This window comes from Bradyrhizobium cosmicum (assembly GCF_032290525.1).
Classification (GTDB): domain Bacteria; phylum Pseudomonadota; class Alphaproteobacteria; order Rhizobiales; family Xanthobacteraceae; genus Bradyrhizobium; species Bradyrhizobium cosmicum_A.
Map to the genome: position 1 here is coordinate 113,853 of NZ_JASXTA010000019.1, position 48,523 is coordinate 162,375.

Consider the following 48,523-nt stretch of genomic DNA (forward strand, 5'->3'; position numbering starts at 1 on the left):
CTAGCTGCGGGTGGGCCCGAGGTGATCATTACCGCCGACATGTTGCCGCAGGACGTCGGCTCGATGGTGCCGGCGATGCCGACCAGCAACAATGGCGAGCACATCATGGGCCTGCCGCTGCGCGAGGCACGCGAAGTGTTCGAGCGCGACTATTTGATTGCTCAGATCAGCCGTTTCTCAGGAAATATTTCTCGCACGGCGGAGTTCGTTGGCATGGAACGCTCGGCGTTGCACCGCAAGTTGAAGGCGCTCGGCGTCGGTTGACGGCCGACGTCGCGGCCGGACCTCAGGAATAGGCGAGGAAAATCATCGATTTCCGTAGTTTTTCGGGGCAATACGGCATGGCTTGCCGCGCGAAGCGGCTTGCCTAATAGGTCCACCTGTCCTCTAATCGCACAGCTGTTCCTTCCGAGGGGGATCTCATGAGGAGCGGCAACCGGGAGAGGCTCCGATTTTCACAAAGAGGGCCGCAACCGGCGCAATAAAAAGAAACTCAAAGCGAGAAAAAAACAATGGCGGCAGACCGCGCACAAAACCTGCAGGACACCTTCCTCAACCACGTTCGCAAAACTAAGACGCCACTGACGATCTTTCTGGTCAACGGAGTGAAGCTCCAGGGCATCGTGACCTGGTTCGACAATTTCTGCTTGCTGCTTCGGCGCGACGGTCACTCGCAGCTTGTCTACAAGCATGCGATCTCGACCATCATGCCGGGCGCTCCGATCCAGCTGTTCGAAGGCGGCGAGGATCAGCCGGCTTGAGAGTGATCTGATTGGAACCCCGGAATTTCGACGGGGAGGCCGACCGTCCGCGGTCGGCAGGGGCGAAGCAGACGGGGCGGGTGCTTGTCATCGGTCCCTATTTGCGAGTGCGCGCGGGCAGTGCCGATGCGCAATCGGAAAACCATGTCTCGTCGAACCAGATCTTGCGAGACGCCGAGGCCCGACTCGATGAAGCCGCCGGCCTCGCGCGCGCGATCGATCTCGTCATTGCCGACGCCATCATCGCGCCGATCAGCCAGATCCGGCCCGCGACCTATATCGGCAAGGGCAAGGTCGAGGAGATCGCCGCGCTGGTCAAGAGCCTCGATGTCGAGCTCGTGGTGATGGATTGCGCGCTGGCGCCGATCCAGCAGCGCAACCTCGAGAAAGAGCTGCACGCCAAGGTGCTCGACCGCACTGGCCTGATCCTGGAAATCTTCGGCCGCCGCGCCAAGACCAAGGAAGGCTCGCTTCAGGTCGAGCTCGCGCATCTCAATTACCAGCGCTCGCGCCTGGTGCGCTCGTGGACCCATCTCGAACGCCAGCGCGGCGGTTTCGGATTCATGGGCGGCCCCGGCGAGACGCAGATCGAAGCCGACCGCCGCCTGATCCAGGAGCGCATCTCCAAGCTCGAGAGCGAGCTGAAGAAGGTGCAGGCGACACGGCGCCTGCATCGCGCCGGCCGCCAGCGCGTGCCGTATCGCGTCGTTGCGCTGGTCGGCTACACCAATGCCGGCAAGTCGACCCTGTTCAACCGCCTGACCCGCGCCGACGTGCAGGCCGTCGACATGCTGTTCGCCACGCTCGACCCGACCCTGCGCGCGCTCACGCTGCCGCATGGCGGCAAGGCGATGCTGTCCGATACCGTCGGCTTCATCTCGAATTTGCCGACGCAGCTCGTCGCGGCCTTCCGCGCCACGCTGGAGGAGGTGCTGGAGGCCGACGTCATCCTGCATGTCCGCGACATCTCGCATGAGGACGCCGAAGCGCAGCAGAGCGACGTCGACACGGTGCTGCGGCAGCTCGGCATCAACCCGGATGATTCCGGCCGCATCATCGAGGTCTGGAACAAGATCGATCGTTACGACACCGATCAGCGCGAGGAACTTCTGAACATCGCCGCCCGCAGGCCGGAGGATCATCCGGCGATGCTGGTGTCCGCCGTGTCAGGCGAGGGGATCGACGCACTGCTCGCCGCGATCGAGGAGCGCTTGGCTGCCAAACGCATCACGCTCGATCTCTCGATCGACGCCGCCGACGGCGCCGGCATCAGCTGGCTGCACCGCAATGCCGAGGTGCTGGCCAAGGAACTGCACGATGGCCGTTTTGACATGACCGTGCGGGTCGACGAAACCAAGCGGGATATCGTGGTGTCGAGGTTCGACGCCGTGCCGCGTCTATCCGCGTAAGCCGCCCCGTCCCGGCAACTCAGACCCGTAGCCCGGATGGAGCGCAGCGCAATCCGGGGCCGCTGGTTTGTGAAGAACCCGGATTTTGCTGCGCTCCATCCGGGCTACGGTACCCGGGTTAACGGCGCCCTTCCTTGCCTCCTGCTAACGCGGGCTTCTTCTCACCCTTCGCCTCGTTCCACAACGCATCCATCTCCGCGAGCGACGCCTGCTCCAGTGTGCGTCCCTGCGCCTCGAGCGCCCGTTCGATGAACGCAAAGCGCCGCTCGAACTTGGCGTTGGTCGCCCTCAGCGCTGCTTCCGGATCGGCATCGACATGGCGAGCGAGGTTGACGAGCGCGAACATCAGGTCGCCGGTTTCCTCCGCAACCTCCTGCTTGTCGTTGCGATCGAGCGCGGCCTCGATCTCGTCGGCTTCCTCGCGGATCTTTTGCAGCACCGCGCGCGGGTCGTTCCAGTCGAAGCCGACGGTGGAAGCCTTGCGCTGCAGCTCCATGGCGCGCGTCAGTGCCGGCTGGCCGGCCTTCACGCCCGACAGCAGCGATTTGTGCGACGGCACTTCCTCAGGCGGCCGGCGCGCGGCGCGCTCGGCCTTCTCCTCTGCCTTGATGCGGTCCCAGACTTCCTTGACGTGGGGGGAGGCGAGATTGCCGTCCTTGTCGGCGAAGACATGGGGATGGCGCCGGATCATCTTGCGGGTGATCGCCTCGACGACGTCGCCGAATGCAAACGCATTCTGCTCCGAAGCCATCTGGGCGTGGAACACCACTTGCAACAGCAGGTCGCCGAGCTCCTCGCAGAGGTCGTCGAGGTCGCCGCGATTGATGGCGTCCACCACCTCATAGGCTTCTTCGATCGTGTAGGGCGCGATTGTCGCAAAATCCTGCTCGAGGTCCCAGGGACAGCCGGTCACTGGCGTGCGCAGCGCCGCCATGATCTCGATCAGGCGGGAAATGTCGCGGGAAGGGGTCATTGCGGGGCAGTCTCCTGGCTCCAAAACCTTATGCCAAAAGCGGGCCGTCGTTCCCAGCGCAGCGGAGCGGAACAGGGCGATTTCCACCGATTGGCGGGCCTGCTCCACAGTGCTAAAGCGCGGACCATGAGCGACGCATTTTCATCCGTAACCGCCCTGGTGCTGTTTTCCGGCGGCCAGGATTCCACCACCTGCCTCGCCTGGGCGCTGAGCCGCTTCGCGCGCGTGGAGACGCTGGGGTTCGACTACGGCCAGCGCCATGCCATCGAGCTTTCCTGCCGCGACCGGCTGTTCGACGGCCTCAAGGGCCTGCGCGCGGACTGGGCCGCAAAACTCGGCGAGAGCCACACGCTGTCGATCCCGACGCTCGCGGCCGTGTCCGAGACGGCGCTGACACGCGACGTCGCGATCGCGATGGGGGCCGACGGTTTGCCCAACACGTTCGTGCCGGGCCGCAATCTGGTGTTTTTGACCTTCGCCGCGGCGCTGGCCTACCGGCGCGGCATTACCCACGTCGTCGGCGGCATGTGCGAGACCGACTATTCCGGCTATCCCGATTGCCGCGACGACACCATCCGCGCCATGCAGGCCGCGCTCTCGCTCGGCATGGCGAGACGGTTCGAGCTGCACACACCGCTGATGTGGATCGACAAGGCGGCGACGTGGAAGCTGGCGCACGACCTCGGCGGCGACGGGCTGGTCGATCTCATTCGCGAGCACTCGCACACCTGCTATCTCGGCGAACGCGGCGCGCAGCATGATTGGGGCTATGGCTGCGGCGAGTGTCCGGCCTGCAGCCTGCGGGCGAAGGGGTGGCGGGAGTACGTGGCGGGGAGGTGACGCGTCTTGCTCGCTCTCTCGTTCCCCCGACGCGGCGCAGCGCTCCTTCAGCGGTGGGCTGCAGAGCTGGGCCCATCTATCGATACGGACCGTGTTGCCGTCTGGGTCCCGCCTCTGCGCAGCAACGCCCACGCGTTGCAGCTTGTCCGGGACACGAACTCCTCGCTGCGGCGCGAGCTTACCGAAAATCCTCCGGCATCAGCTCGATGGGCTTGCCGTGCGGCGTACGATCCGCAGCGTGGTCCCAGGCGTCGCGGTAGCGATGCAGCGTCTCGGTCGAGGCAACGCCCTTGCGCGCGACGAGGCCTTCCAGCGTCGCGAGCCAGTGCAGATAGTAGGTCTCGCCGGTATCAGGATCGCCGGCGGCCTGGGCGCGCTTGATCTCGGACGCCAGGGCTGCGGCCCATTCGGGCCAGGTGAACACGCCGCGCTCATGCAGGCTCAAGGCCATCGCGAACGCATGCGCTTCCCAGGGCGCGCGGAACACCGGGCCGTCGTCATCGCGAGGGATGCTCGGAATGGCCGCCGTCGCGGCGGCAGCAGCCGGACTGCTCATAACGCCGGGTCCAGATAGGGCTCGAATGCGTCGATCGACACCTTCGAGGTCGGATCACCGTCGGCGCCCCAGAGATCGCGGCCCTCAAACACCACCGTGTAGAGCCATTGCGGATTTTCGCCGAGCTCCATCGCCGCCGAATCCGGAAACACGTGACAGCCGTGATTCAGTTCGACGACGCCGATATGACCGCGCACATAGCGCGGCAGGCGGGTGTGGGTCGTGGGATGAATGTTCTTCGCGCGGACACGGTCGCCGATGTTGAATCTCGCCGGCGCCGGAGCAGGGCGGGCGAACTTGCCGCGCACCATGATGCGCTCGACCTGGCCGAGATCGAACTTGCCGTGCTTGAGCGCCTTTGCGGGCTGCATCGCGTGACCGGCGGCGACCTCCTCACGGGTGAGATATCCCTTCTCGATCAGCATCTCCTCGAGCCCGAGAAACCATTTCTTGTAATAGGAGCTCGACAGATACACGTGCGGCGGCAGCGTCTCGCGATAGAAGCGCGAAGTGTCGATGTTGAAGGCGCCGGCCGCGCCCATCGCGCGCACCATCGCCAGCACGCGGGATTCCCAATCCGCGTGAAACATTGGCTCGTTCGGCTCGGGCTCGACCTTGCCGAACCCGTCCATGCCGCCCATGTCGTGCACGCCGTTCACGACGGCGCTCCGGGCGTCCTGGGAAAGCCGGTACCGATCATGGAATCGCGCGTGACCAGTTCGGCGAGTTGCTCCTCGCCCCAGCCTTCGGTGCCCTCGGGCCGCATCGGCAGCACCAGGAAGCGCGTCTCGGCGGTGGAATCCCAGACCCGGATTTCCATGTCCTTCGGCAGGCTGACACCGAAATCGGCGAGCACGCCGCGCGGATCTTTCACCGCGCGCGAGCGGTAGGGCGCGGCCTTGTACCAGACCGGCGGCAGTCCCAGCATTTCCCAGGGGTAGCAGGAGCACAGCGTGCACACGACCATGTTGTGGCGCTGCGGCGTGTTCTCGACCACGACGAGATGGTCGCCGACGCGGCTGACATGGCCGAGCGTGCCGATGGCCTTCGAGCCGTCTTCCAGCAACGCCTGCTTGAACGCCGGGTCGGTCCAGGCCTTGGCGATGACGCGCGCGCCGTTGTGCGGGCCGATCCTGGTCTCGTAGGCCTGGATGATGGCATCGAGCGCAGCCGGCTCGACATAGCCTTTTTCGGTCAAAATCGTCTCGAGCGCGCGCACGCGCAGCTCGGTCTCCGATAATTCGGAATGATCGTGATCGTGGTGATGTTCGTGGTCGTGATCGTGGCTCATGATGCAAAGATAGGCGCAAGGGTCCCCGCCTGTCGAGCGGCGGTGCAGCGCAATCTGGTCGCGTTCCCGGGCTGACGCCGATTGCATCAGAGGAATTTTCTTCGCCGAGAACGGATTTGCAAAAGTTCGTCTAGATCGCTGCAAATCTCTAGCATTGCAAGCTGAACCTGAAAGGGCGATGGTGCGTGCTGCGGTGCAGCGCGTTCCACTCGGACGCCCGGCCGCTGTTTCATTCCCCGTCGCGCGATGCGACCTGGTCCCTCCCAGGCCCCTAGTGGAATGCGGGCCAGCGAATTATTGTGCATGAAGGCCGCCGCCATGAACGTCCACCCGTCGCTCGCGACCGGACAGCCGATCGAAACGCTTGACGCGGTGTCGGATACGATGGTCCGTTTCGAGGCCATTTCGAAGACCTATCCGGCCTATCGCGGCAAGCCCGGCGTCAACGCGCTGCAGAACATCGAATTCACGATACCGCGCGGTTCCATCACGGGCGTGATCGGCCGCTCCGGCGCCGGTAAGTCGAGCCTGGTCCGGCTCATCAACGGGTTGGAGAAGCCGACCACGGGCCGCGTCATCGTCGACGGGCGCGACATCTCCGCGCTGGCCGGCCGCGAGCTGCGGCTGGCGCAGCGATCGATCGGCATGATCTTCCAGCACTTCAACCTGCTGTCCTCGCGCACGGCGGCCGACAACATCGCGCTGCCGCTCGAGATCGCCGGCTGGGCCAAGGCCGATATCAAGGCTCGCGTGGCCGAGCTGCTGGCGCTGGTCGGGATCGCCGACAAGCACGACCGCTATCCCTCCGAACTCTCCGGCGGCCAGAAGCAGCGCGTCGGTATCGCACGGGCGCTGGCGACGCGGCCGAGCGTGCTGCTGTCGGACGAGGCGACCTCGGCGCTGGATCCGCAGACCACGCGTGCCATTCTCGACCTGCTCGCCAACATCAACCGCGAGCTTGGCGTGACCATCGTGCTGATCACCCATGAAATGTCCGTGGTGCGCCAGCTTGCCAGGGACGTCGTGGTGCTCGATGCCGGCCATGTCGTCGAGAGCGGCCATGTCGCCGACATCTTCACCCATCCCAGGCAACCGATCACGCAGTCCTTCCTCGCCGAGGTGATCGGCGACAGCCTGCCGGTCTCGCTGGCGAGCCGGATCATGGCGGAGCCGTCTGCCGGCGGGCAGGCGGTGATCCGCGTCCAGGCGCGCGGGGCAGGGGCCGGCGACACGCTGGTGGCGCGGCTTGCGCGCGCGCTCGGCCTCGATGTGTCGCTGCTGGCAGCCCGCATCGACGAGATCGGCGGCCAGCAAGTGGGCTCGCTGACCCTCGGTATTCCCCTCGGCATTCCCGGCGGCGATGACGCGGTGACGCGGACGCTCGCTTGGCTCTCTCACCATCAACTCCCGGCGGAGCGTCTCGGCTATGTCGCCTGAACTCATCAATCTGATCATCCAGGCCACCGGCGAGAGCCTTTACATGGTTGGCATCGCGGCGCTGCTCGGCACCGGTTTCGGCCTGCCGCTCGGCGTCTTCCTCGCGACCAGCCGGAAGGGGGAGCTGTTCGCGGCGCCCATCGTCAACCGCGTGCTCGGTGCCGTCGTCAATGCGACGCGCTCGACGCCCTTCATCATCCTGGTCGTCGCCATCATCCCGTTCACCCGGCTCGTCGCCGGCACCTCGATCGGCTCGACGGCGGCGATCGTGCCGCTGACCATCGCGTCGGCTCCGTTCATCGCGCGCCTCGTGGAAGCCGCGATCCGCGAGGTCGATGGCGGCCTGATCGAGACCGCGTCCTCGTTCGGCGCCTCGCCGCTCCAGATCGTTTTCAAAGTGCTGATCCCCGAGGCGCTGCCGGGCCTTCTGCTGGCGCTGACGCTCGCGGTGGTCAGCCTGCTCGGCTACTCCGCCATGGTCGGCGCCGTCGGCGGCGGCGGCCTGGGTGATCTCGGCATCCGCTACGGCTATCAGCGCTTCATGCCGGAGATGATGCTGGCCGTCGTCGTCGTGCTGATCGCGCTGGTGCAGCTGGTCCAGAGCGCGGGCGATTATCTCGCGCGTCGGGTCAACCGCCGGCTGCGGCACCGCTGAGGCCGTTTCCAAACGTTGGGGACAAGACGATTCTTGTCCGTCTGTAAACATTCCAAGATTCGAAACGCGACTGAGCGCATTCGCCGCACGTGCTGCGCACAGCTCTGGAGAGATTCTAACGCGGTTCCTCTCGCGCTTCGAAATCGCCTGCGTTAGGGCGAGGCATCAAGAACGATACCGGCAAAGCCGGCAGTGCGTGGGGCCTCGACAGACGTGACCGACTTCCGACTTCCTTCGCGTTCGAATACGCGTCGCCGACAGTTTCAAGTGCTTTTCCTTGGGGCGGTCAGCACATTCTCTCTCGTCATTCCCTTCAATTCCGTGGCCGCGCAGACGCAGATTCCCGCGATTACCGTGGAAGCGCCGACTCAGCGCGCCCGACCCGCAGCGGCTTCGTCGCGAAGGTCGGCGGCGACGCGCGTCTCTCGCGCCAATCGTCGCACTCCGGCACAACAAGCCGCCCCAACTCAGTCGGCATCCTCGAACGGCGCCACGGGCGAACGCGCCAACGGTCCGGTGCGCGGCTTCGTCGCGACGCGCAGCGGCACGGCGACCAAGACCGATACGCCGCTGATCGAGACGCCGCAGTCCGTCTCCGTCGTCACCACCGACCAGGTCAGGAACCAGGGTGCGGTCTCGATCGGCGAGGCCTTGCGCTATACGGCCGGCGTCAGCGGCGACGTCAATGGCGGCTCGGACACCCGCTTCGGCGCCCTTCAGATCCGGGGCTTCGACACCACCATGACGGGCCTCTACATCGACGGCTTGCGGATTCCCTCCAGCAACTACGTGCATTTCAACGGCATCGATCCTTACGGCGCCGAGCGCATCGAGGTGCTCAAGGGACCATCGTCGGCGATGTATGGCGGCAGTGGCACCGGCGGGATCCTCAACTACGTCACCAAGCTGCCGACCGCGCAGCAGTTCGGCGAGGTCTCGGTCTCCGGGGGCAGCTTCAACCGCTATCAGGGCCAGTTCGACATGGGCGGCCCCGCCAACAAGGAAGGCACCGTGCTGTGGCGCCTGACCGGCGTCGTTCGCGACGGCGAGACCCAGGTCGACTTCACCAAGGACAACCGCGTCTTCATCGCGCCCGCCGTCACCTTCAAGCCGAACGAGGACACCACCATCACGATCCTCGCCAACTACCAGCGGGATCGGGCAGGGTGGGGCCTCCAGTTCCTGCCGGCCTCGGGCACGGTGTGGCCGAACAACGGCCGCACCATTCCGGTCTCGTTCTTCGCGGGCGTGCCAAGCTTCAACGCGTTCAATACCGAGATCGCGACCGCCGGCTACCAGCTCTCGCACAACTTCACCGACAACATCACGTTCCGGCAGAACCTGCGCTACGCTTATCAGCACAACGAGGAGAAGGTATTTTACGGCGGGGGCTATACCGACGAGGCGGCGGGGCAACTCGCGCGCTACGGCAGCTACAGCAACTCGTACATCAACTCCTTCGCGGTGGACAATCAGCTCCAGGGCAAGTTCACCACGGGCTTCCTCAGCCACACCACGCTGGTCGGGATCGACTATCGCAACACCACGTTCCGCGACACCGCCTTTGGCGTCGCGACGTCGGCGCCCGAAATCAACGTCTTCAATCCGGTCTACAGCTACGACTGGAGCCTCGGCGCCATGAGCGACAACACCGGCGTCAAGCAGTCGCAGCTCGGCCTCTATGCCCAGGACCAGATCAAGCTCGGCCGGCTGTCGTTCCAGCTCGGCGGCCGCCAGGATTTCGTGACGACGCAGGTCGACAGCGGTATCGCCAACACGTCCGTCTCGAAGGATGCGTCGGCCTTCACCGGCCGCGCTGCGGTGATGTACAATTTCGACAACGGCATCGCCCCTTATTTCAGCTACTCGGAATCCTTCCTGCCGGTGCTCGCGACAGGACCGAGCGGCCAGATGCTCAATCCCGAGACCGGCGTCCAGTACGAGGTCGGCGTCAAGTACCAGCCGCTCGGATGGAACGCGCTGTTCACCTTCGCCGCCTTCGACCTGACGCGCGACAACGTCGTCACCTACGCGCCGCCGAGCTATCTCGCCGAGGAGACCGGTCAGGTGAAATCGCGCGGCCTCGAGCTCGAAGGCACCATGTCGCTCGCCGATGGCTGGAACCTGCGCGCGGCCTACGCCTATGTCGATGCCATGGTCACGCAGGATCCGGTCAATGTCGGCAAGGCGCCGGTCACCGTGCCGCTCAACCGCGCCTCGCTGTGGAGCGACTACACGCTCCAGAACGGGCCGCTGGCAGGCCTGCAGTTCGGCGGCGGCGTCCGTTATGTCGGCGCAACCTGGGGCGATGATGCCAACACGTTCAAGGTTGGGTCGTCGACCATCCTGGATGCGCTGCTCGCCTATACCCGCGACAATTGGCGGCTGTCGCTGAACGTGACGAACCTTGCCGACACGCGCTATGTCGCGGCCTGCTACAGCCTGTCCGGCTGCTTCTACGCGGAGGGGCGCAAGGCGATCGGCAAGTTGACGTATCGGTGGTGAGCAGGTTGTGAGGACGATGAGGGTCCACGAAACGTCGTCATGGCCGGGCTTGTCCCGGCCATCCACGTCTTGCCCCGCAGGACGAAGAACGTGGATGCCCGGGACAAGCCCGGGCATGACGTTGTGGAAGCTTCGGCACTCACGCACTTTGGTCACGTACTTGGCGAGATCTAAACGATGAGAGCGGTATTCGGCAGGCTGCATCGCTGGGCGGGACTGCTCACGGCCGGATTCCTGTTCTTCTCCGGCATCACCGGCGCGATCATCTCGTGGGATCATGAGATCGACGACGTCCTGAACAGCCATCTGTTCGACGTCTCGACCAAGGGCCCGGCGATTCCCTCGATCGAGCTCGCCAAGATGATCGAGCAGCGCGATCCACGGGCGCGCGTGGTCTACCTCTTCATGACGCCGGAGCAGGGCCATTCGCTGTGGTTCTTCGTCATGCCGCGGATCGATCCTGCGACCGGCAAGCGTTACGCGCTCGACTACAATCAGATCTTCCTCGATCCCAACACCGGCGCGGAGCTCGGCCGGCGCTATTGGGGCGCAGTATGGCCGGTGACGCGGGAGAACTTCGTCTCGTTCCTCTACAAGCTGCATTATACGATGCACATCCCAGAGTTCTGGGGCAGCGATCGCTGGGGCATGCGCGTGCTCGGCATCATCGCCATCATCTGGACCATCGATTGCTTCGTCGGCTTCTACCTCACGCTGCCCTCACGGCGACGCGCCAAGGCCGCGCGGGCGCCGCAGGTGACGCGCCAGCTCGAGCGCGGCTTCTGGGCGCGCTGGGCGCCGGCCTGGACCATCAAGACGTCAGGCAGCGCCTACCGGATCAATTTCGACATCCACCGCGCCTTCAGCCTGTGGACCTGGGGCGTGCTGTTCATCATCGCCTTCACGGCATTCTCGCTGAACCTCTATTTCGAGGTGTTCTCGCCGCTGATGAAGATGGTGTCGAACTACACCCCGACGCCCTATGAGCAGCGGCCCTATCGCGATCTCGACGATCCCATCGAGCCAAAGGTGACATTCGCCGACATCGCCGCGCGGGCAGTCGCGGACGGCAAGGCGCGCGGGTGGACCGTCCCGGTCGGCTCGATCAATTACGGCCCGGCCCACGGCGTCTACGCAGCGGCCTTCTTCCATCCCGGCGACGATCACGGCGCCGGCGGCGTCGGTCCCGCGCAGCTCTATTACGACAGTGAGGACGGCCGTCCCATCGGCGAGCGGCTGCCCTGGGTCGGTACCGCCGCCGATATCTTCGTGCAGGCGCAATTCCCGCTGCATTCGGGCCGCATCGTCGGGCTGTTCGGCCGCATCCTGATCTCGATCATGGGGCTCGTGGTCGCCGCGCTTTCGGTGACCGGCGTCGTGATCTGGTGGCGCAAGCGCCGTGCTCGTGTCCGGGTGCGCGAGACGGCGGCGATGCGCCTGGACCAGCGACAGCTCACGCCGGCGGAGTAGGGCTCTCGTCCATCCGGCCTGGATGAACCTTCCTACCCGGCACCGGCACAAAGACTGGAGATCGCTCCCAGTCTTCCGGATATTGCAATGAGATCGCTTGCCTTGCTCTGCCTGCTCGCCTTGGCCACGCCCGCGCATGCGGCAGGCCCCGAACAGCAATACCTCGACCTGCGCGATCGCGGCATCGCAAAGTTCTCGAAAGCCAAGGAGAGCGATGAGATCTATAAACAGCACGATGCGGCGCTGAAAGAGCTGACCGGCGTGCTGCGCGGCCTGTTGGGTCCTGTTGCGATCAAGGGGCTGCCGGCAGACGGCAAGTCGAATGTCGATACCCTGTTCAAGAACGACATCGGCTTCGGCCATCTCGACGGGCTCAGCTTCGCCTCGGAAGGTTACAAGACGCAAGCGGTGGTGACCACGACCACGCTGCTCAAGCACTGGCTGGGCGAGCATCGCGCCCACGGAATGCCACAGGAGATCGGCGCCGCGCTCAAATCGGACCGCTTCTACTATCACGCAATCCAGGACGCCGCCTTCGCCAAATATGCCGAGCTGCCGATCACCAAGCCCGCATCGGCGAGTGCCGCGGTGGCCGTACTCGGCGTACGCGGCAATGGCGGTCTGAAGGGAACGCCGGATGAAATCGACGTCGTCGCGATCCAGGGCGACAAGGTCCTCTTCATCGCCACGAGCGGCGCTGTGAAGACGGCAGAAATCCCCGCCTGCGAGAAAGTCTGGACCCAGATGATGGCCAGGAGGCTCCCGAGGGACGCCATGGCCCACGAAGACGCCGCGGTGGACGCCTACGCAAAATGTTTCGCCAAGGAAGCGCCGAGCCAGAACTGGTTTGCGGCGGCCGTCAAGCAAGCGCAGAGCCAGCTGGACTTGCTGCCACTGCGCTAATTTCGCAGATCTAGCCACGCTACCCGCCCTCGTTTCTGGCCGCGACGCTCGCATGCTCTTGAGCTTGCCTGCGAGGGCCATCACCGATTTGTGGTCGGATCGCGTGCCGCATTGCCGCGAATTAACACCGCGTGCCTTTCAATTCTGATTTCCTGTCTCCAGATTTGCTGTCGACCGCAATCCGGCCGCATGAAGCCGGGAGCGCAGTAAGGGTTTGCGAGCGCGTATTCGTCGATCCTCAAAGTCAGGAAGCGCAGAAGGCAGGCCGTGCGGCGATCGCCCGCGCGCAACGCTTGACTGCTGATCTTGATGCCGCGGAGGCCGCAAGCGGCCGCCGCCGGACGAGGAGTGCCCGCAATGGGTATCGTTCGTTTTGCTCTGCGATTTCCCCACACGTTCTACGTGGTCGCTGCGCTGATCATATTTCTCGGCGCCATCACGATTTTCGCGATGCCGACCGACATCTTTCCAGAGATCAACATCCCGGTCGTGACCGTGATCTGGAGCTACACCGGTCTCAGCACGCCCGAGATGGAGCAGCGCGTCACCACCTACAGCCAATATTCGATCAGCTCCAACGTCAACGGCATCAGGAACATCGAGGCCCAGACGATGGCCGGCTTGTCGGTGCAGAAGATCTACTTCCAACCCGACGTCAATCTCGATCTCGCCATCTCGCAGATCGTGTCCGCGACCAATGCTATCCGCGCGCTGATGCCGCCCGGCATCCAGGCGCCGGTCGTCGTGCAGTTCAACGCCTCGAGCGTGCCGGTGCTGCAGATCAGCCTAAGCTCCGACACCTTAAGCGAACAGCAGCTCTATGATTACGGCATCTACCGCATCCGCCAGCAATTGGCCCCGATCCCCGGCATCACACTGCCGACCCCATCGGGTGGAAAATACCGGCAGATCATGGTCGACATCGATCCCGCCAAGCTGGTCGCCAAGGGGCTGACGCCGCTCGATGTCGTGAACGCTGTCAACGCCCAGAACCTGACCCTGCCTGCCGGCACGGCTAAGATGGGCAACAAGCAATATGTCGTCCGCACCAATGCGACGCCGCCCTCGATCGACGACCTCAACAACATCCCCATCAAGGTGGTGAACGGGGCCACCGTCTTCGTCAGGGACGTCGGTCAGGTTCACGACGGCTGGTTGGTGCAGCAGAACGTGGTGCGCCAGAACGGGCGGCGTTCGGTGCTGCTGAGCATCATCAAGAACGGCAATGCCTCCACCGTCAGCGTGGTTAATGCGGTCCACAAGGCACTGCAAAGCGCGCGTGCGGCCGCGCCGCCGGACCTCCACATCAACGAATTGTTCGACCAGTCGGTGTTCGTCAAGCAATCGGTGGAGGGCGTGCTGCGCGAGGGCGCGATCGCCGCTGGCCTGACGGCAGTGATGATCCTCCTGTTCCTGGGATCATGGCGATCGACGGTCGTGGTCATGATCTCGATCCCGCTGTCGATCCTGACCTCGTTGATCGTGCTGCACTTCCTCGGCGAAACCCTGAACACGATGACGCTGGGAGGCCTCGCGCTGGCGGTGGGCATCCTCGTCGACGATTCCACCGTCACGATCGAGAACACCCATCGCTTGCTGACGGAGGAGGGGATGCCGCTGCCGCAGGCGACGCTGCACGGCGCGGCCGGCATCGCCGTGCCGACGCTGGTGTCCACGCTCGCGATCAGCTGCGTCTTCACCTCCGTCCTGTTCCTGGACGGACCGGCCAAATATCTGTTCACGCCGCTTGGCCTCGCCGTCGTATTCGCGATGCTGGCCTCCTACGGCCTGTCCCGAACGCTGACGCCGATCATCATCGGCTTGCTGCTCGGGGGCGAAGACCATGCTCCGGCCGGCGCCACGCCGCGCGGCCCGTTCGCGCGCTTCCATGCCGCCTTCGAGCGGAATTTCGAGGCGATGCGCCAGGCCTATTCGCGCTCGCTCGCAGGGCTGATCGATCATCGCTTCATCATTCCAGCGGGGATGGCCGCCATTCTGGTGCTTGGAATCGTGTTGTTTCCGCTGGTCGGCCGGGATTTCTTCCCCGTCATCGACGGCGGACAAATCCAGCTTCACGTCCGCGCGCCGGCCGGAACGCGCATCGAGAACACGGAGAAGATCTTCCAGCAGGTCGAGGACAAGATCCGGCAGATCATCCCGGACCAGGACCGTGCCCTGATCGTGGACAATATCGGCCTGCCTGCGCGTTCCTACAATCTGGCCTTCAGCGACGGTTCGACCATCGGCGTCAGCGACGGCGTGATCATGGTTTCGCTGAAGGAGGGGCACCGGCCGACGGCCGATTACGTGCGCAAGCTGCGCGAGGTGCTTCCGGCCGCCTTTCCGGAAGAGACCTTCTACTTCCAGGCGGCCGACATCGTCACCCAGATCCTCAATTTCGGGCTGCCGGCCCAGATCGACGTGCGCACCGTCGGCTACGACAAGACGAACAATCTGAAAGTCGCGAACGAGCTGCGCCAGCGCATCGCGGCGATCCCCGGCATTGTCGACGCCCATCTCCAGCAGGAGGTGGATGCGCCCGCGTTCTTCGCCGATATCGACCGCACCCGCGCGGCGCAGCTCGGGCTCAATGCCAACACCATCGCGACCAACCTGAATGTCAGCCTGAGCTCGTCGGAGCAGGTGACGCCGAACTTCTGGACCGATCCGTCCTCGGGCATTCCCTATTATCTTGCTGTGCAGACGCCGGAACGCCACATCGGCTCACTGAACGATCTCGCCAACACGCCGGTCTCGACCTCGCTGGCGTCGGCCCAATCCGACACGCCGATTCCGGGCCTGCTCGGCAACGTCACCACGTTCCGGCGCACCACTGTCCCAACCAACGCCAACCAGGCCAATGTCCAGCCGGTCTACGAGGTCTATGCCAGTGTCCAGGGCCGCGATCTCGGCAGCGTGGCGAGCCAGATCAGCAAGATCACGGCCGATCTCCAGACGCAGCTCAAGCCGGGCAACACTATTCAGATCATCGGGCAGATCCAGAGCATGAACAGCGCCTTCGTCAACCTCGGCATCGGCCTGCTGTTTGCGGCGGTCTTCGTCTACCTGCTGATGGTGGTGAACTACCAGATTTTCGGCGATCCCCTCGTCGTCATCCTGGCCTTGCCGGCGACGCTATGCGGCATCCTGGCCATGCTGTTCGTCACCGGCACCACACTCAACGTGCCGTCGCTGATGGGGGCGATCATGGCGGTCGGCGTCGCCTCCGCAAACTCGATCCTGCTCGTGACCTTTGCCAGGGAGCAGCAGCTTGCCGGCAAGACCGCATTCGAAGCTGCAATCGAAGCCGGACACACACGAATCCGGCCAGTGCTGATGACCGCAGCCGCCATGATCGTCGGCATGATCCCGATGGCGATCGGCGCAGCCGGCGAGGAGCAAAACGCGGCGCTCGCGCGCGCCGTCATCGGCGGGCTGCTGTTCGCGACGCCGACGACGTTGCTGGTCGTACCCTACCTGTTCGCCATGCTGCGCAGGGGCAACGACGGCAAGACACATCACGGGATCTTCGACGAGGTGCTGGAATGAATTTCAACGGACCAATCAACGCCGAGCGCGTGACCGAGACGGACCGGGGCACGGAGACGGTCGCGCCGCCGCGCAAGTCGCGTCGGGGAGGGCGCCTCGCCGGCTTCGGCCTGGTGCTCGTGGCCGGCATGGCGCTCGCGTTCGGGACATGGAGCCACTATTCGGAGCGCCGCCAGGTGCTCGCGACCGCGGCCGAGGGGCGCAACCTGGTGCCGCAGGTCCGTGTTGCCACGGTCACGCCCAGCGACTCGATCGAGATCGTGAAGCTGCCGGCGACGACGTCCGCCTTTGCCAGCGCCAACATCTTCGCGCGCGCGAGCGGTTATGTCGCCACGCGCGCCGTCGATATCGGCGACCACGTCAAGGCCGGACAATTGCTCGCGGAAATCGTCGCCCCCGAGCTCGATCACCAGATCGCCCAGGCCGAAGCCACGCTCGCACAGCTCAACTCGTCGCTCCTGCAGGCCCAGGCGAACCGGGAGCTCGCCAAGGTCACCTGGGATCGCGATCGGCCGCTGGTCGAGAAGGGCTGGCTCACGGCCCAGCAAGGCACGATCGACGAGCAGACGCTCAAGGCCCAGGAGGCGGCCGTGTCGGTGGCGCAAGCCAATATCAAGGCGGAGGAGGCGCAGTTGCAGGTGCTCCGCCAGCAGAAGCTGTATCAGCGCGTCGTGGCTCCGTTCGACGGCGTCATCACCCAGCGGAACATCGACGTCGGCAGCCTGGTGCAGGCCGATACGACTTCGGGCACGTTCATGTTCACCCTCCAGCAGGGTAATGTCATCCGCACCCAGGTGTTCGTTCCCCAGGACGCGGCCTTCGGCTTGAAGCCTGGCATAGCAGCGGTGGTCCGCGTGCCCGAGATCCCGGACCGGACCTTTCCTGGGACCGTGACGCGGATCGCCGACGCGCTACAGCCGGGCTCGCGAACGCTGCTGACCGAGGTCGACATCCAAAACCCCGACGCCGCGCTCACGTCCGGGATCTACTGCACCGTGGAACTACACATTCCACGCAAGACTCCGAGCTACCGGATCTCCGCCGACGCGGTCATCTTCAATGCCGGTGGCATGCAGGTCGCCGTGGTCGCAAACGGCGTGGCACATCTCAGGAAGATCGGCGTGCTGCGCGACCTCGGCTCCGAGCTGGAAGTCGACAGCGGCGTCCGGTCCGGCGACCAGCTCATCATCGATCCGTCCGTCGACCTGACCGAGGGCGCCAGGGTCGAGGCCAGACCACGGGCCGACGTGTCGTAGCGCTCGCGCTGGGAGAGCAGCAACTTTCGGCGCGACCATCCAGTTACTCTTCGCGCCCTACAGCTTTGCTGTGTTTGCCACGGCTCAAGAATGCGCAATCGGAAATTGCAGATCGTCCTGCAGGCGCAACCGAGGCCGGAGCAGCGTGATGTTGCCCCAAACCCACATCGACGAGGCCGTCGGCACACCGTGCCCAGATTCGGCGGCAGCCCGTGGAACTCGGTCGCGACGGGGGTGTTGCATTGCGGTTGGAACCGAACGGGTAGAACAGTTGAATCGCCGACAATTCCTGGAAGCCTCGGCATTGACGCCATTGGCGACATTACTACCTGGCGCAGTCCCTGCGGCATCGGCGGCGGAGTTGCCGTTTGGCCCATCCTATGTCCGCGACCTCGCGCGCAGTTTGGCGAGTAAGCCTTTTGCGCCACCAGAGGAAAAGGTCCCGGACGCGCTCAAGGATCTCACCTACGATCAATACCGATCAATTCGCTTTCTGCCGGAGCGCGCGTCCTGGCGCAACGAGAAGTTGCCCTTCGAGGTCCAGTTTTTCCACCGAGGCTTTTTCTATAAGAGCAAGGTGGACATTTACGAGGTCTCCGGCGGACGAGCAGTGCCGATCAGATACCGGCGCGACGATTTTGCATTCGGCGACAAGATCGGCCAGGTACCGGAGGTCGATCTCGGCTTTGCCGGCTTTCGCATTCACGCCCCGATCAATCGGGCCGACTATTACGACGAGGTTTGCGCGTTTCTCGGCGCCAGCTACTTCCGTGCCGTTGCCAAAGGCGAGACCTACGGCCTTTCCGCGCGCGGTCTGTCGATCGATACCGGCGAGAGCAAGGGAGAGGAATTTCCCGTCTTCAAGGCCTTCTGGCTGGAGAAGCCCGCACCGGTTGCCACGTCCGTCGTGGTCCATGCGCTGCTTGACAGCAAGAGCGCTACGGCAAGCTATCGCTTCACGATCAGGCCGGGCGCACCGACGGTCTTCGACGTCGAGATGTCGCTCTATCCCCGGATCGAGCTGCAACATGCCGGCCTCGCGCCCATGACAAGCATGTTCTTTTTTGGTCCGAACGACCGACACGATGTCGACGATTTCCGCCCTGCCGTGCACGACTCCGATGGGCTCGCCATGTTCAATGGAAAGAGCGAGCAACTCTGGCGTCCGCTCCACAATCCACGCGATCTGCAGGCCAGCACATTCAATGACCGCAATCCTCGCGGCTTCGGCCTGATGCAGCGGGAAAGAAATTTCTTTGCCTACGAGGACATCGAATCCCGCTTTGAGCGTCGCCCGAGCCTCTGGGTCGAACCGATCGGTGATTGGGGAGAGGGCAGCGTGGTCCTCTTCGAGATCCCAACCAAGGAGGAAGTTCACGACAACATCGCCGCCTTCTGGCGCCCGAAAGCGGCTCTCCAGGCCAAGAGTGAAAACAACTACACCTACCGTCTGCACTGGGGCCCGGACGCGCCGAAGCCAAATTCACTGGCCCGGTTCACCCGCACAGGCGTTGGCGCGCGGGGCGACGACAGCAAATTGTTCGTGCTCGAGCTCGTCGGCGACAGACTGAAGGAGGTCGATCCTGACAAGGTGAGGGGCGCCGTCAGCGCCGAGAAATCCGAGATCAAGAACGTCGTCACGCAGCCAAACCCGGAAACCGGCGGCTGGCGGCTGAGTTTTCAATGTGCCGTGAAGGACGCACCGATCGAGTTGAGGGCGGTCTTGATGCAGGGCGATCAACCCATCTCCGAAGTCTGGGTTTACCGATGGGCGCCCTGAAGCCGTCCCCTGCGCTTTCACCTGATCTTGGCAGTCGGTATCTTCCCGATGAAACACCTCTCCCGATGCAGCCCTGCCGATTGGATGCGACCAATCGTTCCGATCGGGCGCGACTGCGGGCCACCCCTGCCGTTGCAACGCGGCGCCTGTTCATTCTCGGCGGAACGGCCGCGATTACCGCTGCGGGCGCCTTCGAGATGTACGATGTTCTCAAGGTTGGTGGCGTTACGGTCCTCGAAGGCACGGTGTTAGGGCTGTTTCTCGTGCTGCTCGCCTGGATCGCGTTCTCGTTCGTGTCTTCATTAGCCGGCTTTTTCGTGCTCCTGCGGGGCCGACCGGATGTGCTGCCAATTGACAGCGACGGCCCGCTGCCCGCGATCACCGGCCGAACGGCCATGCTGTTGCCGACCTATAACGAGGATCAGCACCACCTCATGGCGCGACTCCGCGCCATGTACGAATCGGTCGGCGAAACCGGACAGGCCCCGTTGTTCGATTGGTTTCTGCTCAGTGACACGACAGATCCGGACATCTGGATTGCCGAGGAGCTTGCGTTTCTCGAACTGCAACGCAACTGCGGTTCGGGCCATCTCTATTATCGTCACCGATCCGACAACACCGCCCGAAAGTCAGGCAACATCGCCGAATGGGTGAGGCGGTTCGGGGGCGCCTACGACTACATGATCATTCTCGACGCGGACAGCCTGATGAGCGGAGAGACCATCGTTCGGCTGGTGGGCGCGATGGAAGCGAACCCGCAAGCCGCGCTGATTCAAACGCTTCCGATCGTCGTCAATGCGCGAACCCTGATTAGCCGGCTTCAGCAGTTCTCGGGTCGTTTGTACGGTCCGCTGATTGCGGCCGGGAACGCCTGGTGGCACGCCTCCGAGGGAAACTACTGGGGACATAATGCCATCATCCGGGTGAAGGCCTTTGCGCAAGAGGCGGGCTTGCCCGAATTGCGCGGGAGGAAGCCTTTCGGCGGCCACATCCTAAGCCACGATTTTGTCGAAGCCGCGCTGATGCGGCGGGCGGGGTGGGGGATCTTCATGGCCCCCGGTCTTGGTGGGAGTTTCGAGGAGGTGCCACCGTCGCTGCTCGATTTTGCGGCGCGAGACCGTCGCTGGTGTCAGGGTAACCTGCAGCATCTCGCCGTTCTGCCGGCCCGAGGCCTGCACTGGGTCTCCCGGCTTCACCTGTTGACCGGGATCGGCTCTTATCTCACCGCCCCCTTGTGGCTGCTGTTTCTGTTGCTCGGAATCCTGATCTCCTTGCAGGCCTATTTCGTCAAGCCGGAATACTTTCCCAAGGGCTTTTCGTTGTTTCCAACGTGGCCCGCACAGGATCCCGTGCTCGCCGCCTGGGTCTTTGCCGCGACGATGGGGCTGCTCATCGTGCCCAAATTGCTGGCCTACGTCGTTCTGCTCACCAGGCGTACGGAACGGCAGGCATTCGGCGGCGGATTTCGCGTGCTGCTGGCGGTGCTCGCCGAGAGCCTGCTTGCCGCCCTGATCGCCCCATCGATGATGATCTTTCAATCGACCGCGGTGGCGGAGATCCTGCTGGGGCGTGACGCGGGTTGGCAAGTGCAACGACGAAGCGACGGCAGGATCACGCGCGATGAAGTCTATCGCAAATTCACGGTGCCGACCCTATGCGGTCTGGCAATGGCAGCAAGCGCCTATGCCGTGTCGCTTCCGCTGCTGCTCTGGATGTCGCCGGTGATCATCGGCCTGGTTTGTGCCATTCCGATCGGTCTCGTCACGTCGACGGCGCCGCGAATGGCGCACCTGTTTGCGACCCCGGAGGACAATCGCGCGCCGGCACTGCTGCAGAGGGCGAGAGAGCTTGCCAGCCTGGCTCGGATCGAGACACGCGGAGCGCTGCTCGAACTTAAACAGAACCCTGCGTTGCTGGGACCGCACATGCAGTCCCTAGAAACCCCGCCTCGCAAATCGAGCCAGGTCGACATAGATCTCGCGATCGCCCGTGCCAAGATTGAGCAGAGCGACGATTTCGAGGAAGTCGTCAGCAGCCTCAGCGCACGCGAGACCCTTGCCGTGCTGAAGCACCGACACGCCCTTGAGCAAGTCATGCGAATGCCGCGAGCTACCGCTTCCGCGGAAGTGTAGGTCATGGCGTAGTAGGTCAGGCCGTTGACGACCCGGCTTGGCTCGGGGTGCGAAATGTCTCCTGTAGTGCCAGCCTACAGCGCACTCCCACCCAAATTCCACCCGCGGCCGCCCTCACCAAAGATCTCATACCCGGTCGCCGTCACCGCGACCGTGTCCTCCAGCTTGATGAAGCCGCGCCTCGGATGCTTCATGGTGGTTTCGATCGAGACCACCATGCCGGCTTCGAGTGGGAGGCGGGCGTCGGTGTCATCGTAGGGAACCGGACCTTTGGCGGTCAGGCGAGGGGCCTCGTGGCTAACAAGGCCCATGCCGTGGGCCAGAAACTCGGTGCAGTCGCGCTGGGTGATCTGGGCGAGCTGCCGCTCGGCCGCGACGTAGATATCGCCGCCCATGGCGCCCGGCCGGACCGCGGCAAAGGCGGCGCGCTGGACCGCCTCGATCTCGGCCAGACAATCCTTCAGCTCGGCATCGGGATCGCCGAGCACGGCCATGCGCGCGAGATCGCCGATATAGCCGTGATAATTGCCGCCGGAATCCAGCGACAGCACATCGCCTTCCTCCCAGCGCTGCGGCGACGGCGCCCGGTTGTGGCTGCTGCCGCAGGCGAGCAGGCAGTATTCGAAGGTCAGGCCGCGGTTCGCCTCGGCGATGCGCAAAGCGTCCGACAATTGCTGCTTGGTCGTGCCCGGCCCGTGCTGCGCTATTACCACCAGCATGGATGCGATGACGAGCTCGGACGCCGTCTTGAGCTTGGCCAGCTCCTCCGCCGACTTGACCGCCCGCAGCCGCTCCAGCACCGCAAGGGCGTCCTTGAGCTCGGCGCCGGGCAGGGCGTCGCACAGCGCCCGGCCGGCGTCCATCGGCAGGAACGCCATCTCGACCCCGACCCGCTTCAACGGGATACCGGCCTCCCGGATCAGGCCCGCCGCCCGCGTAATGGCGTCGACCGAACCATTGGACTCGGTCCGGACCTGCGGCACCCATGGCGGCGCCACCGCTCGCTGATGCGTTTCCAGCCTGTGGCCGACATAGACGGCCTTCTCCGGCGCGCCCCTGGGATAGACCAGGACCGGCAGATAGCGGCTGACGCCCAGGGCGTCCATGTAATCGAAGAAGATCGCGCGCTCGGCACCGAGCAGGTACTGCACATTGTGCTTGGAGGTCGCGATCAGGACATCGAGGCCGGCGGCTTCCATCAGCCGGTCGAGCTTGGCGGCGTCGAATGGAATGGCGCGCGAGCTGGCGGCGCGAGCGACGTTCTCCTGCATGACGAACCTCCCGATGGCGGCGCGGCTTGTCTGGCCACGTCCGGTGCTGGCCTGCCTGGTCGACAATTCTGAGCCGGGAGCGGGGTTCTCGGTAGCCTTTGATTGAGCCGGGCTGATCTGCACATAGCCATATCCGTAATTCGCATAAGGTATATTATGGAATATATTTATATACAATCAGATCAATTATTTAGACGGAAATCCTGCCACCGCGCCTTCGCCTGACCCCCGTTTTCAGTCCGCCCCCTGATCATCGCCCGAGCTCTATGCATGGGGTTGTTTTCGTGTTTTTGAATCCGGCGCATCTGCCGAAGGCCGATATTGCCGCGACGTTGTCCGGCTGCAATAAGCGAGCCTCGCGAGATCGCAGATGACCTTCGAGCCTTCCGTCCGTATAGGTTTGCATCTCACAACAAGAACAAACTTTGAGGAAGCAGACCCATGAGCTTTTCCCGACGCACGCTTCTCAAGGCCTCCGCCGCGACCGCGGTCCTGGGCGGCGTCAGTGCGCCCCATGTGGCTCGCGCCCAGAGCGCCGAGTTCACCTACAAATACGCCAACAACCTGCCGGACACCCATCCGCTGAACGTGCGCGCCAAGGAGATGGCCGCGGCGATCAAGAGCGAGACGAACGGCAAATTCGACCTCCAGATCTTCCCGAACAACCAGCTCGGGTCGGACACCGACATGCTGAGCCAGATCCGCTCCGGCGGCGTCGAGTTCTTCACGCTGTCCGGCCTGATCCTGTCGACGCTGGTGCCGGCGGCGTCCATCAACGGCATCGGCTTCGCGTTCCCGGACTACGACACGGTCTGGAAGGCCATGGACGGCGACCTCGGCGCCCATGTCCGCGGTGAGATCAAGAAGGCCGGCCTTGAGGTCATGGACAAGATCTGGGACAACGGCTTCCGCCAGACCACGTCGTCGAGCAAGCCGATCACCGGCCCGGACGATCTCAAGGGGTTCAAGATCCGCGTGCCGGTGTCGCCGCTGTGGACCTCGATGTTCAAGGCGTTGGACGCGGCGCCCGCCTCGATCAATTTCAGCGAGGTCTATTCGGCGCTCCAGACCAGGATCGTCGAGGGCCAGGAGAACCCGCTGGCGATCATCTCGACCGCCAAGCTCTACGAAGTGCAGAAGTACTGCTCGCTGACCAACCATATGTGGGACGGCTTCTGGTTCCTGGCCAACCGCCGCGCCTGGGAAAAGCTCCCACAGGACGTGCGCACCATCGTCGCCAAGAACATCAACGCCGCCGCCGTCAACGAGCGCGCCGATACCGCCAAGCTCAATGCCAATCTCCAGCAGGAGCTTGCCGGCAAAGGCCTGACCTTCAACCAGCCGAATGTTGCGCCGTTCCGCGACAAGCTTCGCGCCGCCGGCTTCTACGCCGAGTGGAAGGGCAAGTATGGCGATCAGGCCTGGGAGCTGCTGGAAAAGGCCGTGGGCAAGCTGTCGTAGCGCATCGGGGCCGTCATGGCTCATATCGAGTTCGAAGTGACCGGCGTAGCGGGCGAGGTGGCGGTTCAGTCCCCTCGCCGACCTTCGTTGCTGGCCTCAACGGAGCGCGTGCTTGGTCTCGCTGTGGAGATCCCGGCGGCGATCCTCGTCGTCGCCGAGATCGTGATCCTGTTTGCTGGCGTGGTCGCGCGCTACGGCCTGCACCGGCCATTGATCTGGTCGGACGAGCTTGCCTCAATCTTGTTCCTGTGGCTGGCGATGCTCGGCGCCGCAGTGGCGTTTCGCCGCTCCGAGCACATGCGCATGACCGCGATCGTCGCCAGCGCCCGGCCCGCGATGCGGGCCTGGCTCGATCTGGTCGCGACCTGCGCGGCGTTGGCGTTCCTGGCGCTGATCGTCTGGCCGTCCTGCGACTACGCCTATGAAGAAAGCTACATCACCACCCCGGCGCTGCAGATCTCGAACGTCTGGCGCGCCGCCGCATTGCCGGCCGGCATCGGGCTGATGGCGGCCTTTGCCTTGCTTCGGCTGCTGCGCGCGGCCGACTACCGGATGGTCGCGGCGGCGATCGTCACCGTTGCCGTCGTGATCGGCCTGTTCTGGCTGGCGGAGCCGTTGTTGCGGCCGCTCGGCAATTTCAACCTCGTCATCTTCTTCGTCGGCGTCGCCGGCTTCTGCGTGTTTGCCGGCGTTCCCATTGCGTTCGGCTTTGGCCTCGCCATCTTCGGCTATCTGGCGCTGACCACGCGCACGCCGGTCATGGTGCTGGTCGGGCGGATGGACGAGGGCATGAGCCACCTCATCCTGCTGTCGGTGCCGCTGTTCGTGTTCCTGGGCCTGCTGATCGAGATGACCGGCATGGCCCGTGCCATGGTGGCGTTCCTGGCGAGCCTGCTCGGCCATGTCCGCGGCGGACTGCACTACGTGCTGGTCGGCGCGATGTACCTGGTCTCCGGCATCTCCGGCGCCAAGGCCGCCGACATGGCGGCGGTCGCGCCCGTGCTGTTCCCGGAGATGAAGCAGCGCGGCGCCAAGCCCGGCGACCTCGTCGCGCTTCTCGCAGCGACCGGCGCCCAGACCGAGACCATTCCGCCGAGCCTCGTGCTGATCACGATCGGATCGGTCACGGGCGTGTCGATTGCCGCCCTGTTCACCGGCGGCCTGCTTCCCGGCGTGGTGCTCGCGATCACGCTCTGCATGCTGGTGTGGTGGCGCTACCGCCACGAAGACATGAGCCATGTCCGCCGCGCCAAGGCATCCGAGATCGGCAAGACCTTCGTCATCGCCCTGCCCGCGCTGGCACTGCCCTTCGTGATCCGCTACGCCGTGGTCGAGGGCATCGCGACCGCCACCGAGGTCTCCACCATCGGCATCGTCTATGGCGCCCTGGTCGGCCTCCTCGTCTATCGCCGCTTCGACTGGCGGCGGCTGTTTCCGATGCTGGTCGAGACGGCGGCGCTGTCCGGCGCGATCCTGCTGATCATCGGCACGGCGACCGGCATGGCATGGGGGCTGACGCAATCAGGCTTCTCGCGCTCGCTGGCTTCAGCCATGACCGGATTACCCGGCGGGCCTGCCAGCTTCATCGCGGTCTCGATCCTGGCCTTCGTGATCCTCGGCAGCGTGCTGGAGGGCATTCCGGCGATCGTGCTGTTCGGTCCGCTGCTGTTTCCGATCGCCCGCCTCGTCGGGGTGCACGAGGTGCACTACGCCATGATCATCATTCTGGCGATGGGTATCGGGTTGTTCGCCCCGCCGTTCGGCGTCGGCTATTATGCCGCCTGCGCTATCGGACGCGTCGATCCGGCCGAAGGCATCAGGCCGATCTGGGGCTATCTCTTGGCGCTGCTGGCGGGATTGGTCATCGTCGCGATCTTCCCCTGGATCTCGATTGGATTCCTTTGACGCGATTTGAGGAGGTATCGATGAGCGAGCGGCAGAACCAGTACAATACCGGCCTCGACAAGTCCCCCGCCAACTACGTGCCGCTGAGCCCGTTGAGCTTCCTTGCGCGCAGCGCCGCCGTCTATCCCGATCACGTCAGCACGGTCTACGAAGGCCGCAGCTTCACGTGGCGCCAGACGCATGAGCGCTGCAAGCGCTTTGCGTCCTGGCTTGCTGGCAAAGGCATCGGCGTCGGCGATACCGTGGCGGCGATGCTGCCGAACATTCCGGCGATGAACGAGGCGCACTTTGCCGTGCCGATGACCGGCGCCGTGCTCAACGCGCTCAATATCCGCCTTGATGCGCCCTCGATCGCGTTCCAGCTCGACCATGGCGGCGCGAAGATCGTCCTGGTCGACCCGGAGTTTTCAGGCATCATCAGCGACGCGCTCGCGCAGATGACCGGTCCCAAACCGTTCGTGATCGATGTCGACGACGCCGCCTTCAAGGGCGGCACACGCATCGGCGAGATCGAGTATGAGGCCGCCGTCGCGCAAGGCGATCCGGATTTCGCGGCGATCACGCCAAGCGACGAATGGGACGCCATCGCGCTGAGTTACACCTCGGGCACCACGGGCAATCCCAAGGGTGTCGTCACCCATCATCGCGGCGCGTATCTCAACGCCGTCAGCAATATCCTCGCCGGCAATCTCGGCCAGCATCCGGTCTATCTCTGGACGCTGCCCATGTTTCACTGCAACGGCTGGTGCTTTCCTTGGACCATCGCAGCGGCCGCGGGCATCAACGTCTGCCTGCGCAAGGTCGAGCCGACGAAGATCTTCGAGTTGATCACGCAGCACGGCGTCACCCACATGTGCGGCGCGCCGATCGTCTACAATACGCTGATCAACGCGCCCGATGCACCGAAAGGCGATGCCGCCCGCCGCGTCGTCGGCCTGATCGCCGGCGCTGCGCCGCCGGTCGCGGTGCTGGAAGGCGCAGAAAACATCGGCATCAAGCTGACCCATGTCTATGGTCTGACCGAGGTCTACGGCCCCGCCTCCGTCTGCGCCGAGCAGCCCGGCTGGGACGATCTGCCCGCCGCCGAGCGCGCCAGCATGAAGCGGCGGCAGGGCGTGCCCTACCCGCTCGAGGAAGCCGTCACCGTCATCGATCCGCAAACGATGCGAGAGGTGCCGCGCGACGGCGAGACCATCGGCGAGGTCATGTTCCGCGGCAACATCGTGATGAAGGGCTATCTCAAGAACGAGAAGGCGACGAAGGAAGCGTTCGAAGGCGGCTGGTTTCACACCGGCGACCTCGGCGTGCTCGACGCGCACGGCTACGTCATCATCAAGGACCGCTCCAAGGACATCATCATCTCCGGCGGCGAGAACATCTCGTCCGTCGAGGTCGAGGACATCCTCTACAAGCACCCGGCCGTGCTGTTCGCGGCCGTGGTCGCAAAGCCGGATCCGAAATGGGGCGAAGTGCCCTGCGCCTTCGTCGAGCTGAAGGATGGCGCCAGCGCAAGCGAAGCCGACATCATCGCCTTCTGCCGCACGCATCTGACCGGCTTCAAGACGCCGAAGGCGATCGTGTTCGGACCGATCCCCAAGACGTCCACCGGCAAGATCCAGAAATTCCTGCTGCGCAACCAGGTGGGCTCGGCCAAGGCGATTTCGGCGTGAGCCGAGCATCAGTCGCGAGCGCCTTCACCTAGAAGCGCGGATAGACGCCGCGCTTCTAGGTCTGTTCCGATTCACATCTTCTTGTAGGCGTCGATCAAGGCCTGGCCGTCGGGACCGGCCTTCTTGAGCCAGTCGGCGGTGAGCTGCTCGCCCAACTTCTGGAAGCCGGCCTTCAGCGCCGGGCTCGGCGCCTCGACCACCATGCCCTTGGCCTTGAGCTGGTCGAGGTACCACTGGGCCTTGTCCTCCCAGGCCTTCCAGCCGCGCGTTTCCGCCGTCGCGGCGGCCTTGAGGATGGCGTCCTGCGTAGGCTTGTCGAGCGCCTCGAACGCAGCCTTGTTGACGAACGTGTAGTCCTTCGGGACCCACGCCTGAACGTCGTAGAAATATTTCAGCGACTCCCAGGCCTTCGCATCGTAGCCCGTGCCACCCGACGACATGAAAGAGTTCACGACACCGGTCGCGAGTGCCTGCGGCAGTTCGGCCGCTTGGATCGTGACCGACTGGGCACCGACGAGTTCGCCGATACGCGCCGTTCCGACATTGTAGGCGCGCCACTTCAGGCCCTTCATGTCCTCGACCGTGGCCAGGGGCTTGTTGACGTAGACGCCCTGCGGCGCCCACGGCACGACGAACAGCAGCTTGAGACCCTGTGCATCGAGCTTCTTCGTGATCGCGGGCTTGGAGGCCTGATACAGCTTCATCGCGTCGGGGAAGCTGGTTGCGAGGAACGGCACGACGTCGACGCCGAAGACGGGGTCTTCGTTCTCGTGGATCGACAGCAGCACCTCACCTATCTGCGCCTGCCCGGTCATGACCGCGCGCTTGATGTCGGGCGCCTTGAACAGCGAAGCGCCCGGATGGACCGTGATCTGGAGCTTGCCGGCCGTTGCGGCTTCGACGTCCTTGGCGAAAGCGACCAGATTCTCCGAGTGCGGATTGTCGGCGGGATACGCCGCCGGCAAATTCCATTTGGTCTGGGCTAGGGCCGGCGTTGTGGCCAGCATGGCGCCGGCAATCAGGCCTGCACGGACGAAACGAGACTTCATGGGGTTCTCCTCACGTTCGAATTGGAAAGCTAGCGCGATCAGTCGGGAAAGGCGAGCTTGGGCAGGAACAGCACGATCTGCGGATATTCGGTGATGATGAACACCGCGGCAAGCAGCAGCACGAAGAACGGGAACGCCGCTCGTGCCACGGTAAAGGTATCGCGGCCGCTCATGTTCTGGAGCACGAACAGATTGAAGCCGACCGGCGGCGTGATCTGCGCCATCTCGACGTGGATGATGAGGTAGACGCCGAACCAGACCAAATCGAGACCGGCCTGCTTGACCATCGGCAGCACGATGACCGCGGTCAGGACGATCATTGAGATGCCGTCGATCAGGCACCCCAGGATGATGTACATGATGCTCAGATACAGCGCGAGCATGCCCGGCGTCAGATGCTGGCCCTGGACCCAGGTGGCGAGCGCCGCCGGAATTCCCGTATAGGCCATCGCGGCCGTGGTGTAGGCCGCCCCTGCCAGGATCAGCATGATCATGCAGGTCAGGCGCGTCGCGCTCATGATGCTCTCGAGAAAGTTCTTGCGCGTGAGCGTGCCGCTCCACCACGCCAGCAGGATCGCGCCCGAGACACCCCATGCGGCGCATTCCGTCGCCGTCGCAAAGCCCAGCACGAGCGAGAGGAAGACTGCGAGGATCAGCAGCAGGCAGGGCGCCAGTCTCGCCGACTCGCGCAGCTTCTGCCGGAACGGCATCGGCGGATCTCGCGGCGGAATCTTGCTGGGGTTCAGCAGCGACCAGATGATGATGTAGCCGGAATAGAGCACCATCACGAGCACGCCCGGCAGGAAGCCGCCGAGGAAGACCTGGAGCACGGACACGTTCGCCGTCACCGCGTAGACGACCATCGGGATCGACGGCGGGATCAAGAGGCCGAGCGTGCCGGAGCCTGCGAGCGAGCCAAGGCTCAAGCCCTTGTCGTAACCGCGCTTGTCGAGCTCGGGCAGCGCGATCTTGCCGATGGTCGCGCAGGTCGCTGCCGACGAGCCCGACACAGCTGCGAAGATGCCGCAGCCGATCACGTTGACATGGGTCAGCCGTCCCGGCAGCCACTGCACCCAGGGCGACAGGCCGCGAAACATCTCCTCCGAGAGTTTGGTTCGGAACAGGATCTCCCCCATCCAGATAAACAGCGGCAAGGCCGCCAGCGTCCAGGAAGAACTGGCGCTCCAGGTCGTGGTTGCGAGCACTGAACCGAGCGGCAGGCTGGTGGTCAGCGCCATCGCCACGAAGCCGACGAGGCCAAGCGAAACCGCGATCCAGATGCCGCTTCCCAGCAGCAGGATCATGACCCCGAGGAGGATGAAGGACAGCTCGATCATGCCGAGATTTGCCATGATCACCCCCCGCCGCCCTGCGAGATGCGCTCGATGAATTCGTCCGGCGTCTCGTCGGGCGAGCCTTTCTCATAGCTCGGTCGGTTGCCGCCGATGACGCTGACCATCTCGTCGATCAGGGCGACCGATAGGATCACGAGACCGCCGGCAAAACCGAGCTGAGGAATCCACAGCGGCAGCGCGACCACGCCTTGCGCCACGTCGTTGAAGCGCCAGGAATCATACATCATCTGCAACGCGTGCCGGGTGAAATAGAGAATGAACGCAGTGGCAATACCGAGCGCCACGATCTCCGCGGCCTGCTTGGTCCGTCCATGCAGACGCTCCAGCAGAAGGCCGACACGGATCATCTCGCCGCGCTTGAAGGTGTGGGCAAGGCCGAGGAAGGCCATCGCGGCCATGCACCAGGAGGCGAAATCATCGCCGGCGGGAATGTTGATCGCGAACTGGCGCCCGACCGACATGATCATCATGATTGCAAAGATCGCAACCAGGAAGACGCCCGCGGCGTAGCCGGCACCGAGATAGAGGAGATCGAGAGTGCGTCGCACCAGTCCCCCCGTTGCTACATTGTCCCCTGCCAACGCGATCCCCATCCTCACACGAGGCGATCCGACCGGCCCTGCGAGCGCACGTTACGCTCGCCGGCCCTGCTTGAATATCGCCCTGCCCTGCGCCTGTCTTCCAGACGTTAGATCAACATGATGGGGCCCGCGCAAGCAAGGAGTATGCCGGCTGCCAGCGGAATTTCTACCGCAGGTTCAGTGCGTCTCCAGCCGCAGCCCGTCATAGGCCGGGACCACGCCCGCGGGCAGCGATTGCCGGATCACCTCGTAATCGACGTCGGCGGTCATGTTGGTGATGACCGCACGCTTCGGCTTGAAGCGCTCGATCCAGGACAGCGCCTCGTTGATGCTGAAATGGCTGGAATGGCTGGTGTAGCGCAAGCCGTCGACGATCCAGAGATCGAGATTTTCCAGCGCACTCCAGCTCTCCCGCGGGATGTCGTTGAGATCGGGCGTGTAGGCGGCGTTGCCGATGCGATAGCCGAGCGCAGGGATCTTGCCGTGCTCGACCAGAAAGGCCGTCATGGTGACGTCCCCGCCCTTGCCGCTGATGGTCTGGCTCTCGCCCGCCTCGATCGAATGCCGGTGCAGGATCGGCGGATAGTCGCTGCCCTCTGGCGAGATGAAGCAGTAGGAAAACCGCGCCATGATGTCCTTGGCGGTCGACTGGTTGAAATAGACCGGAATGCGCTTGCGCATGTGGAGCACGACCGAGCGCAGATCGTCCATGCCATGGGTCTGGTCGGCATGCTCATGCGTGAGGAACACCGCATCGATGTGATCGACATTGGTGTCGATCAGCTGCTCGCGCAGATCGGGCGAGGTGTCGATCACGATGCGCGTGGTGCCGTGGCTTGAGGTCTGCTCGACCAGCAGCGAGCAGCGGCGGCGGCGGTTTTTTGGATTGTTGGGATCGCAGGCACCCCAGCCGAGCGCCGGGCGCGGCACGCCGGCGGAGGAGCCGCAGCCCAGGATCGTCAGCGTCAGCGTCATGCGGCGTCCAACCTCAAGCTTTCACCTTGGAGAACAGGCGGAAGAAATTTTCGGTGGTCTGGCGTGAGATCTCGTCAAACGATACACCGCGCGCTTCAGCCAGCACTTTTGCCACCTCGACCACATAGGCCGGCTCGTTGCGTTTGCCCCGAAACTTGCCCGGCGCAAGATAGGGCGAGTCTGTTTCGACCAGAATACAGTCAGGCGGCAGTTCGGCCGCAAGCGCGCGCAGAGCCTCCGACTTCTTGAAGGTCAGGATGCCGGTGAAGCCGACATAGAGCCCGAGCGACACCGCCTTCAGCGCCAGCTCGCGCCCGCCCGTGTAACAATGCAGCACGGCCCGAAACGATCCCTTGGCAGCCTCCTCCTCCAGGATGCGGCCGCAATCCTCGTCTGCCTCACGGGTGTGAATCACCAGCGGCAGGCCTGTGGCGCGCGCGGCAGCGATGTGAGCACGAAAGCCCCTCGCCTGCGCCTCCGGCGCGCCGTTGTCGTAGAAATAGTCGAGCCCGGCTTCGCCGAGCGCGACCACTTTGGGATGCTCCGTCAGCGCAATCAGCTCGTCCGGCGCGATGCCGTCCTCTTCGTCCGCGTTGTGCGGATGGGTGCCGACCGAACAATAGATGTCGTCGAAGCGCTCAGCGATGGCCAGAAGCTGATTGAGCTTTCGCACCCGCGTCGAGATCGTGACCATGCGGCCGATGCCGGCCGCACGCGCGCGCGACACGATCCCGTCGAGGTCTTCCGCAAAGTCTGGAAAATCCAGATGGCAGTGGCTGTCGACCAGCATCGCGCGAACGCCTCAGGCCGCCGGTTCGATATAGCGCGGGAACGCCGGCGTCGGCGCCGGCAGCGTCGAGCCGGACGCGATGCGCTTGGTACCGCCGAGCATGGCGAAGCTGCGCTCGCCCGCGGGGATGCCAAGGCTGTCGAGCAGCAATCCCGAAGCGGTTGGCATCGCCGGCTGGGCCAGGATCGCGATCTGGCGCACGACTTCGGCAGTGACATAGAGCACCGTTTTCTGTCTGGCAGGATCGGTCTTGGCCAGCGCCCACGGCGCTTCGCCCGCAAAATAGCGGTTGGCCTCCGCGACCACGGCCCATACGGCGTTGAGCCAGTGATGTATCTGCTGCGTCGCCATTGCCTCACGCGACGCCGCAAGCATGCCATCAGCCATCGCCAAGATCGCCTTGTCGTTGTCGCTGAACTCGCCGGGCTCCGGCAGCACGCCGCCGAGCTGCTTGGCGATCATCGACAGCGAGCGCTGCGCGAGGTTGCCGAGATCGTTGGCGAGATCGGCATTGATGCGCGCAACGATGGCCTCGTGATTGTAATTGCCGTCCTGGCCGAACGGTACCTCGCGCAGGAAGAAATAGCGCATCTGGTCGACGCCGTACTGGTCGGCGAGGTTGAAGGGATCGACGACGTTGCCGACCGACTTCGACATCTTCTCGCCCCTGCTGAACAGGAAGCCATGGGCATAGACCCGCTTCGGTAGCGGGATTCCGGCTGACAGCAGGAACGCCGGCCAGTACACCGCATGGAAGCGGATGATATCCTTGCCGATGATGTGCACATCGGCCGGCCAATAGCGCCAGTCCTCGTCGCCCTCGTCGGGGAAGCCGACACCGGTGATGTAGTTGGTCAGTGCGTCGACCCACACATACATCACGTGCTCTTCGTCGCCGGGCACCTTGACGCCCCAGTCGAACGTGGTGCGCGAGATCGAGAGATCGCGCAGCCCCCCCTTGACGAAGCTCACCACCTCGTTCTTGCGGGAGTCCGGTCCGATGAAATCGGGATGGTCCGTGTAAAGCTTCAGAAGCTTGTCCTGATAGGCCGACAGGCGGAAGAAGTAGCTCTTCTCCTCGACCCACTCGACCGGCGTGCCCTGCGGCCCAAGGCGCGCGCCGTCGTCGTTCAGGCGCGTCTCGTCCTCGGCGTAGTAGGCTTCGTCACGGACCGAGTACCAGCCGGCATAGATATCGGCATAGATGTCGCCATTCGCTTCCATACGCCGCCAGATTTCCTGGCTGGAGCGATGATGCTGCTCCTCGGTGGTACGAATGAATCGGTCGAACGACACATTCAGCCGCTCGTCCATCTCTTTGAAGCGGCCGGCATTGCGGGTGGCGAGCGCGGCCGGTGTCAGGCCCTCGTTCTGTGCGGTCTGAACCATCTTCTGACCGTGCTCGTCGGTGCCGGTCAGGAAGAACACGTCCTTGCCGTCGAGCCGCGCAAAGCGCGCCAGCACGTCGGTCGCGATGGCCTCATAGGCGTGACCGATATGCGGACTGCCGTTGGGATAGGCGATCGCGGTCGTGATGTAGAAGACGTTGTCGCGCGCTGGCGCGGCAACGGGCGCTGCGGCTTGCGGAGCCGCGACGGGTTTCGGTGCAGGCGGCGCCTTGGGTTTTGACACTTTGGGCTTCGCGATTTTCGGCGGCGTCGCAACAGGAGCCGGCGCGGCGACCACAGCAGGTGCAGCTGCCTTTTTCGCGACCTTCTTCGTCGGGGCCTTGGCTGGCTTTTTGGCAGCCGTCTTCTTCGAGGCCTTCTTGGCGGAGACCTGCTTCTTTGCAGCTTTCTTGCTGGCCTTCTTTACCGTCCTGGCGGCGCTCTTCTTCACGCCCTTCCTTGCAGCAGCCTTCTTGGTCTTTTTGCCCTTCTTGGCAGCTTTGCGTGCAAGCGCCTTCACAGCCTTCTTCGCGGCTTTCTTGACGGCTTTCTTCGCAGTCTTCTTGCTGCTCTTGCCCTTAGCGGTTTTCTTAGCTCGCGTTGCCACGACGAATTCCTTTACCGGCTTCTCTAAAATTCGGAAACGAACCTGCGTTAGGTTGTTGATTTGAGCATGATCTTCTCGGAAAACCGCTGCGCACTTTTCCGTATCATGCTCTAGCGCGTTGCGTCCGCCAGCCAGCCGAACACCGAGAATACCAAGGGCTTTCGCTCCAGATTGTAGGTTTCGGTGTCGCGCGCGGCGCGGACGATCTTTTCCCATACCTCAGCTAGGCGCGCAAGGCGCGGCAGGTTCTGGTTGGCATTGGCTTCGTCCGCATGCAGGCGTTCGGCGATCCAGCGATCGATGCCGTCGATGAAGGCCGCGAGCGCAACGCGGTCGTTGGTGGGAAGCGAATCGCCGAGCGTGTGCAATTCGCGCGGATCGACCTGCGGCAGGCGCGCGAGCAGCGCCGCCGTGCGCTGCTGGAGTTTGAGCGCGTCACCGCCGAGCAGCGTCAGCGCCCGTGCGACGCTGCCCTCGGAGGCTTCCGCAGCCTCGCGCAGCGCCGGGTCGTTCGGATCGAGGTGAGCGGCCGAAGCAGCGGCGCCGATCACATCGTCCGTGCCGAGCGGGCGCAGTCGCAGCTTGCGGCAACGCGACTGGATCGTGGCGAGCACGCGTGCCGGCGCGTGGCTCACCAGCAGGAACAGCGATTGCTGCGGCGGTTCCTCGAGAATTTTCAGCAGCGCGTTGGCCGCGTTCGGATTGAGCTCGTCGACGGTGTCGACGACGCAGATTCGCCATCCTTCGGCCGCAGCGGTCGAGCCGAAGAAGCCGATCGTCTCGCGCGTCTCGTCCACGGTGATCACGGTGCGCATCACGCCGCGGTCGTTGACGGTGCGCTCCAGCGTCAGCAAGCCACCATGCGAGCTCGCCGCAACCTGCCGCGCCACGGCATCGTCCGGATCGATCGCGAGGTCTTCGGCGCCCTGCACGACGCCCGCCAGCGGCTGGCCGTGGGCAAGCACGAAACGCGCCATGCGATAGGCCAGCGTCGCCTTGCCGATGCCTTGCGGCCCCCCGATCAGCCAGGCATGCGGGATACGCCCGCTGCGATAGGCGGCGAGAAGCGCCGTCTCGGCCTCGCGATGGCCGAACAGCTTCGATGTCTCGCGCGGATGCGCAATGGCGGTCTCGCGCTCGACCTGACGGGGGCTCATGCTGAGACCACCGAGGCAGGTGTCGGAAGCAGACGGTCGCGCAGCGCGGCCCAGACGCGTCCGGCAACCGTATCAGGATCAGAATTGGCGTCGATCAGGACGCAGCGCGCGGGCTCTTCTGCAGCGATCGTGCGATAGGCCTCGCGCAGCCCCTCATGGAAGCTGAGCTTCTCGCCCTCGAAGCGGTCGGGCGTACCGCTGCCGCGGCGCACGGCGGCGCGCTGCAATCCGATCTCCACCGGCAGGTCGAGGATGATCGTGAGGTCCGGCTTGAGATCGCCGATCGTGACCCGCTGCATCGCGTTGATCAGGCCCACAGGCACCCGACCAAGACTGCCCTGATAGACCCGCGTCGAGTCCGCGAAGCGGTCGCATAACACCCAGGCGCCCCGATTGAGCGCGGGTAGGATCACGGTGCGGACATGATCGTCGCGGGCAGCGGCGAACAGCAGCGTTTCGGCTTCGGGCCCGAGCAGCTTGCCCATCCCCGACAGCACCAGATGGCGCATGATCTCGGCACCCGGCGAGCCGCCGGGCTCGCGCGTGACGAGGGTGCGCATCCTGGCCGCCTTGAGCCGGTCGGCGAGCTTCTTGATCTGGGTCGACTTGCCCGTCCCCTCGCCGCCTTCAAAGGTGATGAAACGTCCGCGTCCGGACGGGCGCTGTGGCGCGTTCTCACTCATGATCAGAGCTTCTCGGCGCCTGCACGGAACGTGCCGATGACGAGCTCGCTGGCGCCGTCGATGGCGCGGCGCACCGTCGAGCCGGTGCCAACAGCCTCGGCGGCATAAACCGGCGTCTCCACCGCGATGTTGCCGCTGCGCCAGACCCTGACCACGCCGACCCTCTGGCCAGCCTCGATCGGCGCACGCACCGGTCCGCTATAGACGATCCGCGCGATCAGCTTGTCGCTGCCGTTCTTGTGCACCATCACCTTCACGGGCGTCTTGGCGACGAGCTTGACCGAGCGACTCTCCCCACCGAACACCTTGGCATAACCCACCTGCTGATCGGCCGCGATCAGCGTCCGGGTCTCGAAGTTGCGAAAGCCCCATTCCAGCATCTTCTTGGCTTCCGTGGCGCGATCCTCAGGATCTTCCAGACCATTGACGACGACGATCAGTCGCGTGCCGTTCTGCACCGCCGAGCCGACCATGCCGTAGCCGCCTTCCTTGGTGTAGCCGGTTTTGAGGCCGTCGGCGCCTTCCATCGAATTGAGCAGCGGATTGCGGTTGGGCTGGCGGATCTTGTTCCAGGTGAACTCCTTCTCGCCGAACAGTTTGTAGAATTCGGGAAAGTCGAGAATGATGTGCCGGGCGAGGATGCCGAGCTCGCGCACCGTCATCTTGTTGCCGGGATCTGGCAGACCGCTGGAATTGGCGAAGGTCGATCTGGTGAGGCCGAGTTCCCGCGCGCGCTTGGTCATGAAGTCGGCCGCGAAAATCCGCTCGTTGCCCGCCATGGCTTCGGAAAGCGCGATACAGGCATCGTTGCCGCTCTGGATGATCGCCCCATGCAGGAGATCATCGACCGAGACCTTGCTGTTGATGGCGGCGAACATGGTCGAACCACCGGAGGGCGCGCCGCCCCGGCGCCAGGCGTTCTCGCTGATCCGGTATTCGTCGGTCAGCTTGATGTCGCCCTTCTTGATCGCATTGAAGACGACTTCCGCCGTCATCAGCTTCATCATGCTGGAGGGCGCACGCAGCTCGTCGGCGTTCTTCTCGAACAGCACGCTGCCGCTGGAGGCCTCGATCAGGATCGCCGTGGGCGCGTCGCCGTCAAAGCCGGAGTCTTCCGCTTTCTTGACGCCCTGAATGCTCTGATTGGCGGCGTAGAGCGCTCCGCCCCAGCCGACGACCGCCACCAGAACGGCCGCAATTAGCCCGCGCACCAGCGCTCCGGCGGAGAACCGGCTGCGACGAAGCGGAAAAACACGAAATTCCATGGCCAAGCCCTGAGAGCGGCGTTCTAACAGCAGGAACCGGCGCGAACAACACGAGGCTGGCCGCCAGAACCCGAGATTGCACGATTCTCGCCGCACCCCTATCGTGGCACCTGATATTTCTCAAGCAAACCCCTGAAACAAGGCGGAAAAGCGATGTTGTCCACGCGTGTGATCAAGGCCAACGGCATCGACCTGTTCGTCCGCGAAGCCGGTCAGGGTCCACTGGTGGTGCTGTGCCATGGCTGGCCGGAACTCTCCTACTCCTGGCGTCACCAGATCACGGCGCTCGCGGACGCCGGTTTCCACGTCATCGCCCCCGACATGCGCGGCTACGGCCAGAGCGCGGCGCCGCCTGATGTGACCGCCTATTCGATCTTCGACACCGTCGGCGACATCGTTGGCCTCGTGCAGGCGCTCGGCGAGAGCAAGGCGATGGTGGTCGGCCACGACTGGGGGGCGCCGGTCGCCTGGCACGCGGCGCTGTTCCGGCCCGACATCTTCACGGCCGTGGCGGGCCTCAGCGTGCCGCCGCCCTTCCGCGGCCGCGGCAAGCCGCTCGACCTGCTGCGTCAGGGCGGCATCAGCAATTTCTACTGGCAGTATTTCCAGACGCCCGGCATCGCCGAAGCCGAGCTCGAGCAAGACGTCGCCCGCACCATGCGCATCGTGCTCGGCGGCCGCGGACTTGCCGATCCCACCGCTGCGATGTTCGTGCAGGACGGCAAGGGTTTTCTCGGCCACGGCAGCCCAGAAGAGCCGCTGCCGGGCTGGCTGAGCGAGACTGATCTGGCCTATTTCAGCGAGGCCTTCCGCAAGTCCGGCTTTCGCGGCGGGCTGAACTGGTATCGCAACATCGACCGCAATTGGGAGCTGACGGCGCCGTGGCAGGATGCGCAGATCCATCAGCCGTCGTTGTTCATTGCCGGCTCGAAAGACGCCGTCATCACCGGCCTGATCGGCGCCAAGCGCATCAACGAACTCGAGCGCGTGCTGCCCAACCTGACGCAAAAACTGATCATCGAGGGTGCCGGCCATTGGGTGCAACAGGAGCGGCCCGATGAGGTCAACGCTGCGCTGCTGAAGTTCCTGCGCGACGCAGCTGCGCGCTAGGCGAGATCCTTCCTCATTGCGATGTGGGAGCCCCCCGCCTGCCCGACCTCGGCAAATCCCTGCCGCAGATAGAACCGGCGTGCCGCCGCATTGGTCGCGAGCACCGAGAGTGTAAGTGCGATGACGTTCCCCTGCGATGCGCGAGCTTCGATGATCCTGGTCCCGACGCCGCGACCGCACTCGGCCGGCAGCAGCGCAATATCGATGATGTGCCAGCGCTCGCTCTTGCAATGAAGCAACAGCCGGCCGATCGCGTCCCCGTCTCGTGTGACGATCAACGAGATCGCGTTCGGAAATTGCGCGGCATAGCCGGCCGCCTGACTGCGGAATTGTTGTTCGACGATCTGCTCGAGGATCGGCCCGGACAGTCCTGCGGCGATGAATTGCTAGCCCCGGACCTCGCGGAAGAGCTGCCGCGTGAACGACGCGTCAGAGGGATTGCCTGGCCGCAGTCGCACACCCGGCTCGTTCGGAACAACGTCGAACGGCGAGCCGTCGCGGATCATGCCTGCGCGTTACTGAAGCTCGGAAAGATGCCCGCATAGGCGATGCACCAGATCAAGGCCTGGGTCGGTTGCAAGGCTCGCAGCCGGCGCCACGGTCGGCTTCGGCGCCGAGCTCGGCGGCATCGGTGGCAACACACAGATCTGGACGTTCGCGGGACGCGCGCGCATCCCGTTCTGAGCCGTAGCCCGAGGGCCACGTCGCTGGCCGGATTTTCCAAGCTCAGTATAGGCCGCGACCACTCAGGATGCTCCGGGCCTCGGCAGCACCGTCGGCCGATGAGGGAGCGTTCTCGACCGCATAGCGGCCATCCGCGTCATAGGACACGGCGCGCGCGTTCGGGAGCGCCCGGCCCCGGCTACGGCTCGAGGCCGACATCTCCGAGGTCGCATTGAGCGAGGCCATGTCGGCAGAGGTGTTACCGAGATTGTAGGGGCGCCCTTCCGGCATCGGAACCTCGCCGCGAATGGCGCTGCGGTTCGACGACGGCAGCTCCGGCACAAACGGCCTGGCCGAAGCGACCCGGACCATCGAGGGCGACGGCGCCGGAATCCCGGTGCGCAAGGTCGCCATCAACTGCCGGTCGTCCGAGCCTTCGAGCGGCGCGCGGCCGACATATTCGACACGGACCTTGGCGACGCCATTGCCTTTGAATTCAAGGAGTTCTGCGGCTTTGTTCGAGACGTCGATGAGCCGGTTGCCGTGGTAGGGGCCGCGGTCGTTGACGCGCACGATCAGCGATTTGCCGTTGGAGACGTTGGTGACCCGCGCATAGGACGGCATCGGCAGGGTCGGATGCGCCGCCGTCAGCGAGGTCATGTCGAACACTTCGCCGTTTGCGGTCAGGCGACCATGGAAATCGTCGCCGTACCAGGATGCCATGCCCTCGGCGCGGTAGTTGACGTCCTCCTCCGGCACATAGGTCCGGCCCGCCACCACATAGGGCTTGCCGACGCGGTAGGTGCCGCCGCCCTTCGGGACCGGATCCCCGAAGGCCACGACCCGGGGGCTCGAGGACACGCCATATTTGGGATCAACCCGGCCGGCAAACTTGTTGGAGGAGGCGCAATTGGCAAGCGCGAGGCAGGTTGCGACCGCCGCAACACCGCGCGCGGCCCGTAAAACCGAATCTGACCGTCGGATCCCCATGCGCCCCAAATACCACTTCGCCGGAGGCGTTCCCAACCCGTTTCAATTACGGGGAGCGCTATCCGGTCCTTTAGTCCGAGCGGCCCACCACCGCGCCGGAAGCGGTAACGATAACGCAACCCGAACACGGCGGAAATGGGGAGCCCGCGGTGATCACGCCGGCATGGTAAACGGGTCGTTCGCCTCTCCCCGTTGATCTACGGAGCGCGGGAAGCTTGCTCTGTGCCACTGCTGGACATTCTGTTGCGCCAAATCCTCACTCCACCCCCATTGTCGCCGCCTTCACTGGAATTCTTTTGACTGTGCAAGGCCGCACGCGTTTTCTCGCATGCAAGGGCGGGATTTGGAATTTAACGATGATCGAGACGGTTTCGGCACTGATGGGTCTGGTAAGCGCGGGGATCTTCCTGGCCCATGCGTTCGAAGGTTACCGCACGAGGGCCTGACGGCATTCGCGCGGACGGCAAGCATCACCTCTTTCAAGACGGCACGTTTGGACAATTTTAATCGATCCAAGCGAGCATTGAAGACGAGAGCGGCAGGTGTCCCATGCGCAACCATGACTTGGTATCGGACGGCTTCCTGGCATTGACCGCCGGCGGTTTGGTGCTGCTCTGCTCGAGCTTGATGGCGCTGGCCTTCGGCTGAGCACGACCACCATTTTCCCTCCTTTGACCACAACCACACCGCGATGCAGCACGCGATCTGCTTTGGATTTCCCGGCTCTCATTTAGTTGATTGAATTTCCGCGTTCGACGCCTCGACTCATTTCAAGAGGCCCTCACCAACGAAGGTGACGCAAATGCTTGCCGAGAAATTTTTCCTGGTTCTGGAATCCCTGATCCGCGGCGACCGCACCTATCCCGACGGAAGCGCCCGGGTCATCAGCACCTCCCCGCATGTGCCGGTCGGGCTGCCAAGCCAGAAATAGCCAACGTCCTGCGAACTCCCGAATCGCGCGCCGCTTTGCGCAGGCCCAACAGCGAGCGGCGATAGAAGCTGTCGCGGGCCTCGCCCAGGCACGAAGCTGCCGCCCCCCTGAGAGGCACGATCCGCCGAAGGCAACAAGCGCATCGCGTCTTCCGCCGGCCATCTTGCCGGGGTACATGAAGGCGAGATCGCCTTGCCAGCGAGGATGCTGCCTGAATGTCGGTTGAGCCACCCAGGACCGAACCCCGCCTGGCCCCGCCGCGCCTGGGCCTGCTCCCGATGATCATCTTCGGCTCGCGCTGGCTGCAACTGCCGCTCTATCTCGGGCTGATCGTGGCGCAATGCGTCTACATCGCGCTCTTCCTCAAGGAGCTCTGGCATCTCTCCTGGCACGCGCTCGACCTCACCGAGCAACAGATCATGATGAGCGTGCTGGCGCTGATCGACGTCGTGATGATCTCCAACCTGCTCGTGATGGTCATCGTCGGCGGCTACGAGACGTTTGTCTCGCGCCTCGAGCTCCAGGGCCATCCGGACGAGCCGGAATGGCTCGGCCATGTCAATGCGAGCGTCCTGAAGATCAAGCTCGCCATGGCGATCATCGGCATCTCCTCGATCGCGCTGCTGCGCACCTTCATCGAGGCCGGCAATCTCGGCTCGAACCGCACCGACTTCACCGAGACTGGCGTGATGTGGCAGGTGCTGATCCACATCACCTTCATTGTCTCGGCGGTCGGCATTGCCTACGTGGACAAGCTCAGCGATTCAGGTATGCGCAGGCGCGCCGAGTGAGGCGCGGGATCGAGCCGCCTTACGTGTCCGCCTCGATCTGGTGCATGGCCTGGTGCAGGCATTCCTGAAGCTTCCGTGCGACCTGCTCGCGTGTGACGCCCTTGCCAGCGAGATCGCCTGACACCTTGCCCACGACCTCGTCGATCGTCCGGCTCTCCAGATTGTCCGTCACCAGCGCCGTCGCGTAGCTTGCCGCGGCATCGCCGCTGAGCCCCAGCTGGCCCGCGGCCCAGAGCCCGAGCAGCTTGTTGGACCGGGCCGCTGCCTTGAACATGAGCTCCTCGTCGTGAGCGAATTTGGCTTCGAAGCCCTGCTCGCGCTTGTCGAACGTGGTCATGGTCAGCTCCAATAGGATTTGCTTGTGAGGACTGGACTTGCCGAGAGCGAACGTCTCCGTGGTTGTCGTCAGTTTAGGATCATTTGAAGCTTCCACCCGGAAGGCAAACGGCGTCAAGCCCGACCGCGGCGCAGGCCGGCGGGCGCGCGGCACGCACCAGCTCCGCGCCAGCCAATTCGGCTAGGCAGAGATCTTTACTATTCGTTAAACAGACTCAGCGCTGCATGAGCGCAGGGGGACATCGAGAGCTGACGCATGAACAAGGAACTGCGGGAGTTTCGACGGCTTGAACGGGTCTGCCTAGAGCAGGCCGCCCTCTCCACCATGGACCTCGCGCGAAGCGGGTTGCTCAAGGTCGCCGACGATTGTCGTATGGCGGCCGAAGCGATCGAGGCACAAGCGCCCCGCCGTTCTTTCGCTAGCGCCGTCCAGGCGCTCAAGCTCGCCTTGACCGCAACGCGCGCATCCAACCGGCACTAGGCACCGGCATCAGTCGGACGGTCATTGATGGGACGTCGATTGAGGGACTTGGCGCGTCCCCCTCCCCGGATGGTCAGTCCTTTGCCGCTGCCGCTTCGCGCGCGAGCCGTTCGGCCCTCAGCCGTTCCCGGTTGGCGTAAAACGCCTTCTGCGCCTCTTCATGATCGCGCATGGCTTTTTCCGCCTCGATCCGGCGTACGGCGTCGCGCGCCTGGCGCTGCTCGGGACTCAAGGGCTTGCGTCGGAAGGAAACGTCTTCAGTCATGGCAAGACAACGCAGAGGCGAGGAAAGAGTTCCGCTGAACGAGATTCTCGAAACAACCCCATGCACAGTAGCTAAGTCGTTCTGAAACATGCCTTTTTGCACTCGCGCAAAAGCCCGTTGACCCGTCGGGCAAAACAGTGGCATTCTACCATCTTCGGAAATTCGTCAAGAGGCCGATCAGGCTCCTCTTCACGGACGCAACGGCAACAGGCGAGCGCGAAGATCAGCTCCGGTCGGCAGCAACTACTAGACCTCGAGGTCCGCAATGACGGGCAAATGGTCTGAATAGGCTCTTGCCTCTCGGTCGGTCCAGACTTTCCCGAGCCGGCTGTCGGGCGTTGCATAGATCCGGTCAAACCGGAAAATGGGCAGGCGCGACGGGAAAGTTCGCAGCCGCGTCCGGTGTGGGCAGACTTGCGCGAGCACGCGCCGCACCGATTTGACCCAGAACCAGTCGTTGAAATCGCCGAGGACGACGGTCCTTCCAGGTTTCACCAGGCTGACCAGGGCCTGAGCTTGCGCATGACGCTCGTGGATGCTCAAGCCGAGATGCGTAGCCACCACGCACACATCGCCGGCAGGTGTCAGCAATCCCGTGGCAATCGCTCTACGCGGCTCCCGCTCGCGATACGACACATCGACGATCTCGGGCACTCGGGAGAACGGAAAGCGGCTCAGGAGCATCTGACCGTAGTCGCCATCCTCGGTGACAATCGACTTGGCGTGAACGCGGTGATCGCCGACGACGCTCGCCAGCTTCGCGAATGGATCGTCTGACCGCGATCGCGAATCCACCTCCTGGAGCGCGACGACATCGGGAGCCCACTTGCGAATGATGGAGCAAACACCCTCCAGATCGAACTTCGGATTGAGATTGAACGTGCCGTGCACATTCCACGTCATGAAACGAATAGCCGCCATCAGCGTCTCCCGGCGAGCCAGGCCGCGACGAATTGCGCGCCCGCGCAGACCCCAAGCCAACCCAGAAACGCCAGCGCCAACAGCAATATGCTGCTCCAGGACGCATTCCTCGCCAAATCTGCGATCTGAGCCCCCAGAACCGCCATTGCGAGAATCCCGGGCGTCATGCCCAGCAGGGTTCCGACCAGGAAGTCGCGAAGCGGCAGCGTGCTCGCACCAGCCACGACATTCACCAGCGAGAATGGTGCTATCGGAATCATGCGGATGATGACGACAGCTAGAACGCCCTTGCCTACGACACGCTCCTGGATGCGCGCTGCGCGTCGGCCGAGCAACTGCTGGAGGCGTTCCCGGCCAAGTCCCCGTCCGATCACGAAAAGGATGCAGGCGCTGAGCAAGACGCCAGCCAATGCGGTGACGAAACCCAGCCACGGTCCAAGTGCGGCAGCGGTTGCTGCAATGAGCACGAGAACCGGAAACACGGCCAGCCCGCCGACGACAAACGCCGCGATCGCGAATGCCGGCCCCCAGACGGACTGAGAGTAGGCAGACAGTAACGTCGAAATCCGGCCGGCATCGGCGAGATCGCTCAAGGACGTGTACGACCAAGCCATCGCCAGTCCCACAAGCGCCACGGCTATCGATGCGATTCCGATCAGCGTCTTCGTGCGCCACATGCGAGATGCCGCCCGCTCCAGATGAAGAGGCAGCTCGGGGTCCGCCACCGGCTGAACCATTGTGGCCAGAGTACTTGTCAGGACCGAGGACTCCACGTCCCGCAGCGTCTTCGTTCCATCTGTTCTCGACACGTCATCCAGGAGGGCAAAAAGACGATCCTCGTTTTGCGTGACAGCCTGTTCGTCGAGACCACAGAAATGCGCGATCAGGCGATGGCGAACCGAAGCAACGAAATCCCGGTGCTGGTCGGATGCAGCTTCAAAAATCAGGTCACATTCGCTATCGGCGCCCATCGAGCGGTTGTTCAAATTAGCCGAGCCGATTCTCAATATCCGATCGTCGATGATCATGAGCTTGCTGTGCACCATCACCGCCGCTTCAGTATCCCCACTGCGTGAGACCGGGTAGACGAAGCGGATACGATCCGCCACTCCAGCCGCATTGAAGTAATCGATGAAGGCACCGCGGCCATTCTGCATGGCTTGGGATTCCAGCCACGAGGAATGCAGCTTTGGAGCGACGACCAGAACCCGAACCGAAGGCACGCGAAGCATCTGCTCCGCCAATTCACGCGCGATCTTGATGGCGCTGGTGAACTGATTTTCGATGTAGACGAAGCTCGTCGCGGACCGGATCGCTGCAATCATGGAGCGTTCGACCTCCCTGATCGTCGAACCTGCAGGACAGACCACATCGGTCCTCGCGATACCCACCGGCACGTGCTCAGCTTCGACCGGCACGGTCGCTGGCCAGCGGATGCTCTTCAGCGCGCACTGATCCTCAATCTGTTGGCCTGCCGCGCGCCAGCGTCCCTGCGCGAGGTCGAACAGCCACGCCGCAGCGTCTCCCTCGACCATGCACTGGACATCGTGAAACGGCAGGTATGGCTTACCCTGCGGGTCGCGACGCAACGCGTGATCGGCGCAATGATCGCTCGTGTCCCAGCGCCTGATCGTCAGATCGAGCCCGCCAACAAACGCCAGTGAACCGTCGACACAGACGATCTTCTGGTGTTGCGCCGAACCGAACGGAAGTGTGGAATCGAAATGAAACCGGACGCGGCCATCTGTTCCGGCGGTAAATTTTGTCGCGGAATTCCATTCCCTTTCCGAGGCGTAAAAGGAGACGAAATCCCAGACGAGAATGTTGATCCGCAACGCGGGGCGGCGGTGAACGAGTGCACGCAGGAATGGGCCAAGCTGTTCCGGCAAGCCATCATCCGCTCGCCCGGACTCTCCGACCAGCCTGGTCTGGCTATGGATGTCCCATCCGATGATGTAGACGAGGTCTTGCGCTTCCAGCAGAGCTTGCCGCAGGGCCGCGAAATAAGCGGCAGCATCGTTCAAAACCGCCACGCGCCGCGCTTCGCACCGCCGCCAGACGGTGTCGCCGGGGATCAGGGTCGATGAACTCTGAAGCAGGTGGACCTCGCCAATCGCATTCGCGTCTAAACGCTCTGAACGCTCGACGGGTTCCACGTCTTCAGGACCGGGTCAGCGTGGGCGTGCGCGTATGCTGGAGCCACGCCGCTTGCTCGGCACGATTGCCGCGACTTGGTTCGGACTTTGCGCCGGCGCCTCTCAAGACGTCTGCAATCCTCTCGGGAGCATCGCCGTGAAAATCCACGGAAACCTCGATCGGACCTTCCAGCTTCGGGCGCCTCTCCCGGCGCCGGCGCCCCTCTCGCGAGAGGCCGCGCCGCAAGGTGCTTTGCCTCAAGTTGGCTTCCCTTGCAGATCAGCACCAAATCTTGCGACAGCGCCAGTCGGTCAGATCAAATCCGACAGCACCCAACCAAGTAGGCCCGCCGATCAATTCAGCTGGCACTCATGATTGAACATTCGCCAATCCGCCTGGCGTTATAGGCCACCTCGCGCTTCCCAGTAGGTGGGCGTCCCATAGTACCGGTGGGTTCGGGTTTCCCAGTCTCGATCTTGCCACGAGTCATCGCTGAACTCAGGCGCGTCCCTCAGCTGTTGCTCAGTGATATTGGTCCGGAAGCCCTCAAGCGATGTATCATACGTCAGAGCGCCCCAGGGAATGGGGTAGTGGCTGTGACCCAAGCCAACAAATCCGCCGAAGCTCATGACGGCATAAGCCACGCGGCCTGACACCTTGTCGATGATGAGGTGATCGATCTCGCCGATATTCTTTCCATCTGCTCCATAGACCTCGGTTCCTTGAATGTCTTCGCTCGAGATGCATTGATGATCCGGATGGGCTGTTGCGCGGGCCATGACTCTGTCTCCTTCACAGGTGATTTGTCGGCTTAACTCGGCGGCCACGAGGGCGTTCCTGCACGTCTGGCGGTTTGGCTTGAATTGGTGTGCAGCGATCCGGACGAGCACCACCGCAGACTAGAGACCAAGAAGCTTGCGAGCTGCTGCGTTCGCATGTGGGCTCACTGCTCCAGTTTGTGCGCTACAGCGAAGTGTCCGGAGCGGTGAGTAGACCGGAAGTCGTCGAGCTACCGGCGAACCGACGCGAATGACCCTAAGCGCGCATCCGGGCTTGGTGAGGCACGATAAGGGGGCCATTTGTCGCTAACCCCAGATTTTACAAGATGCTAGGGTGATCTCAGTTGCAGATGCGGTCTCTGGACAAAGTATGCGACGGCGAGATTTCATCACATTCATTGGTGGCGCAGGGGCGACCTGGCCGCTTGCCGCACGAGCGCAGCGGTCGCCCGCCAAGATTGCCCGTATTGGATACTTGGCTGTTGCGTCTGCCTCTGAAGGCGCTCGCGGCGCTGATGCTTTCGAAACAGGACTTCGTGAGCTCGGCTACGTGCTTGGGAAGTCTCTCATCATTGAGTATCGTTTTGCAAACGGACAACATGAACAGCTCGACGTGCTTGCAACCGAGTTGGTTCGGTTGCCGGTAGATCTTCTGTTTGCTCCGACGACGCCAGCTGCTCTCTCGGCTAAAAAAGCCACCGAAAAGATCCCAATCGTCTTCGCCACCGTTGCGGCACCCGTTGAACTTGGACTTGTTGCCAGCCTCGCAAGGCCCGGAGGAAACGCAACAGGTCTAAGCTACTATATTTCGCCTGAGATAGTCGGCAAACAGCTCCAGCTGTTGCAGGAGATCGGTCGCAAAATATCGCGTGTGGCAGTTCTGTGGTTTCCGAACAATTGTGGGCTCCCGCCCCTGGTCACAGAAGCAAAGAGGACGGCAGAACTGCTGAACATCCAGCTTCAAGCAATTGAAGTGCAGGGACCCGATGATTTTGAAAGTGCCTTCAGAAGAATGGTTGAAGCAGGTACTGACGCACTTCTAGTCCTGCCGGATGCCAGATTTTCCGAACATCGAAAGGTTCTGGGAAGCCTTGCTTTGAAGAGTGGATTGCCAACAATGTTCGGGTCGAGAGAAGATCTCGCGGTTGGCTGCCTAATGGCCTATGGGCCCGGCCGGCTTGATCTCTTACGGCGAGCTGCGGGCTATGTGGATAAAATTCTGAATGCCATCAAGCCCGCCGATCTTCCGGTTCAACAGCCAACCAAGTTTGAGTTGATCGTAAATCTCGCTACGGCAAGAGCGCTTGGCATCACCATTCCACCTTCTATCGTCGCCCAAGCAGACGAGGTGATCGATTGATGTCGGCTGTTGATGCTGTGGACGGCTCCTCCACGGGCACGAGAGTGCCAAAGACTGGGCGCCGTTTAAGGCTCCCACGATTCGGA

42 protein-coding genes (1 of these 42 running past the window's edge) are annotated in these 48,523 nt (G+C 63.7%); 21 read left to right on the plus strand and 21 right to left on the minus strand.

Annotated features, from left to right (window positions below; all coding sequences use genetic code 11):
- The 3 genes from QSV46_RS29355 to hflX form a co-directional block, all read left to right on the plus strand.
- Positions 1-264 carry the 3' end of a sigma-54 dependent transcriptional regulator gene (locus QSV46_RS29355; protein ID WP_314959755.1) on the plus strand. It extends 1,107 nt beyond the left edge of the window, so 264 of the gene's 1,371 nt are visible here — the last part of the coding sequence; its start codon lies beyond the left edge, outside the window; its stop codon occupies positions 262-264.
- 248 nt (positions 265-512) lie between these two features.
- Positions 513-761, plus strand: coding sequence for an RNA chaperone Hfq (hfq, locus tag QSV46_RS29360; protein ID WP_007591126.1), 249 nt, complete (start codon positions 513-515; stop codon positions 759-761).
- Between the two features lie 11 nt (positions 762-772).
- A complete protein-coding gene (hflX, locus tag QSV46_RS29365; protein WP_314959874.1) occupies positions 773-2,170 on the plus strand; it encodes a GTPase HflX in 1,398 nt (465 codons plus the stop codon).
- Between the two features lie 118 nt (positions 2,171-2,288).
- Here hflX and mazG read toward each other — a convergent pair whose 3' ends face one another.
- Positions 2,289-3,143 (minus strand): nucleoside triphosphate pyrophosphohydrolase, encoded by an 855-nt coding sequence (mazG, locus tag QSV46_RS29370; protein WP_314959875.1) that lies wholly within the window; start codon positions 3,141-3,143, stop codon positions 2,289-2,291.
- Between the two features lie 126 nt (positions 3,144-3,269).
- On the opposite strand from mazG, the gene queC reads away from it, so the two are divergent.
- Positions 3,270-3,983: a 7-cyano-7-deazaguanine synthase QueC gene (gene queC, locus QSV46_RS29375; protein ID WP_314959879.1), complete on the plus strand. Its 714-nt coding sequence runs from the start codon at positions 3,270-3,272 to the stop codon at positions 3,981-3,983.
- Positions 3,984-4,161: 178 nt separating this feature from the next.
- Here the strand turns inward: queC and QSV46_RS29380 are convergent, their stop codons facing one another.
- From QSV46_RS29380 to nthA, 3 genes are read right to left on the minus strand one after another with little or no spacing between them, the layout of a single operon-like run.
- Positions 4,162-4,539, minus strand: a complete 378-nt coding sequence (locus tag QSV46_RS29380) for a nitrile hydratase accessory protein (protein ID WP_314959880.1) — start codon at positions 4,537-4,539, stop codon at positions 4,162-4,164.
- On the minus strand, positions 4,536-5,198 hold the full coding sequence (gene nthB, locus QSV46_RS29385) for a nitrile hydratase subunit beta (RefSeq protein WP_314959882.1): 663 nt from the start codon (positions 5,196-5,198) through the stop codon (positions 4,536-4,538). Before nthB ends, QSV46_RS29380 begins: the two co-directional genes overlap by 4 nt.
- Entirely contained in the window at positions 5,195-5,830 is a 636-nt protein-coding gene (gene nthA, locus QSV46_RS29390; protein ID WP_314959959.1) for a nitrile hydratase subunit alpha, read from the minus strand. The genes nthB and nthA overlap by 4 nt, the downstream gene beginning before the upstream one ends.
- 303 nt (positions 5,831-6,133) lie before the next feature.
- On the opposite strand from nthA, the gene QSV46_RS29395 reads away from it, so the two are divergent.
- From QSV46_RS29395 to mdoH, 9 genes are all read left to right on the plus strand, one after another.
- Entirely contained in the window at positions 6,134-7,267 is a 1,134-nt protein-coding gene (locus tag QSV46_RS29395) for a methionine ABC transporter ATP-binding protein (protein WP_314959885.1), read from the plus strand.
- Positions 7,257-7,922, plus strand: coding sequence for a methionine ABC transporter permease (locus tag QSV46_RS29400; protein WP_314959887.1), 666 nt, complete (start codon positions 7,257-7,259; stop codon positions 7,920-7,922). Before QSV46_RS29395 ends, QSV46_RS29400 begins: the two co-directional genes overlap by 11 nt.
- A 516-nt stretch (positions 7,923-8,438) precedes the next feature.
- A complete protein-coding gene (locus QSV46_RS29405) occupies positions 8,439-10,427 on the plus strand; it encodes a TonB-dependent siderophore receptor (RefSeq protein ID WP_314959961.1) in 1,989 nt (662 codons plus the stop codon).
- Positions 10,428-10,604: 177 nt separating this feature from the next.
- On the plus strand, positions 10,605-11,897 hold the full coding sequence (gene fsrB, locus QSV46_RS29410; protein ID WP_314959888.1) for a siderophore utilization protein FsrB: 1,293 nt from the start codon (positions 10,605-10,607) through the stop codon (positions 11,895-11,897).
- Positions 11,898-11,984: 87 nt separating this feature from the next.
- Entirely contained in the window at positions 11,985-12,800 is an 816-nt protein-coding gene (locus QSV46_RS29415) for a hypothetical protein (RefSeq protein WP_314959890.1), read from the plus strand.
- 357 nt (positions 12,801-13,157) lie between these two features.
- The gene (locus tag QSV46_RS29420) at positions 13,158-16,349 is read left to right on the plus strand and encodes an efflux RND transporter permease subunit (protein ID WP_314959892.1); all 3,192 of its coding nucleotides are present in this window, start codon (positions 13,158-13,160) and stop codon (positions 16,347-16,349) included.
- A gap of 29 nt (positions 16,350-16,378) precedes the next feature.
- Positions 16,379-17,605: an efflux RND transporter periplasmic adaptor subunit gene (locus QSV46_RS29425; protein ID WP_314959894.1), complete on the plus strand. Its 1,227-nt coding sequence runs from the start codon at positions 16,379-16,381 to the stop codon at positions 17,603-17,605.
- Between the two features lie 271 nt (positions 17,606-17,876).
- A complete protein-coding gene (locus QSV46_RS29430) occupies positions 17,877-19,385 on the plus strand; it encodes a glucan biosynthesis protein G (protein WP_314959963.1) in 1,509 nt (502 codons plus the stop codon).
- Positions 19,373-21,517: a glucans biosynthesis glucosyltransferase MdoH gene (gene mdoH / locus QSV46_RS29435; protein WP_314959896.1), complete on the plus strand. Its 2,145-nt coding sequence runs from the start codon at positions 19,373-19,375 to the stop codon at positions 21,515-21,517. The genes QSV46_RS29430 and mdoH overlap by 13 nt, the downstream gene beginning before the upstream one ends.
- 74 nt (positions 21,518-21,591) lie before the next feature.
- Here mdoH and QSV46_RS29440 read toward each other — a convergent pair whose 3' ends face one another.
- A complete protein-coding gene (locus QSV46_RS29440; protein WP_314959899.1) occupies positions 21,592-22,788 on the minus strand; it encodes a Xaa-Pro peptidase family protein in 1,197 nt (398 codons plus the stop codon).
- Positions 22,789-23,229: 441 nt separating this feature from the next.
- Here QSV46_RS29440 and QSV46_RS29445 point away from each other — a divergent pair, with 441 nt between their 5' ends.
- The 3 genes from QSV46_RS29445 to QSV46_RS29455 are packed head-to-tail and all read left to right on the plus strand — an operon-like array spanning position 23,230 to position 27,824.
- Positions 23,230-24,249, plus strand: coding sequence for a TRAP transporter substrate-binding protein (locus QSV46_RS29445; RefSeq protein WP_314959901.1), 1,020 nt, complete (start codon positions 23,230-23,232; stop codon positions 24,247-24,249).
- Positions 24,250-24,264: 15 nt separating this feature from the next.
- Complete coding sequence (locus QSV46_RS29450) at positions 24,265-26,154, plus strand: TRAP transporter large permease subunit (protein WP_314959904.1); 1,890 nt, start codon at positions 24,265-24,267, stop codon at positions 26,152-26,154.
- Positions 26,155-26,174: 20 nt separating this feature from the next.
- On the plus strand, positions 26,175-27,824 hold the full coding sequence (locus QSV46_RS29455; protein ID WP_314959908.1) for an acyl-CoA synthetase: 1,650 nt from the start codon (positions 26,175-26,177) through the stop codon (positions 27,822-27,824).
- A 71-nt stretch (positions 27,825-27,895) separates the two neighbouring features.
- Here QSV46_RS29455 and QSV46_RS29460 read toward each other — a convergent pair whose 3' ends face one another.
- The 9 genes from QSV46_RS29460 to QSV46_RS29500 all read right to left on the minus strand — a co-directional run bounded on the left by QSV46_RS29460 (position 27,896) and on the right by QSV46_RS29500 (position 37,674).
- Positions 27,896-28,873: a TRAP transporter substrate-binding protein gene (locus QSV46_RS29460; protein WP_314959911.1), complete on the minus strand. Its 978-nt coding sequence runs from the start codon at positions 28,871-28,873 to the stop codon at positions 27,896-27,898.
- A 38-nt stretch (positions 28,874-28,911) separates the two neighbouring features.
- Entirely contained in the window at positions 28,912-30,225 is a 1,314-nt protein-coding gene (locus QSV46_RS29465; RefSeq protein WP_314959913.1) for a TRAP transporter large permease subunit, read from the minus strand.
- A gap of 2 nt (positions 30,226-30,227) precedes the next feature.
- Positions 30,228-30,821, minus strand: coding sequence for a TRAP transporter small permease (locus QSV46_RS29470; RefSeq protein ID WP_314959915.1), 594 nt, complete (start codon positions 30,819-30,821; stop codon positions 30,228-30,230).
- Positions 30,822-30,986: 165 nt separating this feature from the next.
- Complete coding sequence (locus tag QSV46_RS29475) at positions 30,987-31,784, minus strand: MBL fold metallo-hydrolase (protein WP_314959917.1); 798 nt, start codon at positions 31,782-31,784, stop codon at positions 30,987-30,989.
- Positions 31,785-31,797: 13 nt separating this feature from the next.
- On the minus strand, positions 31,798-32,574 hold the full coding sequence (locus tag QSV46_RS29480) for a TatD family hydrolase (RefSeq protein ID WP_314959920.1): 777 nt from the start codon (positions 32,572-32,574) through the stop codon (positions 31,798-31,800).
- Between the two features lie 12 nt (positions 32,575-32,586).
- Positions 32,587-34,569 carry a methionine--tRNA ligase gene (gene metG, locus QSV46_RS29485; protein ID WP_314959921.1) on the minus strand — a complete coding sequence of 661 codons (1,983 nt, stop codon included), beginning with the start codon at positions 34,567-34,569 and terminating at the stop codon, positions 32,587-32,589.
- 110 nt (positions 34,570-34,679) lie between these two features.
- Complete coding sequence (locus QSV46_RS29490) at positions 34,680-35,726, minus strand: DNA polymerase III subunit delta' (RefSeq protein WP_314959923.1); 1,047 nt, start codon at positions 35,724-35,726, stop codon at positions 34,680-34,682.
- The gene (gene tmk / locus QSV46_RS29495; protein WP_314959925.1) at positions 35,723-36,409 is read right to left on the minus strand and encodes a dTMP kinase; all 687 of its coding nucleotides are present in this window, start codon (positions 36,407-36,409) and stop codon (positions 35,723-35,725) included. The genes QSV46_RS29490 and tmk overlap by 4 nt, the downstream gene beginning before the upstream one ends.
- A gap of 2 nt (positions 36,410-36,411) precedes the next feature.
- Positions 36,412-37,674 (minus strand): D-alanyl-D-alanine carboxypeptidase family protein, encoded by a 1,263-nt coding sequence (locus tag QSV46_RS29500; RefSeq protein ID WP_314959927.1) that lies wholly within the window; start codon positions 37,672-37,674, stop codon positions 36,412-36,414.
- Positions 37,675-37,827: 153 nt separating this feature from the next.
- Between QSV46_RS29500 and QSV46_RS29505 the strand changes: the two genes are divergently transcribed.
- Positions 37,828-38,784: an alpha/beta hydrolase gene (locus QSV46_RS29505; RefSeq protein ID WP_314959929.1), complete on the plus strand. Its 957-nt coding sequence runs from the start codon at positions 37,828-37,830 to the stop codon at positions 38,782-38,784.
- Here the strand turns inward: QSV46_RS29505 and QSV46_RS29510 are convergent.
- Both QSV46_RS29510 and QSV46_RS29515 read right to left on the minus strand, forming a co-directional pair.
- Entirely contained in the window at positions 38,781-39,164 is a 384-nt protein-coding gene (locus QSV46_RS29510) for a GNAT family N-acetyltransferase (protein ID WP_314959965.1), read from the minus strand. The genes QSV46_RS29505 and QSV46_RS29510 overlap by 4 nt on opposite strands.
- 346 nt (positions 39,165-39,510) lie before the next feature.
- Positions 39,511-40,437, minus strand: coding sequence for a septal ring lytic transglycosylase RlpA family protein (locus QSV46_RS29515; RefSeq protein WP_314959931.1), 927 nt, complete (start codon positions 40,435-40,437; stop codon positions 39,511-39,513).
- An 802-nt stretch (positions 40,438-41,239) separates the two neighbouring features.
- On the opposite strand from QSV46_RS29515, the gene QSV46_RS29520 reads away from it, so the two are divergent.
- Positions 41,240-41,368 (plus strand): hypothetical protein, encoded by a 129-nt coding sequence (locus QSV46_RS29520; protein ID WP_314959932.1) that lies wholly within the window; start codon positions 41,240-41,242, stop codon positions 41,366-41,368.
- A gap of 215 nt (positions 41,369-41,583) precedes the next feature.
- Positions 41,584-42,159: a TIGR00645 family protein gene (locus QSV46_RS29525; RefSeq protein WP_314959935.1), complete on the plus strand. Its 576-nt coding sequence runs from the start codon at positions 41,584-41,586 to the stop codon at positions 42,157-42,159.
- Positions 42,160-42,178: 19 nt separating this feature from the next.
- On the opposite strand, the gene QSV46_RS29530 is transcribed toward QSV46_RS29525, so the two are convergent.
- The gene (locus QSV46_RS29530) at positions 42,179-42,496 is read right to left on the minus strand and encodes a DUF1476 domain-containing protein (RefSeq protein WP_314959936.1); all 318 of its coding nucleotides are present in this window, start codon (positions 42,494-42,496) and stop codon (positions 42,179-42,181) included.
- Positions 42,497-42,751: 255 nt separating this feature from the next.
- Between QSV46_RS29530 and QSV46_RS29535 the strand changes: the two genes are divergently transcribed.
- Positions 42,752-42,976 (plus strand): hypothetical protein, encoded by a 225-nt coding sequence (locus QSV46_RS29535; protein ID WP_314959939.1) that lies wholly within the window; start codon positions 42,752-42,754, stop codon positions 42,974-42,976.
- Between the two features lie 73 nt (positions 42,977-43,049).
- Here QSV46_RS29535 and QSV46_RS29540 read toward each other — a convergent pair whose 3' ends face one another.
- The 4 genes from QSV46_RS29540 to QSV46_RS29555 form a co-directional block, all read right to left on the minus strand.
- Positions 43,050-43,241, minus strand: a complete 192-nt coding sequence (locus tag QSV46_RS29540; protein ID WP_314959967.1) for a hypothetical protein — start codon at positions 43,239-43,241, stop codon at positions 43,050-43,052.
- A 246-nt stretch (positions 43,242-43,487) separates the two neighbouring features.
- Positions 43,488-44,222, minus strand: coding sequence for an endonuclease/exonuclease/phosphatase family protein (locus tag QSV46_RS29545; RefSeq protein WP_314959941.1), 735 nt, complete (start codon positions 44,220-44,222; stop codon positions 43,488-43,490).
- Positions 44,162-46,318: a VTT domain-containing protein gene (locus tag QSV46_RS29550; protein WP_314959944.1), complete on the minus strand. Its 2,157-nt coding sequence runs from the start codon at positions 46,316-46,318 to the stop codon at positions 44,162-44,164. The genes QSV46_RS29545 and QSV46_RS29550 overlap by 61 nt, the downstream gene beginning before the upstream one ends.
- A 381-nt stretch (positions 46,319-46,699) precedes the next feature.
- Positions 46,700-47,077: a PRC-barrel domain-containing protein gene (locus tag QSV46_RS29555; RefSeq protein ID WP_314959947.1), complete on the minus strand. Its 378-nt coding sequence runs from the start codon at positions 47,075-47,077 to the stop codon at positions 46,700-46,702.
- 334 nt (positions 47,078-47,411) lie between these two features.
- On the opposite strand from QSV46_RS29555, the gene QSV46_RS29560 reads away from it, so the two are divergent.
- Positions 47,412-48,437, plus strand: a complete 1,026-nt coding sequence (locus tag QSV46_RS29560; protein ID WP_314959949.1) for an ABC transporter substrate-binding protein — start codon at positions 47,412-47,414, stop codon at positions 48,435-48,437.
- Positions 48,438-48,523: the final 86 nt, after the last annotated feature.

Excerpts from the sequence above, each read along its gene's own strand:
- hfq (WP_007591126.1), top strand. The coding sequence starts at position 513 with ATGGCGGCAGACCGCGCACAAAACCTGCAGGACACCTTCCTCAACCAC.
- mazG (WP_314959875.1), bottom strand. The coding sequence starts at position 3,143 with ATGACCCCTTCCCGCGACATTTCCCGCCTGATCGAGATCATGGCGGCG.
- queC (WP_314959879.1), top strand. The coding sequence starts at position 3,270 with ATGAGCGACGCATTTTCATCCGTAACCGCCCTGGTGCTGTTTTCCGGC.
- QSV46_RS29380 (WP_314959880.1), bottom strand. The coding sequence starts at position 4,539 with ATGAGCAGTCCGGCTGCTGCCGCCGCGACGGCGGCCATTCCGAGCATC.
- nthA (WP_314959959.1), bottom strand. The coding sequence starts at position 5,830 with ATGAGCCACGATCACGACCACGAACATCACCACGATCACGATCATTCC.
- QSV46_RS29395 (WP_314959885.1), top strand. The coding sequence starts at position 6,134 with ATGAAGGCCGCCGCCATGAACGTCCACCCGTCGCTCGCGACCGGACAG.
- QSV46_RS29400 (WP_314959887.1), top strand. The coding sequence starts at position 7,257 with ATGTCGCCTGAACTCATCAATCTGATCATCCAGGCCACCGGCGAGAGC.
- fsrB (WP_314959888.1), top strand. The coding sequence starts at position 10,605 with ATGAGAGCGGTATTCGGCAGGCTGCATCGCTGGGCGGGACTGCTCACG.
- QSV46_RS29415 (WP_314959890.1), top strand. The coding sequence starts at position 11,985 with ATGAGATCGCTTGCCTTGCTCTGCCTGCTCGCCTTGGCCACGCCCGCG.
- QSV46_RS29420 (WP_314959892.1), top strand. The coding sequence starts at position 13,158 with ATGGGTATCGTTCGTTTTGCTCTGCGATTTCCCCACACGTTCTACGTG.
- mdoH (WP_314959896.1), top strand. The coding sequence starts at position 19,373 with ATGGGCGCCCTGAAGCCGTCCCCTGCGCTTTCACCTGATCTTGGCAGT.
- QSV46_RS29440 (WP_314959899.1), bottom strand. The coding sequence starts at position 22,788 with ATGCAGGAGAACGTCGCTCGCGCCGCCAGCTCGCGCGCCATTCCATTC.
- QSV46_RS29445 (WP_314959901.1), top strand. The coding sequence starts at position 23,230 with ATGAGCTTTTCCCGACGCACGCTTCTCAAGGCCTCCGCCGCGACCGCG.
- QSV46_RS29450 (WP_314959904.1), top strand. The coding sequence starts at position 24,265 with ATGGCTCATATCGAGTTCGAAGTGACCGGCGTAGCGGGCGAGGTGGCG.
- QSV46_RS29455 (WP_314959908.1), top strand. The coding sequence starts at position 26,175 with ATGAGCGAGCGGCAGAACCAGTACAATACCGGCCTCGACAAGTCCCCC.
- QSV46_RS29460 (WP_314959911.1), bottom strand. The coding sequence starts at position 28,873 with ATGAAGTCTCGTTTCGTCCGTGCAGGCCTGATTGCCGGCGCCATGCTG.
- QSV46_RS29465 (WP_314959913.1), bottom strand. The coding sequence starts at position 30,225 with ATGGCAAATCTCGGCATGATCGAGCTGTCCTTCATCCTCCTCGGGGTC.
- QSV46_RS29470 (WP_314959915.1), bottom strand. The coding sequence starts at position 30,821 with ATGGGGATCGCGTTGGCAGGGGACAATGTAGCAACGGGGGGACTGGTG.
- QSV46_RS29475 (WP_314959917.1), bottom strand. The coding sequence starts at position 31,784 with ATGACGCTGACGCTGACGATCCTGGGCTGCGGCTCCTCCGCCGGCGTG.
- QSV46_RS29480 (WP_314959920.1), bottom strand. The coding sequence starts at position 32,574 with ATGCTGGTCGACAGCCACTGCCATCTGGATTTTCCAGACTTTGCGGAA.
- QSV46_RS29490 (WP_314959923.1), bottom strand. The coding sequence starts at position 35,726 with ATGAGCCCCCGTCAGGTCGAGCGCGAGACCGCCATTGCGCATCCGCGC.
- tmk (WP_314959925.1), bottom strand. The coding sequence starts at position 36,409 with ATGAGTGAGAACGCGCCACAGCGCCCGTCCGGACGCGGACGTTTCATC.
- QSV46_RS29500 (WP_314959927.1), bottom strand. The coding sequence starts at position 37,674 with ATGGAATTTCGTGTTTTTCCGCTTCGTCGCAGCCGGTTCTCCGCCGGA.
- QSV46_RS29505 (WP_314959929.1), top strand. The coding sequence starts at position 37,828 with ATGTTGTCCACGCGTGTGATCAAGGCCAACGGCATCGACCTGTTCGTC.
- QSV46_RS29515 (WP_314959931.1), bottom strand. The coding sequence starts at position 40,437 with ATGGGGATCCGACGGTCAGATTCGGTTTTACGGGCCGCGCGCGGTGTT.
- QSV46_RS29520 (WP_314959932.1), top strand. The coding sequence starts at position 41,240 with ATGCTTGCCGAGAAATTTTTCCTGGTTCTGGAATCCCTGATCCGCGGC.
- QSV46_RS29525 (WP_314959935.1), top strand. The coding sequence starts at position 41,584 with ATGTCGGTTGAGCCACCCAGGACCGAACCCCGCCTGGCCCCGCCGCGC.
- QSV46_RS29530 (WP_314959936.1), bottom strand. The coding sequence starts at position 42,496 with ATGACCACGTTCGACAAGCGCGAGCAGGGCTTCGAAGCCAAATTCGCT.
- QSV46_RS29535 (WP_314959939.1), top strand. The coding sequence starts at position 42,752 with ATGAACAAGGAACTGCGGGAGTTTCGACGGCTTGAACGGGTCTGCCTA.
- QSV46_RS29540 (WP_314959967.1), bottom strand. The coding sequence starts at position 43,241 with ATGACTGAAGACGTTTCCTTCCGACGCAAGCCCTTGAGTCCCGAGCAG.
- QSV46_RS29555 (WP_314959947.1), bottom strand. The coding sequence starts at position 47,077 with ATGGCCCGCGCAACAGCCCATCCGGATCATCAATGCATCTCGAGCGAA.